The organism is Streptomyces sp. NPDC042364 (assembly GCF_056437585.1).
In genome coordinates this window covers 137,927-195,597 of sequence record NZ_JBWKAJ010000004.1, presented here as the reverse complement: position 1 = coordinate 195,597, position 57,671 = coordinate 137,927, and the positions used below count along the sequence as shown (strand labels likewise).

The following is a 57,671-nucleotide window of genomic DNA, read 5'->3' as shown; positions in this document are numbered from 1 at the left end:
TCGTGCTGACGGCGACCGCCGTGGCGTTCCCGGGGAACCCCGAGATGGTGGCGGCCAGGTTCGTGGCGAGTCTGCTGGTGGCGTGCGCGATGGGCTGGCTGTGGCAGCGGCTGGGGCGCGGCGAGTGGATGCGCCCGCCGGAGCGGCCGTCCTACGAGGGTCTCGGCAAGGGGGCGGCGTTCTGGGGCTCGGTGCGGCACGACGTGATGCACGCGGGCGGGTTCCTGGTCGTCGGCGCCATGGCGGCGGCGACGCTCAAGGCGGTCGTGCCGGCGAGCTGGCTGAACGCGGCCGCGGACAACCCGCTGATCGCGATCCTCGCCCTCGCCGTGCTGGCCGTACTGCTGTCGATCTGCTCCGAGGCGGACGCGTTCGTCGCCGCCTCGCTGACCCAGTTCTCCCTGACCTCCCGGCTGGCCTTCCTGGTCGTCGGGCCGATGATCGATCTGAAACTCTTCGCCATGCAGACCGCCACCTTCGGCCGCGCCTTCGCCCTCCGCTTCGCCCCCGCCACCTTCGCCCTGGCGATCCTGGTGTCGGCCCTCGTCGGGGCGGTGCTCCTGTGAACCGCCACGCCCAGACCGTCGTTCTCCTCCTCACCGGCGGAGCCCTCCTGCACGCCGGCTCCACCGACCTCTACCTCCGGTACGTCAAGGCGGGCCTGCAGCCACTGCTCATCGGCGCGGGCGTGGTGCTCATCGCGGCGGCGGTGGCGACCCTCTGGTACGAACGCAGGGCGGCACGAGCCCGGCAGGAGCACGCGCCGGAACCCGACCGGCACGCCCACCGCGAACCCCGCGTCTCCTGGCTCCTCGTCCTCCCCCTCCTCGCCCTGGTCCTGGTCGCCCCGCCCGCCGCCGGCTCGTACACCGCGATGCGCACCGGCTCGGCCCTGCAGGAGCAGCCCTGGGGCTATCCGGAACTCCCCGCCGACGGCCCGCTGAAGCTCAGCGTCGCCGACTACGCGGGCCGAGCCGTGTACGACAAGGGCCGGGCCCTCACCGGCCGGCGGATCAAGGTCGCCGGCTTCCTCGCCCTCGACGGTCACGGCGCCCCCTACCTCGTCCGTATGGCCCTCAACTGCTGCGCCGCCGACGCCCAGCCCGTCAAGATCGCCCTCACCGGCGACCTCCCCCCGGTCCTCCAGCCGGACACCTGGATCGAGGTGACCGGCGCCTACACCGCGAAGCGCACGAAGGACCCGGTCAACGGCACGGCCGTCCCGTACCTCTCGGTCACCTCCACCCGCCCCGTCAAGGCCCCGCAGGACCCCTACGACGAGGCATGGAACGGCTGACACCGGCTCACCGGCGACCCGCCGTCACGGCCGCCCGTCCTCTCGGGGAGGCCCTCGGCCTGGATAGCTGACGGATCGTCAGTTATGGTCGCCGACAACGCCGTACTCCGAGAGGTGAGTGCCGTGCCGACACGTTCCCCGAGCCCGCAGCCGCCCGGCGCTCCCCGCTGGGTCGCGATGTTCTACGAGCCCTCGTCGTCCTCCTGGCGGGTGGGCGCGGAGTCGCCGTACCGTTCGCCCGTGCTGTACGCCGTGGGGGAGATGACCCAGACCCTGCGGGCGCGCGGCGAGGACCCGGCCGTCACGGTATGGGGGCCCGAGGACGGGCCGGACGGCGGCGACTGGGCGCGGCACGATCCGGCGGCCCTCGCGGCGGGCACCGCCGCGCCCCGGGCGCCCGCCCCGGCCGCCCAGGCACCCACCGCGAAGTCCGGCACGCTCGCCGAGCGTATGACCGGCCGGCGTCAGCAGGTGCTCATGGCCGGCCTGGGCAAGGCCGGCCTCTACGACCTGGCGCCGGACGACGTGGCGGCGGTCCGGGCGGTCGTCGACGGTCTGGACGAGACCACCGTCCGCAGAGTCGCCCACTGGCTCACCGTGGCGGCCGCCGGCCGTCAGGGCCTGTCGCCGTGAGCGTCCGACCGGGCCGCGCTACCCGGGAGGGCGTGGCGCCAGAACCCCTCAGGGGCTGTCGACTTGCCGGTACCCCCCGCCCGGCAGCGGGTCATGGCTGTGGACGAGCGGGTCCAGACGGTCCGGGTAGGTCCAGCGGAACGTGGCCAGGGCGCGGGCGCGGGCCTCTATCACCGCCATACGGGCGGCTCGTTCGGCCTTGTCGGTGTGGGCCGCCTGGCCGGTCGCCTGGCCCTCCCACTTGCGGTAGAGGAGGCCGACCTCGGCGGAGAACCAGCCGCGGCTCACGGAGTTGAGCGCGAGGAGCAGCCCGGTGTCCTCGGAGGCGGGCAGGGCCATCCAGCCGCCGAGCGCGAGCGCCAGTTCGCGGCGGACGAAGAGCGTCGCGGGATGCACCGGCGACAGGAAGTCGTGGGCCGCCCAGTGGTCGAGTACGGCTCCGCGCTCCAGCGGTCCGTGGTCGGGGTCGCCGGGGAAGCCGAGGGTGGAGCCGTCGGGCAGGACGTCCAGGACGCGTGAGGTGGCCCAGCCGAGGGTCCGGTCGGCTTCGAGGGCGGCCAGATCGCGGGCGAGCGCGCCCGGTGTCAGCCGGTCGTCGGCGTCCAGGACCTTCACATACGCGCCGTCCGCCGCCGAGAGGGCGATGGTGCGGGCGACCCCGGGACCGCCGGGGCGTCCCTGGCGGAAGGTCACCCGGGGGTCGTGGGGGACGTACCGGGCGACGGCGTCGGAGATGCCGTCCTCCTGTATGACCCAGTGCCACTCCCAGCCGCCGGGTAACCGCTGGTCGCGCAGCGACGCGTAGGCGTCGGCGAGGAAGGGGGCCGAGGGGGCGTGGACGGCGGTGACGACGACGATGCGCCGGGTCACGGCAGCACCCACCACCCTTCGCGGTGTCGCGTCGATCGGCCGCATGACAACGCCCGGCCGCTGGCGACGGGGGATGCACCAGCGACCGGGCTATGGCCAAGGCTAACAAGGTCGCCCCTGCGACGGGAGGCGACTGCCGGACTGCGTTGACAAGTTGTGATCGGGATCACGCCGGAAAGAGGCAGTAACCAAACGTTTGTTAGGCGTCGAAGGGGTCGGCCGACCCCCGCCCGGGCGCCCGCCATGCGCCCCGCCCCGCACCCGTCCCCGCAGGTCGGCGGCCCTTGGCGCCTACGGGCGCCCGTCAGGAACCCTCGCACGGCGGTTCGTAGGACAGCCGCGGCAGGTACTCGTTCCACTTAGCCCGCGTCAGCACGCCCCGCGTGGCGGAGCAGATGTGCCGTACCGCCGCCTCCACGTCGAGGTTCCACAGCCGTACGGTGTCGGCGCCGCTGGAGACGCCGAGCATGCCGCTCCTCGGACTGAACGACAGGAAGTTGCCCGTCTTGGCGTTGGGGCTCATCGACTGGCCGATGGGAGAGGCGCCGGCGGGGTCGGACACGTCCCACAGCCGGACCGTGTTGTCGTCGCCGCCGCTGGCCAGGGTCCGGCCGTCCTCGCTGAAGGTCAGCGACACGACGGCCTCGGTGTGGCCGGTGAGCGGCTCGCCGAGCCGGGTCGCTTCGGCGGGGTCGGACACGTCCCACAGCCGCACCGTGTCGTCGTCGCTGCCGCTGGCGAGCGTGGAGCCGTCCGGGCTGTACGCGAGGTCGTTGACGGGGCCGCGGTGGTCGGTCAGGGGCTCGCCGAGGCGGGCGGGGCGCCCCGGATCGGCCACGTTCCACAGCCGTACGGTGCCGTCCGCGCTGCCGCTGACGAGCGTACGTCCGTCGGGGCTGAAGACGAGGGAGAGGATGTAGCCCCGGTGGCCGGTGAGCGGCCTGCCGAGCGGGACGGCGCGGGCCGGGTCGCTGACGTCCCACAGCTGGACGGTGTGATCGTCGTACGGCGTGGCCAGTGTGCGCCCGTCCGGGCTGTAGGCCATCGCGTCGGAGTACCGGGTCCGCAGCGTCAGCGGCTCGGCGTGGGGGACCGGGTGCGCGGGGTCGCCGACGTCCCACAGGTGCACCGCCCGGTTGCCGGTCACGATCGCGAGGGTGCGACCGTCGGGGGAGAAGGCGAGGGAGCGGTTGCCGCCGTCCTTGACCAGGAACGGCCTGCTCAGGGCCACCGGCCGACCGGGCTTCCGCACGTCCCACAGCCGGATCCGGCCGTCGCGCCCGGCCGTGGCGAGCACCCGCCCGTCCGGCCGGAACACCCCTCTGTGGCCGACCATGTCGGCCGTCGGTATCGACCACAGCCGGACCTTGCTGTCCCCGCTGCCGGTGGCGAGGGTCCGGCCGTCCGGGCTGAAGCCCAGCGCGTACATCTCGCCGCTGGCCCCGGCGAGCGGCTCTCCCACCTGCGACGGGTACGCCGGGTCCCGGACGTTCCACAGGCTCGCCGTGCTGTCCGCGCTGGCAACGGCGAGCGTCCCCCCGTCGGGGCTGAACGCCACCGACCACACCGGCCCGGTGTGCCCGCTGAGCGGGGCGCCGAGCGCGTCCGGGTGCCGCCGGTCGGCGACGTTCCACAGCCGTACGGTGTTGTCGGAGCTGCCGCTGGCCAGGGTGCGCCCGTCGGGGCTGAACGCCACCGAGTGCACGGTGCCCGTGTGACCGCCGAGCCGGCCGCCGAGGGCGGCCGGGTGCCGCCGGTCGGCGACGTTCCACAGCCGTACGGTCCGGTCGTCGCCCCCGGCGGCCAGGGTCCTGCCGTCCGGACTGAACGCCACGGAACGCACCGGGGCGTCGTGGCCGGTCAGCGGCCTGCCCAGGGGCTCGGCCCGGGACGGGTCGGACACGTCCCACAGCCGTACGGTCCGGTCCTCGCCGACGGACGCCAGCGTCCTGCCGTCCGGGCTGTAGGCGATCAGGTAGATGGTGCCGTCGTGGCCGGTCAGCGGCGCGCCGAGCGACCGGGGCGAACGGGGATCGCGCACGTCCCACAGCCGGACGGTGCCGTCGTCGCCGGCGCTGGCGAGCGTACGCCCGTCCGGGCTGAACACGGCGCTGCTCACCCAGCTCGTGTGCCCGGTGAGGGGCTTGCCCAGGGCCTTCGGACGGGACCGGTCGGAGGCGTCCCACAGCCGTACGGTCCGGTCGTAGCTGGCGGTGGCCAGGTACTTCCCGTCCGGGCTGTAGGAGGTGAGGTAGACGGCGCCGGTGTGGCCGAGCAGCGCGGTGGCGAGCGGCGCGTTGACGATCGAGATCAGCCGGTTGTTGGTGCCCTCGTCGCCGGGCCGGAGCCCGTGGGCCACCAGGTCGAGCTGGGCCGACAGCGACGGATCGGTGTACTGGACGCGGTCCGCCTCGGCGACCACCTGCTCGAACACCGCGTCGTTGCGCTGCTGCCACGCCACCACCGCCGAGCCGACGGCCACCAGGGCGAGGGCAACCAGGGCGGCCACCGCGCTCCGGCTGATCCACACCGTGCGCTTGCGCAGCCTGACCGAGGCGGCCAGGAACTCCACCGCGCCGCGGGTCAGCAGGGTGTCGTCCGCGGACCGCGCCCAGCTGCGGGCCTGCTCCAGCCGCGAACCCCGGTACAGCAGCGACGTGTCCCGGTCCGACTCCTCCCAGGCCCGGCCGTCCTCCTCCAGCCGCTGGCGCAGCAGATGGTCGTTGCGCCCCTCGTCGATCCAGCCCCGCAGCCGGGGCCAGGCGTGCAGCAGCGCCTCGTGGGTGATCTCCACGGTCTCCGCGTCGAGCGTCACCAGCCGGGCGCGCACCAGCGCCTCCAGCGACTCCTCCGTCTTGCCCGGATCCGTCGACTCGTCCGCCAACTGCCGCCGGGTCCCGCGCCGCCGGGTGGCCTGCGTGTCCTCACCGAGCCGCACCAGCCGCAGCAACAGCAGCCGCGCCGCCGTACGGGCCGCCGGGTCCAGCCCCGACCAGGCCCGCTCGGCGGTCGCCGCGACGGCACCCTGGATACCGCCGGCCGCCCGGTATCCGGCCAGCGTCAACCGCCCCGCCTTGCGCCGCTGCCAGGTCACGAGCAGCGCGTGCGACAGCAACGGCAGCACGCCCGCGTCGTGCGCGCCCCGCGGCCCGTCCGCGCTCACCTCCCGCACGATCAGCTCCGCCAGCCCCGGCTCCAGCTCCAGTCCCACGGCCTTGGCCGGACCCGTCACCGCCTCCCGCAGCTCCGCCGTCGTCAGCGGCCCCAGCACCATGTGCCGGTGCTGCAACGCGTCCGCCAGCTCCGGATACCCGAGGCACTCCTCGTAGAAGTCGGCCCGGATGCCCAGCACGACCAGCACGGGCGCGACGTCCCCCACCGCACCGGGCGTGCTGGCCGCGTTGAGCAACTGGATGAACGTACGCCGGTCTGCCTCGTCGGAGGAGAGCGTGAACGTCTCCTCGAACTGATCGACGATCAGGACGGGGCGGGCGGCGGAGCCTTCGCCCCCGGCACCGACGGAACCCACGCCTGCGGCGTCGGCGGAGCTGCGCTGTCCGGTGCCGGCGGCGGATGCGCGGCGCCGGACCCAGGCCGCGACGGCCTCCCGTACCGCTTCGGTGAACATCGGGGTACCGGGCTCGTACGCGGCCGACACGACCTGTGCGAGTTCGGGGATGCGACGGGTCAGCTCCCCGACGGGGTCGGCCCCGGGGACGAGCTGGAGGACTTCGCCACCGGGCCCGTTCTCGCCGCCGAGCGCGCCTTCGCGTAAGGCGGGCACCAGCCCGGCGTTGAGGAGTGAGGACTTCCCCGCCCCCGACGCGCCGACGAGCATGACCGGACCGCCCGTCTTCTCCACCGCCCGCAGCCGGCCGACGAGCGCCTCCGTACTGCGCTCCCGCCCGAAGAACCAGCGCGCGTCCTGCTGCCGGTAGGAGGCCAGCCCCCGGTACGGGCAGACACCGCCGGGCACGGCCGGGGCCTCACCCGGAGGCTGCTGTTCCTGTTCCGCGGAGGCGCCGTTCGGGGCGGGCCGCTCGCCGGCCGGGTCGGCCACCGCCCGCTCCCAGAGCCGCTGCCAGTGGGCCAGGTCGTAGAGACCCTTGGACACCGGCGTGGGCCGCGCGCGCCGCGCCTCGGGGATCAGGACGTGCAGAACGGCGGCGAGGGCGGCGAACTGGGCGGGCACGTTCCTGGCCCGCCGCCAGTCGCTGATCCGCTGGGCGGAGACCCGCACGGGACGCCCGCGTTCATCGACCCTTTGCAGGCGAACGACCGACTCGGAAACACTCTTGAGGGGAGGATTGCCCGCTTCCTTGTACAGCAGTGCGAGACGTTCCGCGAAGGCCGTGCGTGCCCCTGAGTCGTAACTCAAGGCCTCCACCCCTTACTTCCCCCGCTGCTGGACATCCGGACCGGAAAACTCACTTTATACGCCTGACCTGCGGCGAAGCTGTCCGGACGCCTCCGGACCCTCCTCATGGCTGGCCCCGACTGGCAGGATCACGACCAAGCAGCCACCGCTTCGGGTGGCGCCCTCGCAGGCCACCAGCGCAGCGCTCGCAGAGACGACTCATGCCGCCGTTCGTTTTAGGTCAGCTTCACCGACGCGATCACCGACATCGACCGGCGTGATCACCAAGACACACGGACGTGATCACCATCGATCCGTCCCCCGGTACCTCGATCCGGTCCCCTGACACGGATCGAGCGCCCCCGCACCGTTCGGCACCGGTCCCCACGTGGGGAGGGACCGGTGCCGAACGAAGCGCGGCCGACGCCCGCGGGATTCGGCCGGTGCTGACCGAAGAGGACGCCCTGCCTGCCTCGGGCCGCACCGCAGGCTCACCCCGCCACGCAGGCTCACCCCGCCCCGCCCGCCCTGCCCGCCCCGGAGGCGCCCCGCCCCGGCTCTGCCCTACCCGGCCCGGGGCCCCGACCGCGTTCGCCCGGCCCGGGGCCACGGGCCACCGGGCCGTCTCAGCATCTCGGTACGGCGTCCCAGGCAGTGCATGTCTCCGCAGCTCAGGGTGGGTGAGACGGTTGCGCCGTCGCGGGTCGGGCGGTGGTGGTTGCGGTGGCTCCCGGGTGTCTTCGAACCTGTGGGTGTCGCACCGGCCGGGGTCGATCCGAAAGCCCCGAGCAGCCTGCTGACGTCTCCCGCCCCCTGCCTGCCTACCAGGCATCGGTGTGCCTGTACCGGGTGCACATGCCCATCGGGAAAGCCGACGCGGGCCGGCAGCGACCCCGTGAAGAACCCGAGATGAAGAACCCGAGATGAAGGACCCCACCACATGAGCAGCAACACCCACGCACGCCGTCGTCCGGGCCGCCGGGCGGCCGTCGCCGCCGGACTCGTCCTGGCCGTCGCGCTCGGTGTGTCGACGCAGGCGGCAGCCCAGACCGCGGTCCCCGCCCCCGCCGACGCATCCGCGAAGGCGTCCACCGCGCCGCGTTCGGTCACCGGCTTCAACGGCGACGTGGTGACCCGGGTCGCCGACTTCTACGGCGCGTACGTCGACGCGAAGGACGACGCGGCGGGCCCGGACGCCAAGTTGGCCAAGGCGCTGCGCGCGCACTACCTGGCGCCGGCCTTCGCGAAGCGCCTGGAGGCGTGGGAGAAGAAGAACAACGCGGATGGTCTCCTGCGCGCCCGGAACGTCCCGGTGGAGTGGACGGTGAGCGAGGGCGGCAACGGCCTGGAGGTCGTCGTCACCCTGACCTTCGGCGGCGGGGAGTCGCCGACGACCACGACCGGACTCGTGGTCAAGCAGGAGCCGACGGGCGGCATCACCGGCATCCGCACCACGAGCACCGCCCCCACGAAGTCGTCCACGGGGGCATCCGCGAGGGTATCCGCGAAGGCGCCCGCCGCGGTGCGGTCGGTCAGCGGCAGGACTGGTGACTCGCTGACCCGGGTCGCCGACTTCTACGGCGCGTACGTCGACGCGAAGGACGACGCGGCGGGCCCGGACACCAGTTTGGCCAAGGCGCTGCGCGCGCACTACCTGGCGCCGGCCTTCGCGAAGCGGCTGGCGGCGTGGGAGAAGAAGAACAAGGTGGACGGCGTCCTGCGCGCCCGGAACGTTCCGGTGGACTGGACGGTGAGCGAAGGGGGCAACAGCCGCGAGATCCTCGTCACCCACTCCTTCGGCGGCGGGGAGTCGCCGACGGTGACGACCGACCTCGTCGTGGAGCTGGAGCCGGTGTACGGCGACGTCACCGGCATCCGCACCACGAGCACCCGCTGACGCCCCACCCTCCCCACCCGCTCTGCCCGCCCGCCCGGCCCGCCGCCGACCGCCGGCGGGCCGGGCGACACCGCTTCGTCAGCCGTCGGTCGCCTCCATGTCGGCGGCGGGGATCGGGACCCAGCGGCCGGGGCGGTGATAGATGCGGTCGTACCGGTAGCCGTCCAGCCCCCCGGTGCTGGTGCTGCGGAAGGGACGGCCGTGGTCGTCGATGCGAACCGTGCCGGTACGGCCCTGCGAGGACCACGTCAGGTCGAGGTACCACTCGCAGGTGCACGACTCGTTGAGCGCTGTGACCACAAAAACCTCGGGCTCCTGCAGAGACACCCGGTAGGGGAAGTCGATCGCGGGGATCTTCGTGCCCGCCCCGTTGTCACCGGGCATCGAACGGGCCCGGGGCCGGTCCGCGTCGAGGTCCACGGAGAAGTAGCGCGGGACGATGCCGGCGCCGCAGCCGTCGCCCAGGGAGTAGACGGTGCCCCGGTCGGCGGCGGGGACACCGCGGTTGACCACGCGCACATGCAGGGCGTTCAGGACGACGGCGGCGGAGCCGCGTCCCTGCACGGTGATCTGCACACCGGTGGCGCCTCCGTGCACCGCACGCTGGGAGGAGACCCACCCCGCGATGTCCTCCGGATGCGGCGGTGGCGGGACCCTCCCCGGTGGCTTGGCGACGACGTAGGCCTCGCCGCAACCGTTGAGTCCGTGTGTGTGGAAGTCGGCGGTCCAGGTGAGGGGCGCCACGGGCGGGGCCGTGCGTGCCGCGGCCCGGTTCGCCTCGAGGCCGCCGTCGTGCGTGGCCGACGCGGAGGGAGGCCCGGCGGCGGATGCCGTGAGACCGAGCAGCGCGACGACGAGGGAGGCGGCCAGTGCCATCGACCGCACGGGGCGTGGCCGGGGACGCCCGCCGGAAAGCCGGGACAGGGACGACGGCAGGGGCGACGGCAGGGACGACGGCAGGGACGACGGCAGGTTCGACTCGGCACGCCGTGTGGCCGAGGGGATCGTCCTGGGCGCCACCACGTCCGGCCTGTCCCCGCCGGCAGGAACGGCCGATGCGACATCCCCGGCGACGACCGGCACTTCGCCCGTGCCGGGGTGGGGCGTCGACGCCTGCTGACCATGGGAAGGGCGGGGTCGTTGCCGCGCTGCGTGGGCCATGATCCACCGGCGGTGCAACTCCGTGCGCTCTTCGGGGGAGGCACCGCAGAGCGCGGCGAACCGCTCGATCCCGGCGAAGTCCTGCGGGACCGCCTCTCCGGAGCAGTACCGGTGCAGGGTGGAGGCGTGCATGTTCAGCCGACGGGCCAGTGCCGCGTAGCTGCGGTCGGTGCGTTCCTTCAAACGCCGCAGCAGCAAAGCGAATTCCGCTACGTCGTCGTGACTCGAATCCATGTGGTCCGTACTCGTATCCGCTTGTCGACCCGTACAGGCCGGTCCCGATGGGGCACGGCGCCCCCGGCGCTCCCCGTATCTGCACGCCCATACGCACGGGACGGTTCCAGCGTCGCGGAGGAGATCTTCCGGAGGTGGCGGCAACGCCGACGGGGCCTCACCGATGCGGCAGGGCCACCTTGACTGCTCAACCCGAGCAGTCGGCAGCCGACCTCCGGCCCGCCGTCACCCGCTCGGCTCGCGGCAGTGGGAGCTCTAAGCCGGCAGCCGACGCACCGCGTCGTCGTCCGTCACTTCGTACACGTCTATCCGCAACAGCGTGCGAACGTGCGCCGCAACGCGCGACACGGCCCTCACGGACGAGGACGGCACCACCAGCGCGTACCGCGTGCGGGGTCCCTGGTCCGTCATCCGCCGCAACAACTGCCCGTAGGCGATGTCGGCGTCGATTCCCTTCTCACCGGTGCGGCCCTTCGCTTCGCAGATCAGCCGCTCGTCACCACGTACGGCTTCGAGATCGGTCCAGCGGTCCGTGGGCTCGACCGGTGTCCACCCCTCGGCGAGAAGCCAGGTACGGAAGGTGTCGATGACCCGGTCCTCGTCGCTGTGGCGTGCCAGGATCCTCTTCAGCGCCGCGAGGTCCGTCTCCCGGTTGCGGCGCAGTCGACCACGACCGTCCGCGTCGAGGTCGGCCGGCCGGATCACGATCAGCCGCAGTCCGTGCGCGGGAATCTCCGTATCGCGCCGGGCATCGTAGAGTGCCCGCTGCTCGCCCCGGTGGACGCCGCTGACGGTGAGCCTGTCGGGCTTGTCGAAGTGGGGCACCGGCTGGTCGTGCTGGAGTTCCCGGTACTCGACCACGAGTTGGTGGCCGGGCCAGTAGGCGTCGACCGGCAGCCTGGCCCGCCGACCGCCCGCCCCCGGGTCGCCCTGCAACCAGTCGAACTTGTGCTGGGTCAGCGCGGTCTCGCCGAGCACCTGGTTGCACAAGCCGACCACGTACGCCTCGTCACTGCCTTCTCTGGTTCCCATGGGCGCGCATCATCGCATCGTTCGCACACATCGGATTTCAGAGGTCATCCTCATCCACGGGCTCGGGTTCGCGTATGTAGGCGACATCGAGGACATAGCGTTCGGTCACGGGGCAGTTGTTCCACGCCTGCGCGAGGTGACCCTCGAAGGTGTCGTCCGTGAGGTGGTCGAGGCTGCTCTCGTAGTAGTCGGCGGTCGCCTGACGCCCTTCCCACCAGGCGTGGCCTTCGTAGACGCCGGGTCGCGGCAGGTTCAGTTCTCCAGCAGGTCCGTATTCGAGTTGGTTGACGACGAGAACGCCGGTTTCGGACTCGATACTCACGGGGACCTGCCCTTCCGCGTTGACGGGTGGGGCCGGCGGGGTGTCCCAGACGCGGATGGTGATGTCGACGTCGATGTCCGGTTGAAGACTGAGGATGTACAGGTGGTAGCCGTTGCCTGCCACCACCTGCCGGTGGGCGGCAGCCATCGCCTCGTCGTCGCTCAGAAAGGCGTCGGCGTCGTACACCTCCACCACCCTGCGAGCCGGTTTGGCCTTGCAGCTGTACTCGACCAGGAGCGCCATGAGCCGCTGCCCTTCCGCTGGTTGGGGACCTGCTTACCGTTCGGGACCTGAGATCCGCGGGTCGGGAAGGGGCCCGGCTCTGCGCCCCATGCCACAGGACACCGCTTGGCAAGGTACCGACAACCCCGGTACTCGCTGGTGCTCGGCGTGCTGCGTATCACCATGGTGGCTGAGCGACGGGTCCTTGAGTGGCGGCGTGACAATCGGGCGTGAAGCCCATGCCCAGTAGCCCCCTGGTTGCTCAGCCCTTCCGTTGTGCCCCTGTGATGTCCTACATCGGACCCCTTCGCGTGACGCTGAGCGCCCAGCGGTAGAGATCGGGGACGCGGAACGACCGGGCGTCGTCGTCGCTCTCGTTGAGCGTGAGGAGGCCGGCTTCCCTAGCCAGGGTGATCAGGTCTTCGGGTGTCTCACCGAGGGCGTCGCGCAGAGCTTCCTCGCCGATGGGAGTGCGGCCGTAGTCCTTGAGGGCGTCGGCTACCGCTCGGAGTTCCTGGAACTCCTCGTCCAACAGGGCCGACAGGGCAGGTTCGCTCACCCTCTCCAGGCTGAGGGCGAGGCTGCGAGGGCGCAGGACCGAGCGGTCGTAGGCGCTGCGCTTCTCCTCCTCCCGCTCCCAGTCCAGCGCGGCAGCGAACAACTGCAGCAAGGACCGGGGGGAATGGTCGCCGTTGCCGTCGGCGAGGCGGTTCCAGACCCAGTTGGAGGTGAACGCGGTGCGTTCGCCTCGCATACGCTCGCCGACGAGTGAACTCCAGGCCATGTCGACCTGCTCGGGGGTCCAAGAGGCGACGTCGGTCTCCACGAGGGACTTGTCGGCGGTGCGGAGGATGTCCCGGAAGGCGACCGCGTGGACAGCGCGCTTGAGGACGACCTTGAAATACTCGCGCTGATCCTCCCACTGGAGCCTACGGGAGAGACCGTAGAAGTGGCTCTTGTTCTCGAAGCGGAGGCTGCTCCAGATGTCCTGGCGCACGAAGATCTTGAGGCGGATTCTGCTGAACTTGGGTGCGAGGTCGGCCTGTTTGGCCAGGAGGCCGGCGATGGCATGGGATCGGCGCCTGCGCTGGACGGGTGTGTTGCCGAACGCGGTGTCGAGTCCGTCGAACAACAGGAGAAGCTGATTCTCTCCGTTGGCATCGACCTTGCGTAGCCAGTCGACACACCGGAGGGCTCCCAACGGGTCCTGCAGGACTTCGAGGACCGCGTGGGTGGCGGCGAAGTCTCCCGGTTCGAGATCCCGCATCGCGGGATGAGGTGCTCCGGCGTCGTGCGTCGCGTCTTCGGTGCGATACACGGCCAAGGCAATCAGGATCTGCCAAAAGGTGCCCCAGTCCTGGCCGCTCGTGGCGAGGTGCCGGTCGATGGCGTCGTAGTTGTCCGGGCCGAAGGACCAGTCCGGGCGATCACGGAAGCTGGGGGTCGTGACGGCGACGGGAGTCCAGCCCGGCAACTCGCCCGCGGCCAGCCACCGGAACAGCGCAGTCTTGCCTGTGCCCTTCCGGCCCAGGATGAGGGGAGTATCGGGGTCGGCCGTCTCGCTCACCTGACGGGTGACGACGTAGTCCTGAAGGAACTGCTCGCTGTCCAACTCCTCGGCCGTTCCGGTGGAGAAGGACAGCTGTGCCAGAGCAGTGGCCTTGCTCTCCGAGGTCTGGCTCTGCAAGCTGCGCTTCTGGGCGGGCTCCGGGACGATCTGCAGGATCCAGTCGGCGATGCGGGCATAGGGAGCGAGGCGGACGCTGTCCGAGCTGACGGTGTCCGAGAACGAGACCTCGGCGTTGTAGGGGACGACGTGAGTGATCTCTTCCGCGGTCAGCACGGGAGCGCCCTGCCGGGCTTCGTTGAAGGGCTCCAGCCACTTGTCGATCCAGGACTTTGCCCGGTCTGCGAGCCGGGGGGCGCTCTGGCCCGGGGGCATCGGGGACACCACGAAACGGGGCTCGGGCGTCAAGGGGAGGGGCGTCTGACGACGCGTGGTCGAGCTGAGCAGTGCGCCCGTCAGCAGTTCGGTGCCGTTCCGGGCCTGGCTGTGGGGATGGAAGCAGACCACGGCCATGTCGGAGACATCGAAGAGAAGTGGTGCCGCTACGGGGCTGACACCGGTGCGCGAGTCGATCAGTACCACGTCCGGGCGGAGCGTGGACTGCCGGGCGTCGTCGATGAGCCGGTGAAGCGCGTTGACGCGTTCGCGATACCAGATCTCCGGCTCCAGGGAGCGGAGCCGGGCGGCGTACGCGCTGTCAATCCGGCCGGCGGGCATACAGAACAAGCGGCCGTTGTCGTCGACCGGGACAACGTGGTCCAGGACCGAAGGGTCCTCGCCGAACTCGTAGGCGAGAAGAGCCGTGACCACGCCGAGGTCGGACTGCCTCTCCTGCGAGATGCCGAAGAGGGTGTCGAGGCCGGGCGCTTCGAGGTCCATGTCGATGCAGAGCACCTTCAGACCGTGCTCAGAGGTGAGACGGTGGGCTACAGCCGCCAGAGCAGTGCTGCGCCCGACACCACCCTTGAGACTGTAGAAGGTCACAACCGGGGCGGAATCGAGGTCCTGGTCGAGGTCGCTGGCGAACGTGATCTGTGTCGGCCTGGCCTCCTCGTTCCCGATGCGGTCGAGCGCGGTGGACCAGGCGGGAGGAGGAGCGGCTGCCGTCGTCAGATCGCCGTACCAGGGAGCTTCGGACTCCGTGAGCAACTCCCAGGTATGGACTTGGCCGGCGATCCGGGGAGGCACGTGCTCTCGGAATCGGCTGAGGCGGTCCGCCTCCGGGAGCGAGGCAAAATGTTCGGAGACAACACGCACGACGAAGCCCCCGGCGTCCGGAACGACGCTGATGTCGGAGCCGGGAAGTGCGGCCTGGACGGCCTTTACGACGGCCTGGGTCACATCGTCCTCTGACATGGCCTCCGGCCTCTCGTTCACCGCTGTCCCCTTCCACGGCTCCAGCCTCGGGAGCCTGCCTGTCTGACGCGTGTCGCCACCCAGCCTGCCAGCTGCTGGCCTCCGCGGAGCAGGTCGTCGGCGTCGACACCCGAAGGAAGAGTGACCTTGTACCGGAGTTCCGTGTCCCAGTGATCAATGAACAGCGAAGCGTGGCCATAGGGCTTGGTGAACCCGGCACTCTGCCATAGGCCGCGGAGGTTGTGCCCCTCACGGCCGCTGCGGGGGAAGGGGATGCCCTTCAGATGTAAGAAGTGCTTGAGCCGACACTCCACGACGTAGCCGGCCAGGTAGACGGCGCCGAGAGTCCTCTTCGACTCGGCGAGCACCTGGGCCTCGGCGGCCCGTACGTTCGCCACTTCGTTGAAGTTGCTCATCCCGCCCCTATCCCCCTGGCTACGCTGGGTGATATTACGCGCAACCCTAAGGGGGCGTCAGGTGAACGGTCCCCCTGACGCGTTCCCCTCGCTTGCAGGAGGCGGTAGTGCTGATGGGGCTTCCCTTCTAATGGCTCCCAAGAGGGCTGCAGAAACCACTCAGGGGCCTGATCCACTCGCTGGATCAGGCCCCTGACCTGGTACTTCTCTGTCGGGGTGGCGGGATTTGAACCCACGACCTCTTCGTCCCGAACGAAGCGCGCTGCCAAGCTGCGCTACACCCCGATTGTCGCTGCTCGTCGCGGCGACGTCGTTTACTTTAGCCCACCGGGGGCTGGAGACGAAATCCGGTTTTCGGGGCGGCGGTCATGGCGGGCGGGGCGGCCCCGGCGGGGGCGGACCGCGTCCGGGCGGAGGTGGTCGACGGCGACCAGGAGGAGTGCGAGGGCGTAGAGGGCCAGGCCCAGGAGCAGGGCGTTGCCGAGGACGCTCTTGTAGCCGTGGCGTCCGACGTCCAGGAACGGATAGAGGTACGGCGCCGGCCAGTCGGGGGTCAGCAGGGCCGCGCGGCTCAGTGTGAACGTCAGGAACGCCATCGGGTAGAGCGTCCAGATCATGGCCTCGCTCAGCCGCAGGGGCGCCGGGCGGGTCAGGAAGATCCAGTCCGCCACCACCGCTGCGGGGATCACCGTGTGGAACGCCAGGTTCGTCACCGCGTGCCAGCCCGTCGGGGCGACCGGTGCCCCCGTCGGCGTCACCGTCATCGAGAAGGCGGTCGCGTCCCTCGTCAGTACGAGGTGGTAGACCAGAGCCGCGGTCATGGCGTACAGGACCGTGCCGCCCGTCACCAGCGGTGGCAGTGGGCGGCGTGCCGTCCAGGCGCGGCGGGACTCCGCGGCGAAGACCAGCGCCACCAGCACCGTGACCTGGACCGAGAAGTGACTGAGGGCGCGCAGGGGGCTGCCGGTGGTCGTCTCGACCACGACGGCCGCGGCCGCTGCCAGTGCCACCAGGGCGCGGAACGCCGCCGTCAAAGGGCGCCGAGTCGGTGCCACCACCGCCGCCGCGGGCGCGACGGACGTCACCGGTGCGGGGATGCCCGGGATCGCGGGCAGGTCTGGGATGTCCCTGGGTATCGGTGCGGTCATGCGGCCACGCTAGGCCGCGCCGATATACCGGGCGATTCGGGCGATCCGTACGGGTGGTCGCCGAGCGGGTGTCCCGCTCGGCCGCGCGATCACCGCCGGTTGGGACGCTCGGCTCGGCCTGTCCGGTCGGTAGCCCCTAGCGGTCCCGCTCCACCAGCGTCAGCAGGGACGCCTCCGGCGGGCAGGCGAAGCGGACCGGGGTGTAGCGGTTGGTGCCGCAGCCGGCCGAGACGTGCAGGTAGGCCGTCTGGTCCCCGACCGTGTGCGTGGAGAGGCCCTTCACGCGGTCGGTGTCGAGGTCGCAGTTGGTGACGAGCGCGCCGTAGAAGGGGATGCAGAGCTGGCCGCCGTGGGTGTGGCCGGCCAGGATCAGGGGGTAGCCGTCGGCGGTGAACGCGTCGAGGGAGCGCAGGTACGGCGCGTGGACCACCCCGAGGGAGAGGTCGGCCGACTCGGAGGGCCCGCCGGCGACCCGGTCGTAGCGGTCCCGCTTGATGTGCGGGTCGTCCAGGCCGGTGAGCTCCACCGACATGCCCTCGATCTTCAGTGTGCCGCGCGTGTTCGTGAGGTTCAGCCAGCCGGCGCCGTCGAAGCCGTCGCGCAGGTCCTCCCACGGGTTGTGGATCGCGCCGACCACCGGCTTGTTGCCGTTCAGGCCGTGGCGGCCCTGCACCTTCTCCATCAGGTACCGCGCTGGGTTGCGCAGCTTCGGGCCGTAGTAGTCGTTCGACCCGAAGACATACGCCCCCGGGAACTCCATCAGCGGGCCCAGCGCGTCCAGCACCTCCGGGACGCCCTCGGTGTCCGACAGGTTGTCCCCGGTGTTGAGCACGAAGTCGGGACGCAGCCCGGCCAGGGAACGCAGCCAGCGCTGCTTCTTGCGCTGTCCGCTCACCATGTGGATGTCGGAGACCTGGAGGATGCGCAGCGGCCGCATGCCCGGTGGCAGCACCGGCACCGTCACCCGCCGCAGCCGGAACGAGCGGGCCTCGAAACCCGCCGCGTACAACACACCGGCGGCACCGGCCGCCGCGATCCCCAGAGGTACTCCGTAACGCGCTCGCATACGTCCATCGTGTCAGACCCCGACGAGGAGTCGTGCAGCCTGTGGACAACCGTGTTCCACCACCGCCGATCGCCAACTCGCCCTGTGGACAACCGACTCCGGTTCCGCCCTCCCGAGCCGCCCCGCTCCGCGCCCGCCGGCGAAATGAAGGCGCGCCTCCCGCACCACACCTGCGACAATCGACGCCATGACCACGCTCAAGTCGAAGCTGCAGGAAGACCTCAACGCCGCGATCAAGGAGCGCGACGAGCTCCGCTCCTCGACGCTCCGGCTGACGCTCGCCGCGATCACCAAGGAGGAGGTCGCGGGCAAGGAGAAGCGCGAGCTCTCCGACGACGAGGTCCTCAAGGTGATCACCAAGGAGGCCAAGAAGCGCCGCGAGGCCGCGGACGCCTTCGCCCAGGGTGGTCGGGCCGAGTCTGCCGAGCGGGAGAAGGCCGAGGGCGAGATCCTCGCCGAGTACCTGCCGAAGCAGCTCTCCGACGAGGAGCTGAAGCAGATCGTCGTCCAGGCCGTCGAGGAGGCCAAGGCGGCCGGAGCCGAGGGCCCGCGCGCCATGGGCCAGGTCATGAAGATCGTCAACCCTAAGGTGGCCGGTCTCGCCGAGGGCGGCCGCGTCGCCGCGATCGTCAAGCAGCAGCTCGCGGCGGGTTGAGCCCCGACCGGCCGAGCCGCCGAGCCGCCGACCGGCCGAGCTGCCGAGCCGCCGACCGGCCGAGCTTCGAGCCGCCGACCGGCTGAACTGCCGACCGGCCGGGCCGCCGACCGGCCGAGCCGTAGACCGGCCCTGTCGCTGGGCCACCGGCTCGCGGCCGCTGATCGGCCGGGCCGCCGGGCCGCCGGGCGCGGCCTCGCAGGTCCGGGAACCACACGGCGGTGGGGCGCCCCTTCCCATGAAGAGGGCGCCCCACCGCCGTACCCCTATACCCATATGTGCTCGGCCCCGTCGGGCCGGCGGTCAGCCGCCCCAGCCTCCGCCGTTCCCGTTGCCCCTGTTCCCGCCGTTGGTCTGGCCCTGGATCCAGCCCTCGGGGATGGTGAACTCGGGTGTCGGGAACGTACCGCCGTCGGTGCCGCCGATGAACCCGTCGTCGCCCCCGTTGCCGTTCCCCCTGCCGTTACCGTTCCCGTCGCCGTTTCCGTTGTCGTCGTCCTCGCGCTCGCGCGGCCGGTCCTCGGGAAGGGGAACCGTGGTGAAGCCGGGGGCGGGCTCGCCGGCCAGCGCGCCGGACATCATGTCGCGCCAGATCGGGCCCGGGACCTTGCCACCGAAGACCTTGCCCCAGGTGGTGCCGCCGATGGTGATGTTCACCATGCGGCGCTTGTGGGCCGGGTCGCCGACCCAGACCGCGCCGGCCATGTTCGGGGTGTAGCCCACGAACCAGGCCGCGTAACGGAAGTCCGTCGTACCGGTCTTGCCGGCGCTCGGGCGGCTCGGGCCGAGACCCGCCTCCGTACCCGTGCCGTCCTCGACCACACCCTGCAGCAGGGTGTTGATGGTGTCGGCGGTGTTCTCCGACATCGCCCGCGAGCACGTCGACTTCGGGACCTCGAGCGACTTCGACTTGTCGCCGACCCGCTGGGTGATGGACTCGATGGCGATCGGCGTGCAGTACATGCCGCGCGCGGCGAAGGTCGCGTACGCGTTGGCCATGGTCAGCGGAGACATCTCCTGGGTGCCCAGCGCGATCGACGGGTTCTGGCCGATCTTCGCGCCGTCGGCCCGGTCGACGCCCATCTTCCCGGCCATCTCCGTCACCGGGCAGATGCCGATGTCCGCGATCATCTGGACGAAGTAGGTGTTGACCGAGAGCGCGGTCGCCTTCCGCAGCGAGTACGGGCCGACCTCGGACTCGTTCTCGTTGGTGAGCGTCGTGCCGTCGGTGTTCACCCAGTTCTTGCCGCCGCACACCGAGATCGGGCTCGGGTACTCCATCTTGTACGGGGCGGAGTACGACTTGCCGGGGGACATGCCGCCCTCCAGCGCCGCCGCGGCCACGATCGGCTTGAACGTCGAACCGGGCTGGTAGCCCGCGCCGCCGCCCATGCTCTTGTCGACCGAGAGGTTGATCGTCGTCTCGTTCCGCTTGACGTCCATGCCGTACGGCCGGGACTGGCCCATCGCGAGGATCTTGCCGGTGCCGGGCTCCACGATGGTGGCTGCGGTCGCCACGTCGTCCTTCTGGTAGACGTGGTCCTTGATGGACCGCTGGACGGACTTCTGGGCCTTCGGGTCCATCGTCGTCCGGATCGTGAGGCCGCCCTGGTTCCAGGTCTTGGCCCGGTCCTCCTTCGTCTTGCCGAAGACCGGGTCGTTCAGGAAGACCTCCCGGACGTAGTCGCAGAAGAAGCCCGCGCCCTTGACGGCCGTGATGCAGCCGTTCTTCGGCTTGCTGACGTCCAGGCCGAGCGGCTTCTTCTTGGCCTTGTCGGCCTCCGACTGCGAGATGTCGCCCACATCGGCCATGCGCTGCAGCACGACGTTGCGCCGCTTGGTGGCCTCCTGCGGGTCGTTCACCGGGTCGTAGCGGCTGGGTGACTGCACGATGCCGGCGAGGAGCGCCGCCTCCTCCACGTCCAGGTCCTTGGCGGACTTCGAGAAGTAGCGACGGGAGGCCGCCTCGACGCCGTAGGCCTGCTGACCGAAGAAGGTGATGTTCAGGTAGTTCTCGAGGATCTTCTTCTTGCCGAGCTCTTCCTCGATCTGGATCGCGTACTTCAGCTCGCGGATCTTGCGGCCGAGGGTCTGCTGGGTGGCCTGGGCGACCTTCGTCGGGTCGTCACCGGCCTCCTCCACCGCCACGTTCTTCACCAGCTGCTGCGTCAGCGTGGACGCGCCCTGGGTGACGCCGCCGTCCTGCGCGTTCCGGTTGAGCGCGCGCAGCACGCCCTTCAGGTCGATCGCGCCGTGCTGGTAGAAACGCGCGTCCTCGATGGCGACGATCGCCTGCTGCATGTACGGCGAGATCTTCTTGAGATCGACCACCGTACGGTCCCGGGAGTAGACGCTGGCGATCTGGTCGCCCCTGCTGTCCAGGATCGTGGTGCGCTGGCTCAGCGGCGGCTGCTTGAGGTTGGCCGGGAGCTCGTCGAATCCCTCGACCGACCCCTTGGCGGCCAGCCCCAGGACACCGACCGCGGGCAGCGCGATACCCGCCATGACGGCGCCCGCGAGCACACTGACACCGAGGAACTTGGCGGCCTGCTGCGTGAGAGACAGACCACCGCCCGAGCGCTTGTTTGGCATGGAGGCAGCCTACGTTCTCATTCGCCGGACACACGTATAGGCCTTGGCCTAAGCTGCTCTCAACTGTCACAACCGTTGGCCCTTGTATCAAGTACGTCCGGCGAGCCCGAATCGTTCCGACGTTCTTCCGATTTTTTTCGCGGGCTGTGTCCGAATTCGCCTTGTGTGTCATTCGGTGTCCGTTGTGACGCATGTCAACTATCCCGATCTGTCGGGATAGTCACGTATGCCCTCGGGTCACTCCCGCGGGTGATCTGCCGCTTACGCATAGTCCGTTCGGGCCATTCAAGATTGGGCCCGAAGGGGGTGTTGCGCTGTGCCCTCCTTCCGTAACGTCCTCAACTGGCGGCGGTGAATATGCCGCTGCCGCCGTGGGGGAGCCTCGATTCGGGAGAGGACGGCGCCGGTATGGGCTGGGTAACCGACTGGAGTGCGCAGGCTGCCTGCCGCACTACCGATCCGGATGAACTGTTCGTTCAAGGAGCAGCGCAGAACAGGGCCAAAGCGGTGTGCACCGGATGTCCGGTGCGTACGGAGTGTTTGGCGGATGCGCTGGACAATCGCGTCGAATTCGGCGTGTGGGGAGGAATGACGGAGCGCGAGCGCCGCGCACTGCTGCGCAGGCGACCGACTGTCACCTCGTGGCGCCGGCTGCTGGAGACCGCGCGTACGGAGTACGAGCGTGGCGCGGGCATTCTGCCGCTCGACGACGACGAGATGTACGAGAACTACGCGGCAGTGAGCTGAGGACGAGACCCCGTGGGGGTCATGTCCGGTCCAGGGCGCCCTTGAGGTGTCGGCGCGTCGGGCAGGTGTGCCGACTCTCGGGTGCCCCGAGACATCGTTCAGCCGTCGGGTTCAGTCGTCGGGACGCTGATCGTTCGCCGGTCAGTCGTCTCGTCCGTCGGTCAGTCGTCCGAGGTGGGCAGCTCCGGCCGTACGGTCGCGAGCCGGTCCCCGATGTCCCTGAGGCCGACCAGGTCGTGGACATCGCCGGGCAGCGCGGCCACTTCGGCCACGGCCACCTCGGGATGCAGCGCGGTGAATCGGTCACGTGTGCGCTGCTCGCGGGAGAGCAGCCGCATGCGCTCGGCATGCAGCCTGAGCAGACCTGCGGTGAGCCGCTCGACGGCGCGGTCCGGGGCGGGGGAGCCGTCCTGGGCGCCGGTGGTTGCGGGAGATTCTGAACTGCCGGACGTTTCGGGAGAGTTACGAACTGCTTTCCCGTCCATCTGATCCACAATGCGGGGCTCGTCAAGATTTTCCGCGGCGGCGAGCGCGCGCTCGGCGGACAGCTGGGCCGCGCCGCTGCCGTGGACACGGTTGAGCACCAGACCGGCCAGCGGCATGTTCTCGGCCGCCAGCCGCTCGACGAAGTACGCGGCCTCCCGCAGGGCGTCCCGCTCCGGAGCGGCCACCACCAGGAACGCCGTGCCCGGCGCCTGCAGCAACTTGAACGTGGCGTCCGCGCGGGTTCGGAAACCGCCGAACATGGAATCCATCGCGGCCACGAACGTCTGTACGTCCTTGAGTAGTTGACCGCCGAGCAGCTTGCCCAGGGCGCCCGTCATCATCGACATGCCGACGTTCAGGAACTTCATCCCGGCCCGCCCGCCGACCTTCGCCGGCGCCAGCAGCACCCGGATCAGCTTGCCGTCCAGGAACGAGCCGAGCCGCTTCGGGGCGTCCAGGAAGTCCAGCGCCGAACGTGACGGCGGGGTGTCGACGATGATCAGGTCCCACTCGTCCCGGGACCGCAGCTGGCCCAGCTTCTCCATCGCCATGTACTCCTGCGTGCCGGCGAAGCCCGCCGAGAGCGACTGGTAGAAGGGGTTGCCCAGGATCGCCGACGCCCGCTCGGGGTCCGCGTGCGCCTCGACGATCTCGTCGAACGTGCGCTTCATGTCGAGCATCATGGCGTGCAGCTCGCCCTCGCCCTCGATGCCCTTCACCCGGCGCGGGGTGTTGTCCAGCGAGTCGATGCCCATGGACTGGGCGAGCCGCCGGGCCGGGTCGATGGTCAGCACGACCACCTTCCGGCCGCGCTCCGCGGCCCGCAGACCCAGGGCCGCCGCCGTGGTCGTCTTGCCGACGCCGCCCGCGCCGCAGCACACCACGATGCGGGTCTCCGGGTCGTCGAGCAGCGGGTCGACCGCGAGGGGGCGGATCGAGTTGATCGCGCGGTGTCCGTCAGGGCCGTGGGCCGAGTCGTGCGGGGCGGCGGCCGGGTCCGAAGTCATGAGATCCCTTGCTGACGCAGTTCCGTGGCCAGTTCGTACAGTCCCGCCAGGTCCATTCCCTCGGCGAGCAGCGGCAGTTCGTGCAGCGGCAGGCCCAGCTCGCCGAGGACACCCCGCTGCTCGTGCTCCAGGGTGTACCGCTCGGCGTACTCCTCGGCCTGCGTGAGCAGCGGCACCACCAGACGCTCGGCGTTGCCGCCGCGCCGCGCGCCGCCGAGGCCGGCCGTGGACAGGGACTTGGCGACGGCCGTACGCGGCACCGCGCGCGCCAGCTCCAGCTCCTCGAAGCCCAGCAGCTCGGGCCGCACCATGTTGACGATGACCCGCCCCACCGGCAGCTTCGCCGCGCGCAGTTCGGCGATCCCGTCGGCCGTCTCCTGGACGGGCATCTCCTCCAGCAGCGTCACCAGGTGCACCGCCGTCTCCGGCGACTTCAGCACCCGCATGACCGCCTGGGCCTGATTGTGTATCGGGCCGATCTTCGCGAGCCCCGCCACCTCGTCGTTCACATTCAGGAAGCGGGTGATGCGGCCGGTGGGCGGGGCGTCCATCACCACGTAGTCGTAGGTGTAACGCCCGCTCTTCTCCCGGCGGCGCACCGCCTCGCACGCCTTGCCGGTCAGGAGGACGTCCCTGAGACCGGGCGCGATGGTGGTGGCGAAGTCGATGGCGCCGAGCTTCTTCAGGGCGCGGCCGGCACCGCCGAGCTTGTAGAACATCTGGAGGTAGTCCAGAAGGGCCAGTTCGGGGTCGATGGCCAGGGCGTACACCTCCCCGCCCCCGGGGGCCACCGCGATCTTCCGCTCCTCGTACGGAAGGGCCTCCGTCTCGAAGAGCTGTGCGATGCCCTGTCTGCCCTCGACCTCGACCAGGAGGGTGCGCTTCCCCTCGGTCGCGAGGGCGAGCGCGAGTGCGGCGGCGACCGTGGTCTTTCCGGTCCCGCCCTTGCCGCTGACGACCTGGAGCCTGCTCACGTATTCGAGACTAACCAGTCCGCGCGCGGCGCACGCGGGAGGCTGTGGACAACTCGGCCCCGCACGGCCGTCCGGCCCTGCCCGGGGCAGCGGCGGAACCGGTGCCGGCCAGCGGCTAAAGTCGGCCGCATGACCAAGAAGTGGGAATACGCGACCGTGCCGCTGCTCGTCCACGCCACGAAGCAGATCCTGGACACCTGGGGCGAGGACGGCTGGGAGCTCGTCCAGGTCGTCCCCGGGCCGAACAACCCCGAGCAGCTCGTCGCCTACCTGAAGCGCGAGAAGTCGGCGTGAGCGCCGTCGAGGCCAAGCTCGCGGAACTCGGGCTGACCCTGCCCGAGGTGGTCCCGCCGCTCGCCGCGTACCAGCCGGCCGTGCAGTCCGGGGTGTACGTGTACACCGCCGGCCAGCTCCCCATGGTGGACGGCAAGCTGCCCGTCACCGGCAAGGTCGGCGCCGAGGTCACGCCCGAGGAGGCCAAGGACCTCGCCCGCACCTGCGCCCTGAACGCCCTCGCCGCCGTGAAGTCGGTCGCGGGAGACCTGGACCGTGTGGCCCGCGTCGTGAAGGTCGTCGGCTTCGTCGCCTCGGCCGCGGACTTCACCGGCCAGCCCGCCGTGCTGAACGGCGCGAGCGAACTCCTCGGCGCCGTCCTCGGCGACAAGGGCGTGCACGCGCGCAGCGCGGTCGGTGTGGCCGTGCTGCCGCTGGACGCGCCGGTCGAGGTGGAGATCCAGGTGGAGCTCACGTCGCCGTGACCGCCCCGGGCTCCCCTGCGGCAGTTCAGCAAGATCGCGGAGGCTCACTCGAACATCCGGCCGTCACGGGTTAGCCTCCGCCCATGGCAAACGGGCAGTGGTATCCACCCGAGTGGCCGGACCGCATCCGCCGGCTGGCGGCCGGCACGCTGACACCGGTGACCCCCAGGCGGGCCGCCACCGTCATGCTGCTCAAGGACACGGCCGACACCCCGGTCGTGCACATGCTGCGCAGACGCGCCTCCATGGCCTTCGCCGGAGGCGCGTACGCGTATCCCGGGGGCGGAGTCGACCCCCGCGACGACGACCACCGGATCGGCTGGGCGGGCCCCACGCGCGCGTGGTGGGCCTCCAGGCTCGGTGTGGACGAGGCCGACGCCCAGGCGATCGTCTGCGCGGCCGTCCGCGAGACGTACGAGGAGGCGGGTGTCCTGCTCGCCGGTCCCACCCCCGACACGGTGGTCGGGGACACCACCGGCGACGACTGGGAGGCGGACCGCGCCGCCGTGGCCGCCAGGGACATGTCCTTCGCGGACTTCCTGGACCGCCGGGGCCTGGTCCTGCGCTCGGACCTGCTCGGCGCCTGGACCCGCTGGATCACCCCCGAGTTCGAGTCCCGCCGCTACGACACCTGGTTCTTCGTGGCGGCCCTCCCGCAGGGCCAGCGCACCCGCAACGCCTCCACGGAGGCCGACCGCACCGTGTGGATCCGCCCCCGCGACGCCGCCGAGGGCTACGACAAGGGCGAGCTGCTGATGATGCCGCCCACCATCGCGACCCTGCGCCAGCTCACGGCGTACGACACGGCCGCCGGGGCGCTCGCCGCGGCCCCCGGCCGCGATCTGACCCCCGTACTCGCCCGGGCCCGCCTGGAGAACGACGAAGTGATCCTCTCCTGGCCCGGCCACGACGAGTTCACCAAGCGCATACCGTCCGGGGGAGGCCCCGCATGACCGACGCAGCAGCTCTCCCCGGACAGCCGAGGGGCGGGGTCCTCTCGGGCCCCGCCACCACGCGCGCGGTGAACGTCCTCGCGCCGAACGCGTCGGCGATGACCCTCGACGGCACCAACACCTGGATCGTCGCCGAGCCCGACTCCGAACTGGCGGTCGTGATCGACCCCGGCCCCCTGGACGACGGCCACCTGCGCAACGTCGTCGAGACGGCGGAGAGGGCCGGCAAACGGATCGCGCTGACCCTGCTGACACACGGCCATCCCGACCACGCGGAGGGAGCCGCCGCGTTCGCCGAGCTGACGCGGACGAACGTCCGGGCTCTCGACCCCGCCCTGCGGCTCGGCGACGAGGGGCTCGGCGCGGGCGACGTGGTGAGCGTCGGCGGCCTGGAACTCCGCGTCGTCCCCACCCCCGGGCACACCTCCGACTCCCTGTGCTTCCACCTCCCCGCCGACCGGGCCGTCCTGACGGGCGACACCGTCCTCGGACGCGGTACGACGGTCGTGGCCCACCCCGACGGCCGCCTCGGCGACTACCTCGACTCACTCAGGCGCCTGAGGTCCCTCACCGTGGACGACGGCGTCCACACCGTCCTCCCCGGCCACGGTCCGGTACTCGACGACGCCCAGGGCGTGGTCGAGTACTACCTGGCGCATCGCGCCCACCGACTCGCCCAGGTCGAGACGGCGGTCGAGAACGGCCACGGCACCCCCGGCGAGGTCGTCGCCCACGTCTACGCCGACGTCGACCGCTCGCTCTGGCCGGCCGCGGAACTCTCGGTACGCGCCCAGATGGAGTACCTGACGGATCATGGCCTGATCTGAGGCCCACGGGGCGCGGATGGCCACGCGAGGCGTCAAGGGCCTCCAGGGCGCCGCTGAGGCCCGATGGGGCCTGGCCGGGCTCCCGGGCCCCCGGAGGGCCGGCGAAGCCCGCTGAGCGCCTGGGAGGCCGACTGCGCCGTGCGGCGGGCGGCGATCGTCACTCATCCCCCGGACGCGGCGCCTTGACGCCGTGCTCGCGCGCGTACTCCTCGGCCAGCCAGGGCCCGAGGTCGTCGACGTAGGACCGCAGGAGGGCTTCATGGCCCTCGGGGTCGGCATCCGGGTCGCCCGCGGCGACCGCCGCCGCCCGCATCCGGCCGGCCCGCTCGGGGTAGTACTCGGCGAACGCCTCGGCCATCTCGTGGAGGTCACTGGTCCAGCCGTTCCAGCGGGGCATGACGAGCGTGAACCCGGTACGGACGAGGCGGCGGGAGCAGGAGCGCACGAGGGAACGCCGGTCCTCCGGTGAGGACGCGCAGGCGACACGTTCACGCCAGCGGGGCAGCAGCCGCGCGAGGTCGCCGTTGGTCTCGCGGGCGAGGCGGGAGTCGGGCCGGTAGCGGGGCAGGTCCTCGGCGAGGTCCTGGCCCAGCAACGGGGTGCACAGGCAGGCCACGAACCATCCGAGGTCGTAGCGCTCCGGTTCACTGAGGACTTGCGCCCGGCTGACGAGCAGCGTTCCGGCGCCGTCGATCTGCGGGAACTCCCGGTCCAGCGCCTCGTCCATCGCCCTGGCCGCCGCACGGTCCGCGTCGGTGGGCTCGTCGCGCAGCACCACCAGCAGATCGAAGTCGCTGCGGCCCGGACGGGCGGTGCCGCGGGGGATCGATCCGTAGAGGTACGCGCTGTGCAGCCGCGGCCCGAACACCTCCAGCACCCTGTCCCGAGCCGCGGCCACCACCCCCCGGAACCCCTCCGCGACGCGCCCCAGCGCCCCCTCCCGCTCGATGTATCCCCGTGCGTCCAGCCCTCTCCGGGCCCCTGTCGCAGCCATACGACCACTGTGCCTCCGGGCGCGGGGAGGGGCAGGTCGTTTGGGGGCGGGGCGGGGCGGGGCGGGGCGGGGCGGGTGAGGGGGAGCGGTGAGGGGACGGCTTGCCCGCAGGAGGCGGACAGGACAGCGGGGCAAAGCAGAGGACCGGCAGAGGGCGAGGCAGGGAAGGCAGGGGAGGCAGGGCGAGGATCATCCGAGGGCGGCAAAGTGCTGGGGCCCGCCCCCGCGCACGGGACGGACCCCATCGACGTACTCGAACCGCTCAGGGCTACCGGCGGATGCCACCGGCGAACGACTGTTCGCCCGAGACCCGCCCGCTCAGCGCGACCGCTTCGCCAGTCGCTCCACGTCCAGCAGGATTACCGCGCGTGCCTCCAGCCGCAGCCATCCGCGCTGTGCGAAATCGGCGAGCGCCTTGTTGACGGTCTCCCGGGACGCTCCGACGAGCTGCGCCAGCTCCTCCTGCGTGAGGTCGTGCACCACGTGGATGCCTTCCTCGGACTGCACACCGAACCGCCTGGAGAGGTCCAGCAGCGCACGCGCGACACGGCCGGGGACGTCCGAGAACACCAGGTCGGACATCTGGTCGTTGGTCTTGCGCAGCCTTCGCGCGACGGCCCGCAGCAACGCGGCCGCCACCTCGGGCCGTGCGTTCAGCCACGGCTGGAGGTCACCATGGCCGAGGCCGAGGAGCTTGACCTCGGTGAGCGCGGTGGCCGTGGCCGTCCGCGGACCCGGGTCGAACAGCGACAGCTCGCCGATCAGCTCACCGGGGCCGAGCACGGCGAGCATGTTCTCGCGGCCGTCGGGCGACGCCCGGTGCAGCTTCACCTTGCCTTCGGTGACCACGTAGAGGCGGTCCCCGGGGTCGCCCTCGTGGAAGAGAGCGTCACCGCGAGCGAGGGTCACCTCACTCATGGAGGCGCGGAGCTCCGCGGCCTGCTCGTCATCGAGCGCCGCGAAGAGCGGGGCGCGCCGCAGAACGTCGTCCACGAGTTCTCTCCTTGTCGACCTGCTCAGGGGATCTTGCTCCCCGTAGTACCAGGGGACCGTGTTCCCCGTTTAGCCGGACGGTCCAAACAGTGTGATCTGTCACAAGGATGCCGCACACATGTCCCGAGGTAAGCGTCAGGGGTCCAATTGGGGGCCGATCCTCAGGGGCCGGGGCGGATGTCGGTGCCGGGCTTTAGGCTGGCCGGGTGTCCAAAACGCCGGTGAGAGCACAGGCCAAGGGGGCTGGACGGGTGGTTGTACGTCGCGATTCCGCTGTGGGCGAACAGGGCTCCTCGGGAGCGAGGAAGACGGCGAAGAAGGCGGCGAAGAAGGCGGCGAAGAAGACGAACGAGTCGGCGCCCCCGACGGGGGCGGAGCACGCGCCTCCGGCGGCGGAGTCCGCCTCCGGGAAGCCGGCCTCCGCCAAGGCGCCCGCCAAGGCCTCCGCCAAGGCGCCCGCCAAGAAGGCAGCCACTGCTCAGAAGCCCGCCAAAGCTCCCGGAACCACCAAGCCCGAGTCCCGCACCGCCCTGGTCCGCCGTGCCCGGCGCATCAACCGTGAGCTGGCCGCGGTGTACCCGTACGCCCACCCGGAACTGGACTTCGAGAACCCCTTCCAGCTGATCGTCGCCACCGTCCTGTCCGCCCAGACCACCGACCTGAGGGTCAACCAGACGACCCCGGCGCTCTTCGCGAAGTACCCCACCCCCGAGGACCTCGCCGCCGCCGACCCGGAGGAGGTCGAGCAGATCCTGCGGCCGTGCGGGTTCTTCCGGGCGAAGACGAGGTCGGTGATGGGGCTGTCGAAGGCTCTCGTGGAGAACCACCGGGGCGAGGTCCCCGGCCGCCTGGAGGACCTGGTCAAGCTGCCCGGCGTCGGCCGCAAGACCGCCTTCGTCGTGCTGGGCAACGCCTTCGGCCGGCCCGGCATCACCGTGGACACGCACTTCCAGCGGCTCGTCCGGCGCTGGCGCTGGACCGAGGAGACCGACCCGGACAAGATCGAGGCGGCCGTCGGGGCGCTCTTCCCGAAGAGCGAGTGGACGATGCTGTCGCACCACGTGATCTTCCACGGCCGCCGGATCTGCCACGCCCGCAAACCGGCCTGCGGCGCCTGCCCCATCGCTCCGCTCTGCCCGGCGTACGGCGAGGGCGAGACGGACCCGGAGAAGGCCCGGAAGCTCCTCAAGTACGAGAAGGGCGGCTTCCCCGGCCAGCGCCTCAAGCCCCCGCAGTCGTATCTGGACGCGGGCGGCATCCCGGCCCCGCCCCTGGGAGCCGCCGGATGACCTTCCCCGCGGAGCGAACCGCGCCCACGCCACCCCGCCCGGGAACCGCGCCCACGCCCTCCCGCCCGGGAACCCGGCCCACGCCTTCCCGCCCGGGCCGGGCATCCCGAGCGGCCGGTCCCCGCACCCGGCGAGCCCCCGGCCACCCACACGAGGGACTCTCGGCCACAGCGGAACGATCAGGCGGCCTCCGGGCGTTGGCACGGGAAGAACGACGGGGGTGGCTATGACACGCGCGAGCCGGACGAGCGGCGGTACGCACACGGACACGGGACGCCACACGGCGTCCGGGCAGGCCGCAGGACACCCCGTCCTCGACAAGACCGGCCTGCCCTCCTGGCTGGACCCGGTCGTCCGCGCCGCCGAGACCGTCCAGCCGCTCCAGCTGAGCCGCTTCCTGCCACCGGAGAACGGATCGGGCCGCCAGTCGGCGGTGCTCATCCTGTTCGGCCAGGGCGACCGAGGTCCCGAGCTGCTGCTCATGGAGCGCGCCGGCTCCCTCAGGTCGCACGCCGGACAGCCGTCCTTCCCGGGCGGAGCCCTCGACCCCGAGGACGGCGACCCGCAGACCGACGGTCCGCTGCGCGCCGCCCTCCGCGAGGCCGAGGAGGAGACCGGCCTCGATCCGCGCGGCGTCCAGCTCTTCGGTGTGCTGCCCCGGCTGTACATCCCGGTGAGCGGCTTCGTCGTGACACCCGTTCTGGGCTGGTGGCGCGAGCCGAGCCCGGTCCGGGCCGTCGATCCCAACGAGACGGCACGCGTCTTCACCGTCCCCGTGGCGGATCTCACGGATCCGGCCCATCGCGCCACGACCGTCCACCCCAGCGGCCACCGGGGCCCGGCATTTCTGGTCGAATCGGCACTCGTGTGGGGTTTCACGGCAGGCGTGATCGACCGCCTGCTGCACTACTCCGGCTGGGAGCGCCCCTGGGACCGGGGCAAGCAGGTCCCGCTCGACTGGCGCTCATGACAGGGTGTCTGCCGTGCCGCGTCTCGTGGGGAGTGTCGTGTCCCCCGGTCGCCGCGCGGCGGACCGCACCCCGGGCCGTGTAGTGATCGCGAAGTGACGAGGCGAGGCTTGAAGCGGTGAACGTGCTGGACATCCTGTTGCTGGTCGCCGCCGTCTGGTTCGCGATCGTCGGCTTCCGCCAGGGCTTCGTCGTCGGCATCCTGTCGGTGATCGGTTTCCTGGGCGGCGGCCTCGTCGCCGTCTACACCCTCCCGGTCATCTGGGACTGGATGACCGACAACTCGGAGGTCAGCACGGCCGCCGCCGTCGTCGCGGTGGTCGTCGTGATCGTCTGCGCCTCCGTCGGCCAGGCCCTCACCACCCACCTCGGCAACAAACTCCGCCGGTACATCACCTGGTCCCCGGCCCGCGCCCTGGACGCCACCGGCGGCGCCCTCGTCAATGTGGTGGCGATGCTCCTGGTCGCCTGGCTGATCGGTTCCGCGCTCGCGGGGACGACGCTGCCGACGCTCGGCAAGGAGGTCCGCAACTCCAAGGTGCTGCAGGGCGTGGCCCGGGCCCTGCCCAACCAGGCGGACACCTGGTTCGCGGACTTCTCCTCGGTCCTCGCGCAGAACGGCTTCCCGCAGGTCTTCAGCCCGTTCGCCAACGAGCAGATCACCGACGTCCAGCCCCCCGACCCCGCGCTCGCGAACAGCGCCGTCGCCCAGCGCGCCAAGCGGTCCATCGTCAAGGTGATGGGCACCGCCGAGAGTTGCGGCAAGGTCCTGGAAGGCACCGGCTTCGTCTTCGGCGAGCGCCGGGTGATGACCAACGCGCACGTGGTCGGCGGCGTCGACGAACCCACCGTCCAGATAGGGGGCGAGGGCCGCAAGTACGACGCCAAGGTCGTCCTCTACGACTGGCGGCGCGACATCGCCGTACTGGACGTGCCGGACCTGAACGCGCCGGTGCTGCGGTTCACCGCCGGGGACGCCGCCAGCGGTGACGACGCGATCGTGGCCGGCTTCCCGGAGAACGGCGCCTACGACGTCCGCCCCGCACGCGTGCGCGGCCGCATCACGGCCAACGGCCCCGACATCTACCACCGGGGCACGGTGCGCCGCGATGTGTACTCGCTGTACGCGACCGTCCGCCAGGGCAACTCCGGCGGTCCGCTGCTCACACCCGAAGGCAAGGTGTACGGCGTGGTCTTCGCGAAGTCCCTCGACGACCCCAACACCGGCTATGCGCTCACCGCGGACGAGGTCAAGGAGGACATCGTCCAGGGCCGCGCGGCCAACCAGCAGGTGGACAGCGACAGCTGTGCGCTCTGACGCCGCGCCGCGCCACGAGGCAGAGCCGGGTCACCGACCGCGCCCCCGCTCATGGGCGAGGGCTGTGCGGCCCTCCGTGACGCAGGGACGTCCCCGGGTTCAGGGACGGGAATGACGCAGACGGGCCGAGACCCAGCGGGCCCGGCGGCGCAGGATGCGCGGAATGCCCAGCCGGGGGTCCGCGTCCGGGTCCGTGCCCGGCACCTGGGGGGCGCCCCTCTGGTGGGAGCTCAGGCCGGCGGCCGAGCGGCGGTTGCGTGCTGCGTCACTGTAGTCGTGCGTCCAGCCCATACCCCGACGTGTGCCCCCGCCCCAAGGTCGGTAACCTCCCCCGCGCCCCCCAATTGGCCTATGCGCCAGGCAAGTGGCCACCTGTGGGAACAGGCGTTCATGAACGGCCTGCGGGGAGTCCGGCCGGGCCCGTGAAGACGGCTCGAGGGCCGGTCTCACCGGTCGGGCTCGGGGTCCTTCAGCCAGTTGACGAGTTCCGAGGAGAACGCCACCGGGTCCTCCTCGTGCGGGAAGTGCCCAAGCCCGTCGAACAGTCGCCAGCGGTACGGGGCTTCGACGTACTCCCCGGAACCCGCCGCGCTGCGAGTCCGCATGACCGGGTCGAGTGAACCGTGCAGATGGAGCGTCGGCACGCGCACCGGCCGCTTCATGCGCCGGTTGAACTGGATGCCGTCGGGGCGGGCGAGGGAGCGCACCATCCACCGGTACGGCTCGATCGAGCAGTGCGCCGTCGACGGGATGCAGATCGCCCGCCGGTACGCCTCCACGGCCTCGTCGTCGGGCAGCCGCGGCCCCGACCACTCCCGGATCAGCCGGCCCACCAGGGCGCCGTCGTCGGCGGTCAGTTGCCGCTCGGGGATCCAGGGCCGCTGGAATCCCCAGATGTACGACCCCGCGGCGGTCTGCTTGACGTCCGACAGCATCGCCGAGCGCCAGCGCCTCGGGTGCGGCATCGAGGAGACCGCGAGCCGTCGCACCAGCTTCGGGCGCATCACGGCCGCCGTCCACGCCAGATAGCCGCCGAGGTCGTGCCCGACCAGCGCGGCGTCCGGCTCACCGAGGGAGCGGACGACGCCCGTGATGTCGAGGGCGAGGTTGGCCGGGTCGTAACCGCGGGGGGTACGGTCGCTGCCGCCGACCCCGCGCAGGTCCATGGCGACGGCGCGGTAGCCGGCGTCGGCGAGCGCGACCAGCTGGTGCCGCCAGGTCCACCAGAACTGCGGGAAGCCGTGCAGCAGCATCACCAGCGGCCCGTCGCCGAGTTCGGCGATGTGGAAGCGGGCGCCGTTGGCGGCCACGTCCCGGTGGATCACCTCTTTCGTGCCGGGCACGTCGAGTCGTACGACCGAGGCGGGCTGGCCGGAGGCGGCTGAGGTGGCGGGGTCCGTCATGACGTCGAGCGTGCCACAGCCTCGACGCCGCCGTCGGTCCGGGCGGGCCGGCGGGGGTGCGGCTTGGCGTTCTGGAGCACTCCGGCGGTCTGCTTCATGGACGCGGCGACCTTCTGCGGGCCCTGGCCCTTCTTGGCCTTCTTCGAGAAGGCGACACCGATGAGCGCCAGGGCGACGGCGACCACCACGTTCGCCGCGAACGACAGCAGGAAGCAGATCGCCAGGTTCCAGTCGCTCCAGGTACGGATGCCGTACGCCAGTGCGAAGCTCAGCATCGGCAGGGAGAAGATCAGCACCGCACCGGCCGCCGCGAACGCCCCGCCGCCGACCGCACCGCGCTTGACGTCCTGCCTGAGCTGGGCCTTCGCCAGCGCGATCTCGTCGTGCACCAGTGCGGACATCTCGGCCGTCGCCGAGGCGACCAGCTGGCCGACACTGCGTTCGGCACCGACCGGGCTGCCGTCGGGTGCGCTCATCGGGGTCTCCCTCATCTGCGTCCGGAAGCGCCCCCGCCCGTACGGGCCTCGGCTCGAAGGCCGTCGTACGGTGCCGGGGGCGCCCTTCGTTGTGTACGGTCCTGTCAGATCATGCCGGACCGTCGTCCTCGTCGCCTGCCCCGCCCGCCACTTCCGCAAGCCTGCGGTGCTCGGCGGCCTTGCGTTCATAGATCGCGGCCATGCGCAGGTGGTACGCCGGGTCGTCCTGTTCGTAGATGTCCGGGATGCCGTCGAGGTCGTCGTCGCGCTGCTCGTCGGCCCACAACGCCTGGTACTTGGCGTTGCGCATCTTCAGCAGGACGGTCGCCAGGAGCGCCGCGATGAGCGACCCCACGAGCACGGCCGCCTTGACGCCGTCGGTGAGCGCCGCGTCGCCCTCGAAGGCGAGTTCCCCGATGAGCAGCGACACGGTGAAGCCGATCCCGGCGAGGGAGGCGACGGCGAAGACGTCCGGCCAGACCAGGTCCTCGGAGAGGGAGGCCCGGGTGAAGCGGGCCGTCAGCCAGGTCCCGCCGAAGATCCCGACCGCCTTGCCGACGACCAGCCCGAGCACCACTCCGAGCGTCTCCGGCTGGGTGAACACCTTCCCCAGTGCCCCGCCCGACACGGTGACACCCGCGCTGAACAGGGCGAACAGCGGCACGGCCAACCCTGCCGAGAGGGGGCGCACAAGGTGCTCGATGTGCTCGCCGGGGGAGTGCTCCTCACCCTCGTGCCGGGTGCAGCGCAGCATCAGGCCCATCGCGACGCCGGCGATGGTGGCATGGACGCCGCTGTTGTACATCAGCCCCCAGATGACGAGAGCGAGCGGAACGTGGACATACCACCCGCGCACGCCCTTCCTGAGCAGCAGCCAGAAGACGGCGAGGCCCGCGACGGCGCCGCCGAGCGCGGCGAAGTCGAGGCCGTCGGTGAAGAAGAGCGCGATGATCAGGATGGCGAACAGGTCGTCGACGACGGCGAGGGTGAGCAGGAACGCGCGCAGCGCGGAGGGCAGTGATGTGCCGATGACGGCCAGTACGGCGAGCGCGAACGCGATGTCCGTCGCCGTGGGCACGGCCCACCCGGCGAGCGAACCTCCGCCGGTGACGTTGGTGAGCACGTAGACGAGGGCCGGTACGGCCATGCCGCACAGGGCGGCGACGACGGGCAGTACGGCCGCCTTGGGGTCCCTGAGATCACCGGCGACCAGCTCGCGCTTGAGTTCGATGCCGGCGACGAAGAAGAAGATCGCGAGGAGACCGTCGGCGGCCCAGTGCTCCACGGAGAGGTTCAGGCCGACGGCCTCGGGGCCGAAGTGGAAATGGCTGACCGTCTCATAACTGTCGTGCAGTGCGGGGATGTTCGCCCAGATCAGCGCGGTGACGGCGGCAAGGAGCAGCAGCACTCCGCCGACGGTCTCCGTGCGCAGCGCGTCCGTCACGAAGGTCCGCTCGGGCAGGGAGAGCCGGTCCAGGACCTTCCGGGCGGGGGTGGAACGGGATGCGGACACGGCGGGGGACCTCCGGTCGAGGGCAGGACGGAATGCTTGCCGACCAGACTTCCCGGCACACCTAGTTGCTTAGTCTACCTAAGCGCCCGCCTCGGGGCACCCCGCGGTCGATCACCGGGTGCCCCCTCGGATGCCCATCGTCGGCCCTCGACGGGGCGGCGGCCACTCGACCGCCGCCCGTGCGGGTGGTCAGCCCTCGGCGGATGCGATCTCAGTCCTCGCTGGGCGCCGCCGGCAGCTTGGTCTGGATGAGGTCCATGACAGTGGAGTCCGTGAGCGTGGTGACATCACCGAGCTGGCGGTTCTCCGCCACGTCACGCAGCAGGCGCCGCATGATCTTCCCGGAGCGGGTCTTCGGCAGCTCCGCCACCGGCAGGATCCGCTTGGGCTTGGCGATCGGGCCGAGGGTCGCGCCGACGTGGTCGCGCAACTCGCCGACCAGGGTCTCGGTCTCGGCCGCCGTGCCGCGCAGGATGACGAAGGCGACGATGGCCTGCCCGGTGGTCTCGTCGGCGGCGCCGACCACGGCCGCCTCCGCGACGGACGGGTGCGAGACGAGCGCCGACTCCACCTCGGTGGTGGAGATGTTGTGGCCGGAGACCAGCATCACGTCGTCGACGCGGCCGAGGAGCCAGATGTCCCCGTCGTCGTCCTTCTTCGCCCCGTCACCGGCGAAGTACCTGCCCTCGAAACGCGACCAGTACGTGTCGAGGAACCGCTGGTCGTCGCCCCAGATGGTGCGCAGCATCGACGGCCACGGCTCGGTGAGCACCAGATAGCCGCCACCGCCGTTCGGCACCTCGTTCGCCTCGTCGTCGACCACGGTCGCGGAGATGCCCGGCAGCGGCCGCTGCGCGGAGCCCGGCTTGGTCTCGGTGACACCCGGCAGCGGGGAGATCATCATCGCGCCGGTCTCGGTCTGCCACCAGGTGTCCACGATGGGCGTCCGGTCCGCACCGATGTGCTTGCGGTACCAGATCCACGCCTCGGGGTTGATCGGCTCGCCCACGGAGCCCAGCACCCGCAGGCTGCCGAGGTCGAACTTCGCGGGGATGTCGTCGCCCCACTTCATGAACGTACGGATGGCCGTGGGCGCCGTGTACAGGATCGTCACGCCGTACTTCTGCACGATCTCCCAGAACCGCCCCTGGTGCGGGGTGTCGGGCGTGCCCTCGTACATGACCTGGGTGGCGCCGTTCGCCAGCGGCCCGTAGACGATGTACGAGTGGCCGGTGACCCAGCCGACGTCGGCCGTGCACCAGTACACGTCCGTCTCCGGCTTGAGGTCGAAGACCGCGTGGTGCGTGTACGCCGTCTGGGTGAGGTAGCCGCCAGAGGTGTGCAGGATGCCCTTCGGCTTACCGGTCGTGCCCGACGTGTACAGGATGAACAGCGGGTGCTCGGCCCCGAACGCCTGCGGGGTGTGCTCGGCGGACTGCCGGTCGACGATGTCGTGCCACCACACGTCCCGGCCGTCGGTCCAGGCGACGTCCTGACCGGTACGGCGTACGACGAGGACGTGCTCGACGTTGTCCACCTTGCCGATCGCCTCGTCCACGGCCGGCTTGAGCGCGGACGGCTTCCCACGCCGGTAGCCGCCGTCGGCGGTGATGACCACCTTGGCGTCGGCGTCCTGGATGCGGGTCGCGAGCGCGTCCGCGGAGAAGCCGCCGAAGACGACGGAGTGCGCGGCGCCGATGCGGGCGCACGCGAGCATCGCCACGGCCGTCTCCGGGATCATCGGCATGTAGACGGCGACCCGGTCACCGGCCCGGACGCCCAGCTCCAGCAGGGCGTTCGCGGCCTTGCTCACCTCGTCCTTGAGTGCGGCGTAGGTGACGGCCCGGCTGTCGCCGGGCTCGCCCTCGAAGTGAATGGCGACCCGGTCGCCGTGGCCGGCCTCGACATGGCGGTCGACGCAGTTGTACGCGACGTTGAGCTCGCCGTCCTTGAACCACTTGGCGAACGGCGGGTTCGACCAGTCCAGGGTCTCGGTGGGCTCCTTGGCCCAGGTCAGCCGCCGGGCCTGCGCCGCCCAGAAACCGAGCCTGTCAGCCTTGGCCTGTTCGTACGCCTCTGCCGTGACGTTGGCGTTCGCGGCCAGGTCAGCGGGCGGCGCGAAGCGTCGCTCCTCCTTCAAGAGGTTGGCCAGGCTCTCGTTGCTCACGACATCTCCCTTTCCCAGGGTGTCCGTTGTGTCCCAGGCCACAGCTCATCAGACCCGGACCCCCGATGACAAGGGCCTTCCTGGGATTGGTTTAGACCTGTGGGTGGGTGGCCCCACTGCCATGGGGCCACCCGTTGTCACGGACCGGTGGGCGAATCGGTTCAGGTGTGCGTGTCGTGCAGAACCGTCCCCGCCGGCTCAGTCGTCCCCGCCGCCGCGGCCACCCGGTCGAAGACACCGCCGTCCGGGGCCTCCTCGGTGAGCAGGTACGCCTGGGCCTCGCCCACATGGAAGTACATCCCGTGCAGTTCGAGCGTGCCCTCGCGCAGGGCCCGCGCGACGCAGTCGTGCGCCCGCAGGTGCTTCAACTGCTGGATGACGTTGGTCAGGCACAGCTGCTCGACCACGTCGGCCGGTTCACGCCCGGCGATACGGGCCCAGGGGCGGTTCTCGTCGGTGGCGCGTTCCAGGCTGGGCAGGCCGTGCCGCAGCCATCGCCCGAGGGGCGTCCGGGCACCGCCGGGATCCGTGGCGAGCAGGGCCTGCATGGCCCCGCAGCCGGAGTGCCCGCAGACGGTGATGGACCGTACCTTCAGCACCTCCACCGCGTATTCGATGGCCGCCGCCACCGAGTCGTCACCGCTCTCCTCGCCCGGCATGGGCACGAGATTGCCGACATTGCGCACGACGAAGAGATCGCCGGGCCCGCTGGACGTGATCATGGAAGTGACGAGCCGGGAATCGGCGCAGGTGAGGAAGAGCTGCGAGGGCTGCTGGCCCTCCCGCGCCAGCCGCGCCAGCTCCCGGCGCACCAGTGGGGCGGTGTTGGTCTGGAACGCGCTGATGCCGCGCGCCAGCTGACGAACGCTCGGCCCCTCCGCCGTCTCCTGCGCCGGGCTGCCGACGGGGGCGGGAGCGGGCGCCGCGCACTGGTGGTTGCGCCATGCCGTCCAGGGCCGGCAGCGGCAGCCGGCCGCGGAGGCGCCCGCCGGCTCGGCGATCCGGGTCCCGGCCCGGCCGGTGATCTCCACGGAGCCGCCCCGCGCGCGGTGGGCGTGCTGCCAGTCCTGAAGCGACTCGTACGCGGCGTGGTCCATGAACGACCCGTCGAGCTCGACCACCGCCTCGGCGCCCTGAGGGACCTGGTGCAGCGCTCGGCTGAGCCGGGGCACGGCGAGGAACGTCAGCTGCCCGCGGACGTGGACGTGATGGACACCGTCCTTCTCCTCACGGGTGATGCGGGTGCGGGTGAGGCGGTGCAGGGCGACACCGACCGCCACGGCGATGCCGAGCGCGACGCCTTCCAGCACCCCGAGGAGGACGACGCCGCCGGTGGTGCCCGCGTAGACCAGCACCTCACGGTGGCGGGTGACCGTGCGGATGTGGTTCAGGGACACCATCTGGATCCCGATGGCCATCACCAGGGCGGCGAGTGAGGCGAGGGGGATCAGCTCCAGCGCCGGGACCAGGAGCAGGGCGGCCGCCACCACCCAGACGCCGTGCAGCATCGTGGAGTTGCGGCTGACGGCGCCGGCTCGGACGTTGGCCGTGCTGCGGACGGCGACGCCGGCGATGGGCAGGCCGCCGAGGGCTCCGGAGATGACGTTCGCCGCGCCCTGACCACGCAGCTCGCGGTCCAGGTCCGAGCGCCGTACGTCGGTGCGGCCCGCCGCCAGCTTGTCCATGGCGACCGCCCCGAGGAGCGACTGCACGCTGCACACAAGAGTCGTGCTGAGGACGGCGGCGAACAGGCCGAGCGCCGGGCCTTCGGGCAGCCCGGCCAGCGCGTGGCTGCGCCAGGAGGGCAGCTCGACCTTGGGCAGGCTGAGCCCGGCCAGCGCGGCCGCCGCCGTGGCGCCCGCGACCGCGACGAGTGCCGCCGGGACGCTGCGCAGCCTCCGGCCGACGGGGCCGGGGATCCGGGGCCAGGCGAGCAGCAGGGCGAGGGTGAGCACGCTCATGGAGACGGCGGCGGGATGCAGGTGTGCCAACTGGGCGGGCAGTGCGCCCACGTTGTCGAGCACGGAACTCTGGGGAGTGCCGCCGAGCACGATGTGCAGCTGGGCGACGGCGATGGTGACCCCGATACCGGCGAGCATGCCGTGCACGATCGCTGGGCTCACGGCGAGCGCCGAGCGGGCCACGCGCAGATGGGCCAGGCCGAGTTGCGAGATCCCGGCGAGGACGGTGACGGCGCAGGTCGTGCGCCAGCCGTACTGATGGATGAGGTCCGCGGTGACGACGGTCAGACCGGCGGCCGGGCCGCTGACCTGGAGCGGCGAGCCGCCGAGGCGTCCGGCGACGATACCGCCGACGGCGGCGGCGACGAGGCCGGCCTGGAGCGGTGCGCCGGTCGCCAGGGCGATGCCCAGGGACAGGGGGAGTGCGATCAGGAAGACCGCGATGGAGGCGGACACATCGGCGCCCGCGATGCGGAACCGGCGGGGTTCCTTGGGCGGGCTGTGGGGCTGGTGTTCGGACTCCGCCCGATTCGGGCTGGAGTCGGGGGCGTGGGTGGGGACGCAGGCGGACATGTTCTCCCGTCTCCTCCGGGGCTGCGCGGTCGCGGAACAGGTGGTCCCCCGCTCTGCGGCGGGGGTCGGGTCGCGGCCGTGGGTCACGGCGTACAGCGGCGGGATTTCTCAACGCTCAGTAAATGAATCGTAATGCAGAGTAAAGGCCATGCAAGGACATTCACGGCAAATGGGGTATCAGATCACTCAAGATGATGAATCAGGTATTTCTTTGGCTTGTCATATTAGTTTGATCGGCGCTCTGTGTGATCTTGGCCGCTCTGCCCCTGAGCAAAGGAAGAAGGTGGGCGGAAGATGGCCGTCACCCAGAGGATCGCCGTCGGTGTGACACTCGCCGTGACCTGCGCCGCGGCGCTCGCCGGCTGTGGCATCGGCGATACGGGCACCGCCGGCCCGACCGGCGCGAACAACACCGGAAAGGAGGGGGCGCAGGGCGCGCGCGGCGGCAAGGAGGCGGCGCCCGGAACGAAGGAGGGCGCTCCCGCACCGCCGAAGACCCCGCTCCGGCTCATCGGCGACGGGTCCACCGCGTACACCGGTGCGCAGCCGCATCTGCCCAGGCCGAAGCGGCTGAAGCCCGGTCAGAAACCCCCGCAGTTCGTGGTCTTCTCCTGGGACGGTGCCGGCGAGGACAGCCAGCGGCTCTTCTCCCACTTCCGCGAGGTGGCCCGTGCCAACAACGCGACCATGACGTACTTCCTGAGCGGTGTGTACATGCTCCCGGAGGAGAAGCGGGACCTCTACCGGCCGCCACAGCACTCGCCGGGTCGCTCCGACATCGGCTTCAACGATGTCCGCGGCATCAGGGACACCGTGGAGCAACTGCGCGGTGCCTGGCTGGAGGGCAACGAGATCGGCACCCACTTCAACGGCCACTTCTGCGGCAAGGGCGGCGGGGTCGGCGAGTGGTCGGTCGAGGACTGGAAGAGCGAGATCGCGCAGGCCAAGGCGTTCGTGAAGGCATGGAAGACCAACACGGGCACCGACGAGGCGGAACCCCTGCCCTTCGACTACGACGAGGAGCTGATCGGCGCCCGCACTCCCTGCCTGGAAGGTCAGGCCAACTTCATGCGGGCCGCCCGCGAACTGGGCTTCCGCTACGACACCAGTGGCGTCCGGAACCAGGTCTGGCCCGAGAAGAAGGACGGCCTGTGGGACCTGTCGATGCAACTGGTCCCCATGCCAGGCCGCGCCTTCGAGACGCTGACCATGGACTACAACTTCTACGTCAACCAGTCCGGTGCCCGTGCCGGCTCCGCGGCCATGCACCGGTACTGGGGTGACCAGTACCGGGACGGCCTGCTCGCCGGCTTCGAGCGCGCCTACGCGGGCAACCGTGCGCCCCTGATCATCGGCAACCACTTCGAGTCCTGGAACGGCGGCGTCTACATGCGGGCCGTCGAGGAGACCATCAAGGCCGTCTGCGGCAAGCCGGACGTGCGCTGCGTCTCCTTCCGGCAGCTCGTCGACTGGCTCGACGTCCAGGACCCGGAGGTCCTGGACAAGCTGCGTACCCTCGGCGTCGGCCGGTCACCGAACGAAGGGTGGGAGGCGTTCCTCTCCGCCGGACAGGCCCCGGCCCTCGACGGGGACCCGGATGCCCCGGCCGCCCAGCCGCGGGAGCGGACGGCCCGTGAGGAAAGGCCGAAGGATTAGGGACCAGTCCGGAGAGGTGGGGCGGGACCGGCGGGGCGAGCGGGTCAGACCGCGGCCGCGAGCTGCTCGCCGAGGACGAAGTCGGGGTCGATCTGCGACGCCAGGTCGGCCCCCGTCCGCTCATTGCCCCAACTGGTCGCGTTCTTCAGGTGGAAGTGCGCCATCTGGCGGGTGTAGCGCTCCCAGTCGCGCAGCTCGTACGTGGCGTCCGCCGCCTCGTGCAGGGTGTGCAACGCGCGGCGGTTGGACTCCTCCAGATGCTCGAAGCGCGGCGGACGGCCCTTCTCCAGGGCGCGCACCCAGTCCGAGTGACCGACGGTGACCAGCAGGTCGTCCCCGACCTGGGCGCGGAGGAAGTCGAGGTCGTCCGGGCCGTGCACCTTGTTGCCGATGACCTTCAGGGTGACGTCGTAGTCTCCGGCGTACTCCTTGTACTGGCGGTAGACGGAGACACCTCTCCGCGTCGGCTCCGCGACGAGGAACGTCATGTCGAAGCGGGTGAACAAGCCGGACGCGAAGGAGTCCGAACCGGCCGTCATGTCGACCACCACGTACTCGTCGCGGCCGTCCACCAGGTGGTTCAGGAACAGCTCCACCGCTCCCGTCTTGGAGTGGTAGCAGGCGACCCCCAGGTCGGCGTCGGTGAAGGGGCCGGTGACCATCAGACGGATGGCCCCGCCGTCGAGTTCCACCGGCCTGGCGCAGGCGTCGTAGATCGGGTTCGGGTCGCAGATCCGCACCAGCCGGGAGCCCTCGCCTGGCGGGGTCGTCTTGATCATCGTCTCGGCGGAGGCGATCCGCGGGTTGGAGCCGCGGAGGTGGTTCTTGATCAGCGACAGCCGCTCGCCCATCGCCGGAAGCTCCGCGGCCTCCGACTCGTCGAGCCCCAGAGCGGCCCCCAGGTGCTGGTTGATGTCCGCGTCGATGGCGACGACCGGTGCTCCGGAGGCGGCGAGATGGCGGATGAACAGGGAGGACAGCGTGGTCTTGCCACTCCCGCCCTTCCCGACGAAAGCAATTTTCATGTTCACCAACGGTAGTCGGATGATCTCCCACGGTGCGTCGGCCGAGTGGAAGACCACTCCTTCGAGGGGCCGGAGGGCAGGGCGCGTAGGGTCGTACTCATGAGTACGCCAGGTGCGACCGCCGATCCGCTCGCGGCCCTCGCCGAGCTGCCCGGTGTGGCCGAGTCAGTGGAGTCCGTGCGCAAGGCCGTGGACCGGGTCTACGGCCACCGTGTCATGCGGCGGCGCAGCAACGAGATCACCTCCGAGGCGGCCCTGCGCGGTGCGCGCGGCTCGGCGGCCCTGTCCGGCGCCGACTGGGCGCTGGAAGAGGTCCGCAGACGTACCGACTTCAGCGGGCGGGGCGACGACGGGGCGCGCACGGTGGGCGCCGCGCTGCGCCTGACCGCCGAAGCCGGCCAACTGCTGTCCATCTGGCGGCAGTCACCGCTACGGGTGCTCGCCCGGCTGCACCTGGTGGCGGCCGGCGAGGACCACGCGCGCGTGGGGCGGCCCCGGCAGGACGGCGAACCCGTCGACGAGCCCCTCGTCGAGCTGCCGTTGCCCGGCGCCGCCGAGGTCTCCGGCCGTCTTGACGGCCTCTCCGAGCTGATCATCAGGGGCGGTTCCGCCCCCGCCCTGGTCACCGCGGCCGTCGTGCACGGCGAACTGCTCGCCCTGCGGCCCTTCGGCTTCCACAACGGCCTCGTCGCGCGCACGGCAGAGCGGATCGTGCTGGTCGGCAGCGGCCTCGACCCCAAGTCGGTCTGCCCGGCGGAGGTCGGCCACGCGGAACTCGGCCGCGCCGCCTACCTCGCCGCACTCGACGGTTATGTCTCCGGCACGCCGGAGGGAATGGCCGCCTGGATCGCCCACTGCGGCAGGGCTGTCGAACTGGGTGCGCGCGAGTCGACGGCGGTGTGCGAGGCGCTGCAGCGAGGAGCGGCGTAGAACCCCGGGAAAAGAGTTGCGGCGGTACGAGAATTCGTACCGCCGCTGGCATGTTCACCCGGTTACCAAGCGTCCTCGATATATGCCCATCAGGTCGGGAACTCAGCCCGTAACCTGGTGCGGCTGGCCCGTAATCGACGGGTCGACGTCGCGTGGGTGCCCAGTGTTCATGCTCGGTCCGTGGGGCCAAAATGAGTTATTAAAGGTGATCCTCTCGGACGTCCTTTGGTCTCGCGGGCCTTGAATCCTTTCTACTCCAGGACCGGAGCAAGTGGAACCCCTCGATGCGCTTCTTTACTTTTGCCTTCAAAGAGGGTGAATCGGCCCTGGTCGCGGTACAGGGTCAAGCGGTCGCCGCCCTGCGCCGGCTCGCGTACCAGACGAGTCCCGCGGTGGCCGCCGCCGCTCCGACGGCGGCCACCGCGAGCAGAGCGGGCCGGGGGCGGACGGCGAGCCGCTGCTTCAGTCGCACCGGGCGGTGGAAGTCGAGAATCGGCCACCCGCGCGCGAGGGCCTCCCTGCGAAGCGTCCGGTCCGGGTTGACCGCGTGCGGGTGCCCCACGGCCTCCAGCATCGGCAGGTCGGTAGCCGAGTCGCTGTACGCGTAGCAGTGCGCCAGGTCGTACTCCTCCGACTCGGCCAGCTCCCGGATCGCCTCGGCCTTGGTGGGGCCGTACGCGTAGTACTCCACCTCGCCGGTGAAGCAGCCGTCCTCGCCGACGACCATCCGGGTGGCCACCACGCGGTCCGCGCCGAGCAGCTCGCCGATCGGCTCGACGACCTCGGCGCCGGACGTGGAGACGATCACGACGTCCCGCCCGGCGAGGTGGTGCTCTTCGATGAGGGAGGCGGCCTCGTCGTAGATGATCGGGTCGATCAGGTCGTGAAGGGTCTCGGCGACTATGTCCTTCACCTGTTGGACGTTCCAGCCCCGGCACAGTGCGGAGAGGTACTTCCGCATCCGCTCCATCTGGTCGTGGTCGGCGCCGCCCGCGAGGAACACGAACTGGATGTATGCCGTCCGCAGCGCGGCCCTGCGGTTGATCAGGCCGCCTTGGTAGAACGACTTGCTGAACGTGAGCGTGCTCGACTTCGCAATGACCGTCTTGTCCAGGTCAAAGAAGGCCGCTGTGCGGGGCAAGGAGTGGTTTTCCACGGGGCTGAGCATATGCGCCCGCCATTCGGGCTAGTGTGGGGTGTGTGGGTTTGCCTGAGAGGGCTCTCGGGTACACCATGGAAGTCACGGATCGTTCGCGACCGTGCTAACCCGGCCCGACTCCTCCCCCCCCGAGTCGGCCGTGGGGACGACCCCCGCTCTCCCCCCCGGCGGGGGTCGTCGCATGTCCGGACGCGTTTTCCCTTCCTTTCTCCCGCCCGCGAGGCCGCTTTGCGCCCCCGCGGGCATTTCTCTGCCCTCCCACAGGAAACGTCACGGTGTGTAGTCGGCGCGCTGCACTGCGGGGGCACGGTGGGGGATCGCCTGTTTGGGTGACGGCGATATTCACAGCGGTCGGGTTGTCCACAGTTATCGACCAAGATCCACACGATTTCCGGGATCGCTGCACCGTGATTCCAGCGCGTCCCGACGGCGGCGAGTTCCTGGCCGGTTCGGTTTCTCGGGCGCCTTCGGCCGGTATCCGCCGACCGCCCGCTCGGCGGCCGGTGACCGGCACTTCACACAGGACTTGAACGAGCGCGTCCGTGAGACGGACGGAGCCGGGGAACGCCGAAGGACGGCCCCGAGCGCCGCGCGGGACGCAGCGAAGGGGGCTGGACACCGTGGCGGGAGCCATCACCGAGGACCGGCAGCCGGCCGCCGAGGGGCGGCAGGGCAGGCCGTTGATCGTCACCGAGGACGTGGAACTGCTGGACGACCTGCTGCGCCTGTGTGCGGCGGCCGGCGCCAGGCCGGAGGTGCACCACGGCGTGCCGGAGGGCCGGAGCCGCTGGGAGGCGGCACCACTCGTGCTCGTCGGCGACGACGCGGCGCACCGACTGCGCGGGGCCGCCCGCCGGCGGGGGGTGGTGCTCGTCGGCAGGGACCAGGATGACTCCGGCATCTGGCAGCGCGCCGTGGAGATCGGCGCGGACCACGTGCTGATGCTGCCGGACGGCGAGCAGTGGCTCGTCGACCGCATCGCCGACGTCGCCGAGGGGGTGGGCAGGGCCGCGCTCACCGTCGGTGTGATCGGAGGGCGCGGCGGAGCCGGGGCATCCACCCTGGCCTGCGCGCTCGCCGTGACCTCCGCCCGGCAGAGCAGGCGCACGCTTCTCGTGGACGCCGATCCGCTGGGGGGCGGGCTCGATGTCCTCCTCGGTGGCGAGAGCGCCGAGGGACTGCGCTGGCCCGCGTTCGCCGCCTCGCGCGGCCGGGTCGGCGGCGGCGCCCTGGAGGAGTCCCTTCCCGAACTGCACTCCCTTCGGGTCCTCAGCTGGGACCGGGGCGACGCCGTCGCCGTCCCGCCCCAGGCCGTGCGCGCGGTCCTCGCCGCAGGACGACGGCGCGGCGGGGCCGTCGTCGTCGACCTGCCGCGCCGCGTCGACGAAAGCGTCGCCGAGGCCCTCGCCCAGATCGACATCGGCCTCCTGGTGGTCCCTGCCGAGCTGCGCGCCGTCGCGGCCGCCTCCCGGGTCGCCTCGGCCTTCGGCATGGTCCTGCGTGACCTCCGTGTGGCTGTGCGGGGGCCGTACACGCCGGGGCTCGGCGACCAGGACATCGCCCGTCTCCTCGGGCTGCCGCTCGTCGGCGAGGTCCCCGTCGAGCCGGATCTGCACGTCGCCGCGGAACCACCGGGAGGCATCCCCCGCGGCCCGCTGGCCCGGTTCTGTGAGGGCTTCTGGGAGCGGGTGGCCGTGGGAAGCGAGGCGGCGTGAACGGGCGCGGGGACCGCGGCGGGACGGGCTGTGACGGCGGTCGGCGGAATCCCGCCGGAGTCGGAGCCGGAGTCGGAGTCGGAGCCGGAGTCGGAGTCGGAGTCGGAGTCGGAGTCGGAGTCGGAGTCGGAGCTGGGGCCGGGGGCGCGGGACGGCGGCCCCGGTGGAGCCGCGGGAGCCGGGCGCGTGGTGAGGGAGACGGGACGGCGGCGCGAACCCCTGGCCTCCGGGCTGTGTGCGGGACGACGTGGATCGGCGGTGAGGGCGGGTGACCGGGATGCTCGATGACGGGCTTCTGGACGGTGTTCGGCAGTGGCTCGTCGAGAGCGGGGCCGAGCCGACGCCGGCCCGGGTGGCGCAGGCGCTGCGGGAGCGGGGGCGGGTTCTCGGGGACGCCGAGGTGCTCGGGGCGGCCGAGCGGTTGCGGTCGGAGCTGGTGGGGAGCGGGCCGTTGGAGCCGTTGCTCGCCGACCCGTCGGTCACCGACGTGCTGGTGTCGGCGCCCGACCGGGTGTGGGTGGACCGCGGCGGCGGCCTGGAGCTGACCGGGATCTCCTTCCCGGACGCGGCTGCCGTACGGCGGCTCGCGCAGCGCATGGCCGCCGTCGCCGGACGCCGCCTCGACGACGCCAGGCCGTGGGTCGACGCACGGCTGCCCGACGGCACCCGTCTCCACGCGGTGCTGCCACCGGTGGCCGTGGGTTCGACCTGCCTGTCCCTGCGGGTCGTCCGGCCACGGGCGTTCACGCTCGGCGAACTGGCGGCGGCGGGCACGGTCCCGCCGGGCGGCGACCGGGTGCTGCGTGCACTGATCCGCTCCCGGCTGTCGTACGTCATCAGCGGCGGCACGGGCACAGGCAAGACAACCCTGCTGAGCGCGCTGCTCGGCCTGGTCGACCCGGGGGAGCGGATCGTGCTCGCCGAGGACTCGGCGGAGCTGCGGCCCGACCATCCGCACGTGGTGCGGCTGGAGGGCAGACCGGCCAACCAGGAGGGGGTCGGCCTCGTCGAACTCCAGGATCTGGTGCGGCAGGCACTGCGGATGCGCCCCGACCGGCTGGTCGTCGGCGAGGTCCGCGGCGCCGAGGTGGTGTCCCTGCTGGCTGCCCTGAACACGGGCCACGAGGGCGGCTGCGGCACTCTGCACGCCAACGCGGCCGGCCAGGTGCCGGCCCGGCTGGAGGCGCTCGGCACGGCCGCCGGGCTCGACCGGGCCGCGCTGCACAGTCAGTTGGCCGCGGCTCTGTCGGTGGTCCTGCACCTGGTCCGGGACCGCGACGGGCGGCGCCGGATCGCCGAGGTCCATGTGCTGGAGCGCGACGCGTCGGGGCTGGTGGTGACGGTGCCCGCACTGCGATGGGGCGCGGAGGCGTTCGTGTACGAGCGGGGCTGGGAGCGGCTGCGAGGGCTTCTCCGGGGCGAACTGCGGGAAGGGAGTGGGTCCTTTGACGGGGGTCGATGAGGCGGCGTCCGGGGTGGCTCTGCTGTGTGCGGGGGCGGCGGCGTGGATGGTGGGCGGCGGCCGGGACACCGGCGCTCGACGGGCCCGGTCGCTGCTCGGCGGGGGAGGGGCGATGGGCCCGCCGCCCTGGCAGCGGGCGGTGGGCCGGGTACGGCGGCTCGGGTTCGAATGGTGGGCGCCGGTGGCGGGAGCGCTGCTCGCGGTGCTGGGAGCCTCCGTGCTGCCGGTTCTCGCGGGTGCGGCCGGGGTGCCGCTGCTCCGGCGGGTGCGGCGGGCGGCGGAGGAGCGCCGGGCCAGGGAGCGGCGTGGAGAAGCGGTGGTCGCCCTGTGCGCGGCGCTCGCCGGGGAGGTGCGGGCCGGCCGGCAGCCGGGGGAGGCGTTGCTGCGGGCGGCTCGGGACTCGGGCGGGCTCGGTGAGGCGCAGGCGGTGGTGCTGGCGGCGGCCCGGTTCGGCGGGGACGTACCGGGCGCGCTCGCCGGGGCGGCGCGGCAACCGGGCGCCGATGGACTGCTGGGGCTCGCCGCGTGCTGGCGGGTGGCCGTCGACCGGGGCGCCGGCCTCGCCGCCGGGCTCGACCGCCTGGAGGGGGCCCTGCGCGCCGAGCGGGATCAACGGGCCGATCTGCGGGCCCAGTTGGCCGGCTCCCGGTCGACGGCGGTGATGCTCGCCGGGCTTCCCGTGCTGGGCCTGCTGCTGGGTACCGCCCTCGGCGCCGACCCGCTGCACGTCGTGCTGCACAGCGGGGCCGGGCTGGGCTGTCTGGTGGTCGGCGCGGTGCTGGAGGGCGCCGGCCTGTGGTGGGCGCTGCGGATCGTACGGGGAGCGGAGACGGCATGAACGAGGACGTCGTCCACAGGCTGGGGGTGGCCCTCTGCGCCCTCGCGGGCCTGTGGTGGCCGGCCCGCTCACTGGTCACCGTACGACGCGAACGGCGGCTGCGCGCCCGGCTGGGGGCGGTCCTGGTTCCGGCTGCCGCTCCGCTCCCACGGTGCTTCGCTCCGCGGCGCGCCTTACGGCGGTGGCTGCCGTTGGTCGGCACGGTGTGCGCCGGGTGGGCGCTGATCGGCGGTCTCCTGGGGCTGACGCTGGGTCTCGCTGCCGGTACGGGGGTCTGGCGGTGGCTGCGGCGGACCCGTGACCCGGACGGCACGTCGGCAAAGGCGTTCGACGCGGCGGAGGCCGCCCGGCAACTGCCTCTCGCCGCCGATCTGCTGGCGGCCTGCATCGCGGCCGGGGCGAGCCCTGTCGTGGCCGCCCAGGCCGTTGGTGAGGCTCTGGGCGGGCCGGTGGGGGAGCGGCTGGCCAGGGGCGCGGCAGAGGCCCGCCTCGGGGGCGAGCCGGCCGACGCGTGGCGTGCGCTGGCCGCCCTCCCCGGGGCCGGGCCGCTGGCCCGCCTCCTGGAACGGGCCGACCAGACCGGCGCACCTGCCGCTGCCCCGGTTGCCCGCCTGGCCGCCGAGGCCCGCGCCGACTGGGGCCGCGCCGCGACGGAGCGCGCCCGCCGGGCCGGCGTGATGGTCACCGCCCCGGTGGGCCTGTGCTTCCTCCCCGCCTTCATCGCGGTGGGAGTGCTGCCGGTGGTGATCGGCCTGGCGGACGGGCTGTTGGGAGGGGGTGGTGGGTGATGGCCGGCAGGGAGTGAGCGGGGGCGGCGGCTGGGTCGGCGATCGATGGCCGATGGCCGGATTGCCAGTGGTGCCACGAACGATTCATGACGAACCGAACGATCAACGGAACAGAGCCTCACGGGGGTTGAGATGTACAAGGCAGTGCGAGAAGTGGTGCGGGTCCGGCTGACGCGTGCCCTGGTGTGTCGGGTCCGAGCTGCACGGAGGGACGCCGGAATGGTGACGTCCGAGTACGCCGTCGGCATCATCGCGGCGGTTGCCTTCGCCGCGGTGCTCTACAAGGTGGTGACCAGCGGGCAGGTCCAGGCGGAGCTGCAGGACATCGTCGGGCGGGCCCTCAGTGGCGGGGCGTGAGCCACGGCGGCGCGGCAGGGCCCCGGGCGGTGACCGGGGGTTCGTGACGGCCGAGGCGGCCATGGCCCTGCCCGTGCTGGTGCTGTTCGCGATGGCCCTGGTGTGGGCCCTGCTCGCGGCCTGCGCCCAGATCCAGTGCGTGGACGCGGCGCGGGCCGGGGCCCGCGCCGCCGCCCGGCAGGACCCCCCGGGCGCGGTCGCGGCCGTGGCCCGGCGCGCGGCGCCCGACGGGGCGCGGGTCAGGGTCGGCCGGGACGGCGACCATGTCCGTGTCGTCGTGTCGGCCCGCTCGCCGGGTCCCGGAGCCCTGGGCCTGGACCTCAGTCATACGGCGGTGGCCCTGGCGGAGGAGACGGTGGGGGTGGGGAGCGGATGACAGTGCCGCGTACCGTCCACTCGGACCGGGGCTCCGCGACCGTCTGGGTCGCCGGTGTGCTCGTCGTGCTGTGTGCCGTCTTCGGCGCCGTGCTCGCGATGGGCCAGGCGGTGGTGGTCCGGCACCGCGCGGCCGGCGCGGCCGATCTCGCGGCCCTGGCCGCCGCCGACCACTGGATGAAGGGCAGCGAGGGCGCCTGCGCCACGGCCGACAGGGTGGCACGGGCCCAGGGCAGCCGGATCGTGAGCTGCGAGGTGGAGGGAGAGATCTCCGATGTCACGGCGGCGTCGGGCAGCGGTCTGCTGACCGCCGAGGCCAGGGCGAGAGCGGGCCCGCCGATGACGGCGCCCGGCCAGCCAGGCCTCGCAGGAGCGCCTACAGGGGCGGGCGCGGGAACTGGGCGATCGATCACGGACGGGCCGATGCCGTGAGACCCCGTCATCCCCGGCTCCGAGGCGTCGCCCCATCCCAAGCCCCGGTTCCAGGGCGCCTGGCCCTGGGGCCCGCGGCCCAGGGCGCCCGGTCCCAGGACACCGGCCCCGGCCCTGGGGCCCGCGGCCCAAGCCCCGGCCCTGGCGCCCGCGGCCCGAGGCACCCGGCCCAGGGGTCCGCGGCCCAGGGCACCCGGTCCCAGGACACCGCTCCAGGGCCCGCGGCCCAAGCCCCGGCCCCTGGGCCCGCAGCCCAAGGCACCTGGCCCAGGGGCCCGCGGCCCGAGGCACCCGGTCCCAGGACACCCGGTCACCGGAACACCCGGCGCATCGAGTACCCAGGGCTCTAATGCGTCCCGTCCTCCCGCGGAGCGCCCCGCAGCAGTTCCGTGAGCAGACGCACGGCCCCCCTCTTGTGCAAGGGATCGTTCCCGTTGCCGCACTTGGGGGACTGGATGCAGGACGGGCACCCGGCGTCGCACTCGCACGCGGCGATGGCCTCGCGGGTGGCGTCGAGCCAGGACGCGGCCGTGTGGAAGGCCCGCTCGGCGAAGCCGGCGCCGCCCGGGTGCCCGTCGTAGACGAAGACCGTGGGCAGCAGGGTGTCGGGATGCAGCGGCACGGAGACGCCGCCGATGTCCCAGCGGTCGCAGGTGGCGAAGAGCGGCAGCATGCCGATCGACGCGTGCTCGGCGGCGTGCAGGGCGCCGCCGAGGATCTCGGGGCCGATGCGGGCCGCGTCGAGCTGGTCCTCGGTGACGGTCCACCAGACGGCACGGGTGCGCAGCGTACGGGGAGGGAGATCGAGTCTGGTCTCGCCGAGGACCTCGCCGGTGATGAGTCGGCGACGCAGGAAGGAGACGACCTGGTTGGTGACCTCGACGGAGCCGTAGCAGAGCCTTCCGTCGCCCCAGGGGATCTCGGTGTCCGTGTCCAGGACGGAGATGGAGGTCGTGTCGCGGGCGACCGTCGAGTAGGGCGGGTCGGCCTGTTCGACGAGGGCGACGGAGTCGTCCAGGTCCAGTTCGCGCACCAGGTACGTACGGCCCTGGTGCAGATGGACCGCCCCCTCGTGAACGGTGGTGTGGGCGGCGCCCGCGTCGACCGTTCCGAGGAGGCGGCCGGTGGCGGCCTCGACGACCTGGACGGGCCGGCCGCCCTGGCCCCGGATGTCGGCGAGGTCGGCGGGCCGCTCCCTGCGGGTCCAGTGCCAGGCCCTGGTGCGGCGCCGGAGCAGTTGCGCGGCCTCCAACTGCGGCAGCAACTCCTCGCAGGCGGGACCGAACAGCTCGAAGTCCTCCTCGGTCAACGGCAGCTCGGCGGCGGCCGCGCACAGATGGGGGGCGAGGACGTAGGGGTTGTCGGGGTCGAGGACGGTCGACTCCACCGGTCGGTCGAACAGAGCCTCGGGATGGTGGACCAGGAACGTGTCCAACGGGTCGTCGCGGGCCACCAGGACGGCCAGGGCACCCTGGCCGGAGCGTCCGGCGCGGCCCGCCTGCTGCCACAGGGAGGCACGGGTGCCCGGGTAGCCGGCGATGAGGACGGCGTCGAGGCCGGAGATGTCGACGCCGAGTTCGAGGGCCGTGGTCGCGGCGAGGCCGAGGAGTTCGCCGGAGTGGAGGGCGCGTTCCAGGGCGCGGCGTTCCTCCGGGAGGTAGCCGCCGCGGTAGGCGGCCACGCGCCGGGCCAGGGAGCGGTCGACCTCGGCGAGGCGTTCCTGGGCGATCACCGAGATCAGCTCCGCGCCACGCCGGGACCGTACGAAGGCGACCGAGCGGACGCCCTGGACGGTCAGGTCGGTGAGCAGGTCGGCCGTCTCCGCCGTCGCGGTACGCCGTACGGGGGCGCCCTTCTCGCCCTGGAGCTCGGTGAGCGGGGGCTCCCAGAGGGCGAACACCAGTTCACCGCGGGGTGAGCCGTCGTCGGCGACCTCGGTCACCCGGACGCCGGTGAGGCGGCCGGCGGCGACGGAGGGCTCGGCGGCGGTGGCGGAGGCCAGCAGGAAGACGGGCTCGGCGCCGTAGCGGGCGCACAGACGGCGCAGGCGGCGCAGCACCTGGGCGACATGGGAGCCGAAGACACCCCGGTAGGTGTGGCACTCGTCGATGACGACGTACTTGAGGGCGCGCAGGAAGGAGGACCAGCGGGGGTGGGAAGGCAGGATCCCCCGGTGGAGCATGTCGGGGTTGGTGAGGACGTAGTTGGCGTACTGGCGGATCCACTCGCGTTCCTCGACCGGGGTGTCGCCGTCGTACACGGCTGGGCGCACGGCATTGCCGAGAGGTTGTGAAAGTTTCTTCACCGATCGGCACTGATCCGCCGCGAGCGCCTTGGTCGGGGCCAGGTAGAGGGCGGTGGCCCCGCGGCCGTTGGCGGCCTCGGAGCCGTCCAGCAGACGGGAGAGCACCGGCACGAGGTAGGCCAGGGACTTGCCGGAGGCGGTGCCGGTGGCGACGACCACGGAATCGCCGTCGAGGGCGTGCTCGGCGACGCGTGCCTGGTGGGCCCAGGGATGTTCGATTCCGGCGGTCTGGACGGCCGCGATGACCTCGGCGCGGATCCGGTCCGGCCAGACGGCATGGCGACCCGCACGCGGGGGCACATGCTCCGTATGAGTGATGCGCGAAGCCCGGCTCGGGCCCGAGGCGAGCCGGTCCAGGACCTCGCCCGGCGAGGGGCTGGGTGCGGTGTCCGTCGAGGATCGATCGGATCGGTGATTCTTGGCCATCGGCACCGAGTGTGTCACCGGCGTGACGGACAATGGACCCAAGGCGTCGTGCACGCCTGCCGGTAAGTGATTGAATGCCATCGCGGCTGGCGAACCGTCCCGGGGGCTTTCAAGCCGAGGTGTCCCGAGGGGCGAACGCTCGATAGCAAGGTGCTGGAGGATCCGTGGACCTGTCCCTGTCGACCCGTACCGTCGGCGATCGTACGGTCGTCGAGGTCGGTGGCGAAATCGACGTTTATACCGCGCCCAAGCTGCGTGAGCAGCTGGTCGAGCTGGTCAACGACGGGAGTTTCCACCTCGTCGTCGACATGGAGGGCGTCGACTTCCTCGACTCCACCGGGCTCGGCGTGCTGGTGGGCGGCCTGAAGCGAGTACGGGCCCACGAGGGCTCGCTGCGCCTGGTGTGCAACCAGGAGCGCATTTTGAAGATCTTCCGCATCACCGGTCTGACCAAGGTGTTCCCCATCCACACCTCGGTCGACGAAGCGGTGGCGGCCACCGACTGATGACGCCCGTCCGGGCCCCGCGCCCGGAAGAGCCACAGACACGTCAAGTGAGGGGACCGGGCCCGAGGGCCCGGCCCTTCGACCGCACGCCCGTAGTTCCGAGGGGGATGCATGGCCACCGTTGAACTCCGCTTCAGCGCGCTGCCCGAGCACGTCCGGACCGCCCGACTGGTGGCGGCAGCGGTGGCGCGCAGGGCCGGAGTGGACGAGGCCGTCCTCGACGAGGTCAGGCTGGCCGTCGGCGAGGCGTGCACCCGTGCCGTCGGGCTGCACCGGAGCAGTGGTGTCTCGGCGCCGGTGCATGTGTCGCTGATCGAGGACGAGAAGCAGTTCTCCATCGAGGTCGGCGACGAGGCGCCCCACACCGTCCCCGGCGACAAGGCGTCGGGTGCCGGGGGCGAGGCGGAGATGGACAGCGAGGAGGACGACATGGGCCTCGCGGTCATCAGCGGCCTCGTCGACGACATGGAGGTCACCACCGGGGAGAACGGTGGACTGATCCGCATGAGCTGGCCGACGACGGCACCCCCCGCGGTGCCGGTCTGAGCCCCGTTCCACCGCACGTCACTCCTACCCCGAAGGGCCCTACCAAGTAGGGCCCTTCGGCGTGTCCGGGGGCGGTGGCGCGTCCCTAGAGTGGTCATGCCACTCATACGACAACAATTTCGTGAAGTAATTCACGATCAATGGAGCGATAATTCGATCAAGGGTCAATGCCTTTGAGGCATTACTTCTTTCGAGTAATGTAGCGGCGCATGGATCATTTGCTGAACGGGATGTGAAGGCTAATTCCGTTTGCCGTGCACTGTTTTGATCGGGTTCCGCTCCCTAGAATCCGTCCACATCTTGAGCTCAGCCCAAGCGTCAAGGAGGACGAATGGCGGGGCTTTCTACCCCTCAGCGGTTTGACCACCCCACGAACTTCGCAGCAGCAGTGCTGACCGATGACAACCGGATCATCGTCATGGTGATCGGGCTCGTGGCGCTGGCCGCGCTCGTCGTCGCCGGAGTCCTGGTGCGCCAGGTGCTCGCGGCGGGCGAGGGCACCGACAGCATGAAGAAGATCGCGGCGGCCGTGCAGGAAGGCGCGAACGCCTATCTGGCCAGGCAGTTGCGCACGCTCGGCGTTTTCGCCGTCGTCGTGTTCTTCCTGCTCATGCTGCTGCCCGCGGACGACTGGAATCAGCGCGCCGGACGATCGGTGTTCTTCTTGATCGGCGCGGCGTTCTCCGCGGCCACCGGTTATATCGGCATGTGGCTCGCCGTGCGCAGCAATGTGCGCGTCGCCGCGGCCGCCCGGGAGGCGACACCGGCGGCAGGCGAGCCGGAAAAGGATCTCACCGCGGTCTCGCACAAGGCGATGAAGATCGCATTTCGCACGGGCGGTGTCGTCGGCATGTTCACGGTGGGGCTCGGTCTGCTGGGCGCCTCCTGCGTGGTGCTGGTGTACGCGGCCGACGCGCCGAAGGTGCTGGAGGGATTCGGTCTGGGTGCCGCCCTCATCGCCATGTTCATGCGTGTCGGCGGTGGCATCTTCACCAAGGCCGCCGACGTCGGCGCCGACCTGGTCGGAAAGGTGGAGCAGGGCATTCCGGAGGACGATCCGCGCAATGCCGCGACCATCGCCGACAACGTGGGCGACAACGTCGGCGACTGCGCGGGCATGGCGGCCGACCTCTTCGAGTCGTACGCGGTGACGCTCGTCGCCGCGCTGATCCTCGGCAAGGCCGCCTTCGGCGACTCCGGGCTCGCCTTCCCGCTGATCGTTCCCGCGATCGGCGTCCTCACCGCGATGATCGGCATCTTCGCGGTGGCGCCACGCCGGAGCGACCGCAGCGGCATGTCCGCGATCAACCGCGGCTTCTTCATCTCGGCGGTCATCTCGCTGGCCCTGGTCGCCGTCGCCGTCTACGCCTACCTGCCGTCCACGTACGCCGGCCTGGACGGCGTCGGGGACCAGACGATCCTCGACAAGGGCGGAGACCCGCGGATCCTCGCCCTCGTCGCGGTGGCCATCGGCATCGTGCTGGCCGCGCTGATCCAGCAGCTGACCGGATACTTCACCGAGACCACCCGGCGTCCCGTGCGGGACATCGGCAAGACCTCGCTCACCGGCCCGGCCACCGTGGTCCTCGCCGGTATCTCCGTCGGTCTGGAATCGGCCGTCTACACCGCCCTGCTGATCGGCCTCGGCGTGTACGGGGCGTTCCTGCTCGGCGGTACCTCGATCATGCTCGCGCTGTTCGCGGTGGCGCTCGCCGGCACCGGTCTGCTCACCACGGTCGGCGTCATCGTCGCCATGGACACCTTCGGACCCGTCTCCGACAACGCGCAGGGCATCGCCGAGATGTCCGGCGACGTCCAGGGCGCGGGCGCGCAGGTGCTCACGGACCTGGACGCCGTCGGCAACACCACCAAGGCCATCACCAAGGGCATCGCCATCGCCACGGCCGTGCTCGCGGCGGCGGCGCTCTTCGGCTCCTACCGCGACGCGATCGTCACCGCGGCGAACGACGTGGGCGAGAAGGTCTCCGGCGCCGGCGCGCCCATGAATCTGATGATGGACATCTCGCAGCCCAACAACCTCGTCGGGCTCATCGCGGGCGCCGCGGTCGTCTTCCTCTTCTCGGGGCTGGCGATCAACGCCGTCTCGCGGTCCGCGGGCGCGGTGGTCTACGAGGTGCGGCGGCAGTTCGGAGAACACCCCGGGATCATGGACTACAGCGAGAAGCCGGAGTACGGCAGGGTCGTCGACATCTGCACCAAGGACGCCCTCAGGGAACTGGCCACCCCAGGCCTGCTCGCCGTCATGGCACCCATCGCGATCGGGTTCACCCTCGGGGTCGGCGCGCTGGGCGCGTACCTCGCCGGCGCGATCGGCACCGGGACGCTGATGGCGGTGTTCCTCGCCAACTCCGGCGGCGCCTGGGACAACGCCAAGAAGCTGGTCGAGGACGGGCACCACGGCGGCAAGGGCAGCGAGGCCCACGCCGCGACCGTGATCGGCGACACCGTGGGTGACCCCTTCAAGGACACCGCGGGTCCGGCGATCAACCCGCTGCTGAAGGTGATGAACCTGGTCGCGCTGCTCATCGCTCCCGCCGTCGTCCAGTTCAGCTACGGCGACGACAAGAGCGTCGGGCTGCGGGTCACCATCGCGGTCCTCTCGATCGCCGTGATCGTGGGGGCGGTGTACATGTCCAGGCGGCGCGGGATCGCCATGGGTGACGAAGGCAACTCCGAGCCCCTGGCCAAGTCGGCGGACCCCGCGGTGGTTTCGTAGACGGTCATACGACGGGTCCGGCGAGACCCCAGCTCAAAGGGCGGGGGGGGGGGGGGGGGTTTGGCGCCCGCCCCCCCCCCCCCCGGGGGGGGCCCCCCCCCCCGGGGGGGGGGGGGCCCGCCCCCCCCGGGCGGGGTTTTGAAGCTGTAGTAAGGTGGGGGGGGGCCCACACCCGGCCGCCC

48 protein-coding genes and 1 tRNA gene (1 of these 49 cut by a window edge) are annotated in these 57,671 nt (G+C 71.5%); 25 read left to right on the top strand and 24 right to left on the bottom strand.

Annotated elements, in window-relative coordinates; genetic code table 11:
- The 3 genes from AC067N_RS10300 to AC067N_RS10290 all read left to right on the top strand — a co-directional run.
- A protein-coding gene (locus AC067N_RS10300) for a permease (RefSeq protein WP_478678451.1) crosses the window boundary here: on the top strand, nt 1-566 show its 3' portion. It extends 532 nt beyond the left edge of the window; the window shows 566 of its 1,098 coding nt (coding positions 533-1,098); the start codon falls outside the window, past its left edge; its stop codon occupies nt 564-566.
- On the top strand, nt 563-1,297 hold the full coding sequence (locus tag AC067N_RS10295) for a TIGR03943 family putative permease subunit (RefSeq protein WP_478678450.1): 735 nt from the start codon (nt 563-565) through the stop codon (nt 1,295-1,297). The genes AC067N_RS10300 and AC067N_RS10295 overlap by 4 nt, the downstream gene beginning before the upstream one ends.
- Nucleotides 1,298-1,420: 123 nt before the next feature.
- On the top strand, nt 1,421-1,930 hold the full coding sequence (locus tag AC067N_RS10290) for a hypothetical protein (protein WP_478678449.1): 510 nt from the start codon (nt 1,421-1,423) through the stop codon (nt 1,928-1,930).
- A gap of 48 nt (nt 1,931-1,978) precedes the next feature.
- On the opposite strand, the gene AC067N_RS10285 is transcribed toward AC067N_RS10290, so the two are convergent.
- Together AC067N_RS10285 and AC067N_RS10280 are read right to left on the bottom strand one after the other, a co-directional pair.
- Nucleotides 1,979-2,800, bottom strand: a complete 822-nt coding sequence (locus tag AC067N_RS10285) for a glycosyltransferase family 2 protein (protein ID WP_478678448.1) — start codon at nt 2,798-2,800, stop codon at nt 1,979-1,981.
- 304 nt (nt 2,801-3,104) lie between these two features.
- Nucleotides 3,105-7,187, bottom strand: a complete 4,083-nt coding sequence (locus AC067N_RS10280; protein ID WP_478678447.1) for a WD40 repeat domain-containing protein — start codon at nt 7,185-7,187, stop codon at nt 3,105-3,107.
- Nucleotides 7,188-8,097: 910 nt separating this feature from the next.
- On the opposite strand from AC067N_RS10280, the gene AC067N_RS10275 reads away from it, so the two are divergent.
- Entirely contained in the window at nt 8,098-9,054 is a 957-nt protein-coding gene (locus AC067N_RS10275) for a hypothetical protein (protein WP_478678446.1), read from the top strand.
- 78 nt (nt 9,055-9,132) lie between these two features.
- On the opposite strand, the gene AC067N_RS10270 is transcribed toward AC067N_RS10275, so the two are convergent.
- The 8 genes from AC067N_RS10270 to AC067N_RS10235 all read right to left on the bottom strand — a co-directional run bounded on the left by AC067N_RS10270 (nt 9,133) and on the right by AC067N_RS10235 (nt 17,578).
- Complete coding sequence (locus AC067N_RS10270) at nt 9,133-10,449, bottom strand: helix-turn-helix domain-containing protein (RefSeq protein ID WP_478678445.1); 1,317 nt, start codon at nt 10,447-10,449, stop codon at nt 9,133-9,135.
- Between the two features lie 255 nt (nt 10,450-10,704).
- On the bottom strand, nt 10,705-11,481 hold the full coding sequence (locus AC067N_RS10265) for a hypothetical protein (RefSeq protein WP_478678444.1): 777 nt from the start codon (nt 11,479-11,481) through the stop codon (nt 10,705-10,707).
- A 37-nt stretch (nt 11,482-11,518) separates the two neighbouring features.
- Nucleotides 11,519-12,046: a hypothetical protein gene (locus AC067N_RS10260; protein ID WP_478678443.1), complete on the bottom strand. Its 528-nt coding sequence runs from the start codon at nt 12,044-12,046 to the stop codon at nt 11,519-11,521.
- Between the two features lie 271 nt (nt 12,047-12,317).
- Entirely contained in the window at nt 12,318-14,741 is a 2,424-nt protein-coding gene (locus tag AC067N_RS10255) for a tyrosine-protein kinase family protein (RefSeq protein WP_478678442.1), read from the bottom strand.
- Between the two features lie 224 nt (nt 14,742-14,965).
- Nucleotides 14,966-15,364 (bottom strand): HEPN domain-containing protein, encoded by a 399-nt coding sequence (locus AC067N_RS10250; RefSeq protein WP_478678441.1) that lies wholly within the window; start codon nt 15,362-15,364, stop codon nt 14,966-14,968.
- 211 nt (nt 15,365-15,575) lie between these two features.
- Nucleotides 15,576-15,649, bottom strand: a tRNA-Pro gene (locus tag AC067N_RS10245).
- Between the two features lie 29 nt (nt 15,650-15,678).
- Nucleotides 15,679-16,512 (bottom strand): Pr6Pr family membrane protein, encoded by an 834-nt coding sequence (locus AC067N_RS10240; protein ID WP_478678440.1) that lies wholly within the window; start codon nt 16,510-16,512, stop codon nt 15,679-15,681.
- A 136-nt stretch (nt 16,513-16,648) separates the two neighbouring features.
- Entirely contained in the window at nt 16,649-17,578 is a 930-nt protein-coding gene (locus AC067N_RS10235; RefSeq protein ID WP_478678439.1) for a metallophosphoesterase, read from the bottom strand.
- 187 nt (nt 17,579-17,765) lie between these two features.
- On the opposite strand from AC067N_RS10235, the gene AC067N_RS10230 reads away from it, so the two are divergent.
- The gene (locus AC067N_RS10230) at nt 17,766-18,233 is read left to right on the top strand and encodes a GatB/YqeY domain-containing protein (protein ID WP_478678438.1); all 468 of its coding nucleotides are present in this window, start codon (nt 17,766-17,768) and stop codon (nt 18,231-18,233) included.
- Nucleotides 18,234-18,536: 303 nt separating this feature from the next.
- Here the strand turns inward: AC067N_RS10230 and AC067N_RS10225 are convergent, their stop codons facing one another.
- A complete protein-coding gene (locus AC067N_RS10225; RefSeq protein WP_478678437.1) occupies nt 18,537-20,825 on the bottom strand; it encodes a transglycosylase domain-containing protein in 2,289 nt (762 codons plus the stop codon).
- Between the two features lie 408 nt (nt 20,826-21,233).
- Here AC067N_RS10225 and wblA point away from each other — a divergent pair, with 408 nt between their 5' ends.
- Nucleotides 21,234-21,572, top strand: a complete 339-nt coding sequence (gene wblA, locus AC067N_RS10220) for a transcriptional regulator WblA (protein WP_033524587.1) — start codon at nt 21,234-21,236, stop codon at nt 21,570-21,572.
- A gap of 161 nt (nt 21,573-21,733) precedes the next feature.
- On the opposite strand, the gene bagB is transcribed toward wblA, so the two are convergent.
- A complete protein-coding gene (gene bagB, locus AC067N_RS10215) occupies nt 21,734-23,065 on the bottom strand; it encodes an ATPase BagB (protein WP_478678436.1) in 1,332 nt (443 codons plus the stop codon).
- Nucleotides 23,062-24,039 carry an ATPase BagA gene (gene bagA, locus AC067N_RS10210; RefSeq protein WP_478678435.1) on the bottom strand — a complete coding sequence of 326 codons (978 nt, stop codon included), beginning with the start codon at nt 24,037-24,039 and terminating at the stop codon, nt 23,062-23,064. The genes bagB and bagA overlap by 4 nt, the downstream gene beginning before the upstream one ends.
- A 129-nt stretch (nt 24,040-24,168) precedes the next feature.
- Between bagA and AC067N_RS10205 the strand changes: the two genes are divergently transcribed.
- From AC067N_RS10205 to AC067N_RS10190, 4 genes are all read left to right on the top strand, one after another.
- Nucleotides 24,169-24,333, top strand: a complete 165-nt coding sequence (locus tag AC067N_RS10205) for a Sp36 family protein (protein ID WP_099966959.1) — start codon at nt 24,169-24,171, stop codon at nt 24,331-24,333.
- Entirely contained in the window at nt 24,330-24,797 is a 468-nt protein-coding gene (locus tag AC067N_RS10200) for a RidA family protein (protein WP_478678434.1), read from the top strand. The genes AC067N_RS10205 and AC067N_RS10200 overlap by 4 nt, the downstream gene beginning before the upstream one ends.
- An 83-nt stretch (nt 24,798-24,880) precedes the next feature.
- Nucleotides 24,881-25,750 carry an NUDIX hydrolase gene (locus AC067N_RS10195; RefSeq protein ID WP_478678433.1) on the top strand — a complete coding sequence of 290 codons (870 nt, stop codon included), beginning with the start codon at nt 24,881-24,883 and terminating at the stop codon, nt 25,748-25,750.
- The gene (locus AC067N_RS10190) at nt 25,747-26,577 is read left to right on the top strand and encodes an MBL fold metallo-hydrolase (protein ID WP_478678432.1); all 831 of its coding nucleotides are present in this window, start codon (nt 25,747-25,749) and stop codon (nt 26,575-26,577) included. The genes AC067N_RS10195 and AC067N_RS10190 overlap by 4 nt, the downstream gene beginning before the upstream one ends.
- Before the next feature lie 157 nt (nt 26,578-26,734).
- Here the strand turns inward: AC067N_RS10190 and AC067N_RS10185 are convergent, their stop codons facing one another.
- Nucleotides 26,735-27,571 (bottom strand): nucleotidyltransferase domain-containing protein, encoded by an 837-nt coding sequence (locus AC067N_RS10185; protein WP_478678431.1) that lies wholly within the window; start codon nt 27,569-27,571, stop codon nt 26,735-26,737.
- Nucleotides 27,572-27,889: 318 nt separating this feature from the next.
- Nucleotides 27,890-28,564, bottom strand: coding sequence for a Crp/Fnr family transcriptional regulator (locus AC067N_RS10180; RefSeq protein WP_005476003.1), 675 nt, complete (start codon nt 28,562-28,564; stop codon nt 27,890-27,892).
- 275 nt (nt 28,565-28,839) lie between these two features.
- Here AC067N_RS10180 and nth point away from each other — a divergent pair, with 275 nt between their 5' ends.
- From nth to AC067N_RS10165, 3 genes are all read left to right on the top strand, one after another.
- The gene (gene nth / locus AC067N_RS10175) at nt 28,840-29,853 is read left to right on the top strand and encodes an endonuclease III (RefSeq protein ID WP_478678430.1); all 1,014 of its coding nucleotides are present in this window, start codon (nt 28,840-28,842) and stop codon (nt 29,851-29,853) included.
- Nucleotides 29,854-30,079: 226 nt separating this feature from the next.
- Complete coding sequence (locus AC067N_RS10170; RefSeq protein WP_478678429.1) at nt 30,080-30,823, top strand: NUDIX hydrolase; 744 nt, start codon at nt 30,080-30,082, stop codon at nt 30,821-30,823.
- Between the two features lie 116 nt (nt 30,824-30,939).
- Nucleotides 30,940-32,139 (top strand): MarP family serine protease, encoded by a 1,200-nt coding sequence (locus AC067N_RS10165; RefSeq protein WP_478678428.1) that lies wholly within the window; start codon nt 30,940-30,942, stop codon nt 32,137-32,139.
- A 99-nt stretch (nt 32,140-32,238) separates the two neighbouring features.
- Here the strand turns inward: AC067N_RS10165 and AC067N_RS10160 are convergent, their stop codons facing one another.
- The 6 genes from AC067N_RS10160 to AC067N_RS10135 form a co-directional block, all read right to left on the bottom strand.
- Nucleotides 32,239-32,430 carry a hypothetical protein gene (locus AC067N_RS10160; RefSeq protein ID WP_478678427.1) on the bottom strand — a complete coding sequence of 64 codons (192 nt, stop codon included), beginning with the start codon at nt 32,428-32,430 and terminating at the stop codon, nt 32,239-32,241.
- Between the two features lie 155 nt (nt 32,431-32,585).
- Nucleotides 32,586-33,542, bottom strand: a complete 957-nt coding sequence (locus AC067N_RS10155) for an alpha/beta fold hydrolase (RefSeq protein WP_478678426.1) — start codon at nt 33,540-33,542, stop codon at nt 32,586-32,588.
- A complete protein-coding gene (locus AC067N_RS10150; protein ID WP_478678425.1) occupies nt 33,539-34,018 on the bottom strand; it encodes a phage holin family protein in 480 nt (159 codons plus the stop codon). The genes AC067N_RS10155 and AC067N_RS10150 overlap by 4 nt, the downstream gene beginning before the upstream one ends.
- Before the next feature lie 109 nt (nt 34,019-34,127).
- Complete coding sequence (nhaA, locus tag AC067N_RS10145) at nt 34,128-35,531, bottom strand: Na+/H+ antiporter NhaA (RefSeq protein WP_478678424.1); 1,404 nt, start codon at nt 35,529-35,531, stop codon at nt 34,128-34,130.
- Nucleotides 35,532-35,742: 211 nt separating this feature from the next.
- Entirely contained in the window at nt 35,743-37,698 is a 1,956-nt protein-coding gene (gene acs, locus AC067N_RS10140; protein ID WP_478678423.1) for an acetate--CoA ligase, read from the bottom strand.
- 161 nt (nt 37,699-37,859) lie between these two features.
- On the bottom strand, nt 37,860-40,232 hold the full coding sequence (locus tag AC067N_RS10135; protein WP_478678422.1) for a SulP family inorganic anion transporter: 2,373 nt from the start codon (nt 40,230-40,232) through the stop codon (nt 37,860-37,862).
- Between the two features lie 294 nt (nt 40,233-40,526).
- Here AC067N_RS10135 and AC067N_RS10130 point away from each other — a divergent pair, with 294 nt between their 5' ends.
- Entirely contained in the window at nt 40,527-41,888 is a 1,362-nt protein-coding gene (locus AC067N_RS10130; protein ID WP_478678421.1) for a polysaccharide deacetylase family protein, read from the top strand.
- Nucleotides 41,889-41,932: 44 nt separating this feature from the next.
- On the opposite strand, the gene AC067N_RS10125 is transcribed toward AC067N_RS10130, so the two are convergent.
- The gene (locus AC067N_RS10125; protein WP_478678420.1) at nt 41,933-42,913 is read right to left on the bottom strand and encodes an ATP-binding protein; all 981 of its coding nucleotides are present in this window, start codon (nt 42,911-42,913) and stop codon (nt 41,933-41,935) included.
- Between the two features lie 99 nt (nt 42,914-43,012).
- On the opposite strand from AC067N_RS10125, the gene AC067N_RS10120 reads away from it, so the two are divergent.
- A complete protein-coding gene (locus AC067N_RS10120) occupies nt 43,013-43,843 on the top strand; it encodes a Fic family protein (RefSeq protein WP_478678419.1) in 831 nt (276 codons plus the stop codon).
- A 343-nt stretch (nt 43,844-44,186) separates the two neighbouring features.
- On the opposite strand, the gene AC067N_RS10115 is transcribed toward AC067N_RS10120, so the two are convergent.
- On the bottom strand, nt 44,187-45,011 hold the full coding sequence (locus AC067N_RS10115; RefSeq protein ID WP_478678418.1) for an HAD family hydrolase: 825 nt from the start codon (nt 45,009-45,011) through the stop codon (nt 44,187-44,189).
- A gap of 611 nt (nt 45,012-45,622) precedes the next feature.
- On the opposite strand from AC067N_RS10115, the gene ssd reads away from it, so the two are divergent.
- From ssd to AC067N_RS10080, 7 genes are all read left to right on the top strand, one after another.
- On the top strand, nt 45,623-46,717 hold the full coding sequence (gene ssd, locus AC067N_RS10110; RefSeq protein ID WP_478678417.1) for a septum site-determining protein Ssd: 1,095 nt from the start codon (nt 45,623-45,625) through the stop codon (nt 46,715-46,717).
- A 277-nt stretch (nt 46,718-46,994) separates the two neighbouring features.
- Nucleotides 46,995-48,179, top strand: a complete 1,185-nt coding sequence (locus tag AC067N_RS10105; RefSeq protein WP_478678416.1) for a TadA family conjugal transfer-associated ATPase — start codon at nt 46,995-46,997, stop codon at nt 48,177-48,179.
- A 46-nt stretch (nt 48,180-48,225) separates the two neighbouring features.
- On the top strand, nt 48,226-49,017 hold the full coding sequence (locus tag AC067N_RS10100) for a type II secretion system F family protein (RefSeq protein ID WP_478678712.1): 792 nt from the start codon (nt 48,226-48,228) through the stop codon (nt 49,015-49,017).
- Complete coding sequence (locus tag AC067N_RS10095; RefSeq protein WP_478678415.1) at nt 49,014-49,805, top strand: type II secretion system F family protein; 792 nt, start codon at nt 49,014-49,016, stop codon at nt 49,803-49,805. Before AC067N_RS10100 ends, AC067N_RS10095 begins: the two co-directional genes overlap by 4 nt.
- Nucleotides 49,806-49,937: 132 nt before the next feature.
- On the top strand, nt 49,938-50,162 hold the full coding sequence (locus AC067N_RS10090) for a DUF4244 domain-containing protein (RefSeq protein ID WP_478678414.1): 225 nt from the start codon (nt 49,938-49,940) through the stop codon (nt 50,160-50,162).
- Between the two features lie 43 nt (nt 50,163-50,205).
- Nucleotides 50,206-50,538: a TadE family type IV pilus minor pilin gene (locus AC067N_RS10085; RefSeq protein WP_478678413.1), complete on the top strand. Its 333-nt coding sequence runs from the start codon at nt 50,206-50,208 to the stop codon at nt 50,536-50,538.
- Nucleotides 50,535-50,969 (top strand): Rv3654c family TadE-like protein, encoded by a 435-nt coding sequence (locus AC067N_RS10080; protein WP_478678412.1) that lies wholly within the window; start codon nt 50,535-50,537, stop codon nt 50,967-50,969. Before AC067N_RS10085 ends, AC067N_RS10080 begins: the two co-directional genes overlap by 4 nt.
- Nucleotides 50,970-51,315: 346 nt before the next feature.
- Here AC067N_RS10080 and AC067N_RS10075 read toward each other — a convergent pair whose 3' ends face one another.
- Nucleotides 51,316-53,781, bottom strand: coding sequence for a DEAD/DEAH box helicase (locus tag AC067N_RS10075; protein WP_478678411.1), 2,466 nt, complete (start codon nt 53,779-53,781; stop codon nt 51,316-51,318).
- Nucleotides 53,782-53,864: 83 nt separating this feature from the next.
- On the opposite strand from AC067N_RS10075, the gene bldG reads away from it, so the two are divergent.
- From bldG to AC067N_RS10060, 3 genes are all read left to right on the top strand, one after another.
- Nucleotides 53,865-54,206: an anti-sigma factor antagonist BldG gene (gene bldG, locus AC067N_RS10070; protein ID WP_005475923.1), complete on the top strand. Its 342-nt coding sequence runs from the start codon at nt 53,865-53,867 to the stop codon at nt 54,204-54,206.
- A 111-nt stretch (nt 54,207-54,317) separates the two neighbouring features.
- A complete protein-coding gene (locus AC067N_RS10065; protein ID WP_478678410.1) occupies nt 54,318-54,752 on the top strand; it encodes an ATP-binding protein in 435 nt (144 codons plus the stop codon).
- 331 nt (nt 54,753-55,083) lie between these two features.
- Nucleotides 55,084-57,489 carry a sodium-translocating pyrophosphatase gene (locus tag AC067N_RS10060; RefSeq protein WP_478678409.1) on the top strand — a complete coding sequence of 802 codons (2,406 nt, stop codon included), beginning with the start codon at nt 55,084-55,086 and terminating at the stop codon, nt 57,487-57,489.
- Nucleotides 57,490-57,671 lie beyond the last annotated feature (182 nt).

Bases quoted from the DNA above. Each gene is read 5' to 3' on its own strand.
- AC067N_RS10275 (WP_478678446.1), top strand. From the start codon at position 8,098: ATGAGCAGCAACACCCACGCACGCCGTCGTCCGGGCCGCCGGGCGGCC.
- AC067N_RS10270 (WP_478678445.1), bottom strand. From the start codon at position 10,449: ATGGATTCGAGTCACGACGACGTAGCGGAATTCGCTTTGCTGCTGCGG.
- AC067N_RS10265 (WP_478678444.1), bottom strand. From the start codon at position 11,481: ATGGGAACCAGAGAAGGCAGTGACGAGGCGTACGTGGTCGGCTTGTGC.
- AC067N_RS10260 (WP_478678443.1), bottom strand. From the start codon at position 12,046: ATGGCGCTCCTGGTCGAGTACAGCTGCAAGGCCAAACCGGCTCGCAGG.
- AC067N_RS10250 (WP_478678441.1), bottom strand. From the start codon at position 15,364: ATGAGCAACTTCAACGAAGTGGCGAACGTACGGGCCGCCGAGGCCCAG.
- AC067N_RS10240 (WP_478678440.1), bottom strand. From the start codon at position 16,512: ATGACCGCACCGATACCCAGGGACATCCCAGACCTGCCCGCGATCCCG.
- AC067N_RS10235 (WP_478678439.1), bottom strand. From the start codon at position 17,578: ATGCGAGCGCGTTACGGAGTACCTCTGGGGATCGCGGCGGCCGGTGCC.
- AC067N_RS10230 (WP_478678438.1), top strand. From the start codon at position 17,766: ATGACCACGCTCAAGTCGAAGCTGCAGGAAGACCTCAACGCCGCGATC.
- AC067N_RS10225 (WP_478678437.1), bottom strand. From the start codon at position 20,825: ATGCCAAACAAGCGCTCGGGCGGTGGTCTGTCTCTCACGCAGCAGGCC.
- wblA (WP_033524587.1), top strand. From the start codon at position 21,234: ATGGGCTGGGTAACCGACTGGAGTGCGCAGGCTGCCTGCCGCACTACC.
- bagB (WP_478678436.1), bottom strand. From the start codon at position 23,065: ATGACTTCGGACCCGGCCGCCGCCCCGCACGACTCGGCCCACGGCCCT.
- AC067N_RS10205 (WP_099966959.1), top strand. From the start codon at position 24,169: ATGACCAAGAAGTGGGAATACGCGACCGTGCCGCTGCTCGTCCACGCC.
- AC067N_RS10195 (WP_478678433.1), top strand. From the start codon at position 24,881: ATGGCAAACGGGCAGTGGTATCCACCCGAGTGGCCGGACCGCATCCGC.
- AC067N_RS10190 (WP_478678432.1), top strand. From the start codon at position 25,747: ATGACCGACGCAGCAGCTCTCCCCGGACAGCCGAGGGGCGGGGTCCTC.
- AC067N_RS10185 (WP_478678431.1), bottom strand. From the start codon at position 27,571: ATGGCTGCGACAGGGGCCCGGAGAGGGCTGGACGCACGGGGATACATC.
- AC067N_RS10170 (WP_478678429.1), top strand. From the start codon at position 30,080: ATGACACGCGCGAGCCGGACGAGCGGCGGTACGCACACGGACACGGGA.
- AC067N_RS10160 (WP_478678427.1), bottom strand. From the start codon at position 32,430: ATGGGCTGGACGCACGACTACAGTGACGCAGCACGCAACCGCCGCTCG.
- AC067N_RS10155 (WP_478678426.1), bottom strand. From the start codon at position 33,542: ATGACGGACCCCGCCACCTCAGCCGCCTCCGGCCAGCCCGCCTCGGTC.
- AC067N_RS10150 (WP_478678425.1), bottom strand. From the start codon at position 34,018: ATGAGCGCACCCGACGGCAGCCCGGTCGGTGCCGAACGCAGTGTCGGC.
- AC067N_RS10135 (WP_478678422.1), bottom strand. From the start codon at position 40,232: ATGTCCGCCTGCGTCCCCACCCACGCCCCCGACTCCAGCCCGAATCGG.
- AC067N_RS10130 (WP_478678421.1), top strand. From the start codon at position 40,527: ATGGCCGTCACCCAGAGGATCGCCGTCGGTGTGACACTCGCCGTGACC.
- AC067N_RS10125 (WP_478678420.1), bottom strand. From the start codon at position 42,913: ATGAAAATTGCTTTCGTCGGGAAGGGCGGGAGTGGCAAGACCACGCTG.
- AC067N_RS10120 (WP_478678419.1), top strand. From the start codon at position 43,013: ATGAGTACGCCAGGTGCGACCGCCGATCCGCTCGCGGCCCTCGCCGAG.
- AC067N_RS10115 (WP_478678418.1), bottom strand. From the start codon at position 45,011: ATGCTCAGCCCCGTGGAAAACCACTCCTTGCCCCGCACAGCGGCCTTC.
- AC067N_RS10105 (WP_478678416.1), top strand. From the start codon at position 46,995: ATGCTCGATGACGGGCTTCTGGACGGTGTTCGGCAGTGGCTCGTCGAG.
- AC067N_RS10100 (WP_478678712.1), top strand. From the start codon at position 48,226: ATGGTGGGCGGCGGCCGGGACACCGGCGCTCGACGGGCCCGGTCGCTG.
- AC067N_RS10095 (WP_478678415.1), top strand. From the start codon at position 49,014: ATGAACGAGGACGTCGTCCACAGGCTGGGGGTGGCCCTCTGCGCCCTC.
- AC067N_RS10090 (WP_478678414.1), top strand. From the start codon at position 49,938: ATGTACAAGGCAGTGCGAGAAGTGGTGCGGGTCCGGCTGACGCGTGCC.
- AC067N_RS10080 (WP_478678412.1), top strand. From the start codon at position 50,535: ATGACAGTGCCGCGTACCGTCCACTCGGACCGGGGCTCCGCGACCGTC.
- AC067N_RS10075 (WP_478678411.1), bottom strand. From the start codon at position 53,781: ATGGCATTCAATCACTTACCGGCAGGCGTGCACGACGCCTTGGGTCCA.
- AC067N_RS10065 (WP_478678410.1), top strand. From the start codon at position 54,318: ATGGCCACCGTTGAACTCCGCTTCAGCGCGCTGCCCGAGCACGTCCGG.
- AC067N_RS10060 (WP_478678409.1), top strand. From the start codon at position 55,084: ATGGCGGGGCTTTCTACCCCTCAGCGGTTTGACCACCCCACGAACTTC.